Source organism: Paractinoplanes ferrugineus, assembly GCF_016862195.1.
Taxonomy (GTDB): Bacteria; Actinomycetota; Actinomycetes; order Mycobacteriales; family Micromonosporaceae; genus Actinoplanes; species Actinoplanes ferrugineus.
The window spans coordinates 56,588-110,220 of record NZ_BOMM01000036.1 but is presented as its reverse complement, the minus strand read 5'-3'; the positions used below and the strand labels follow the sequence as shown (position 1 = coordinate 110,220).

Here is a 53,633-nt window from a genome sequence, read left to right as displayed (position 1 = left end):
CCAGTGCATCGACCGGGTGGCCGCCGGCCGCGTGGATCACCTAGGGTCGCAGGCATGGACGAGCGGGCGGCGTGGCACGAGCAGCGCCGGCAGGCCATCGCCGGGCACGCGGCCGCCCAGGCGGCAAGCCGGGAGACCGAGGCCCGCCAGGCGACGGCACTCCTGACCGCGTTCGTCCGCCGGGCCGCCGAGCGTGGCCTGCCGCCCCGACCGCTCGCCGCGCGCAGCTTCGACGGCCGCGCGACCTATCGCACCAGGGCCAAGGGCTGGTATCTGAAGTCCAACCGCTCGGTCGCCGTGGGTGAGCACGGGGAGTATTACGTGCTGACCGTTCCGGCCTCGCTGCGTGCCCGGTTCGCCGGCGCCGATCTCTCCCCCAGCACACCCCGGCTGATCGTCGGAGCGGGCGGCGGCGACGGCGAGACCATCCCCTTGGCCCAGTTGCTTGATCAGCGACTCGACGCGGGAGTCTCCTGGCCTTGATCCGCCCACCGGCGGCCCTGTCCGCCCTGCTGCTCGCCGTGGCGACGGCGGTTGTCCCGGCCGCCCCCACGCACGCCGCCGACATCCCCTGCCCCAGGCCCGCCGTCGCGACGCCGACCGGCATCCCGCCGCGCCCGGTGCCACCGGCCGACGACCCGGTGAACAGCGCCGTCGGCGGGGCCGCGCTCGCCACCCACGGCCTGGTCGTCCCGGCCGGTGCCAAGCCACCGCCGGCGGTCACCGCCACCACGTGGATCGTGGCCGATCTCGACACCGGCGAGGTGCTGGGTGCCTGCGGCCCGCACGTCTACCAGACCCCGGCGAGCGTGCAGAAGACCCTGCTGGCCGCCACGGTGATGGACAAGCTCGACCCGAACCGGACCGTCACCGCGGTGCCCGGTGATCTCGACATCGAGGTCAGAAGCTCGGCGGTCGGCATCGTGCCGGGCGGGAAATACCAGATCTCCACGCTCTGGCTGGGTCTGCTGCTCAACTCCGGCAACGACGCCGCGAACGCGCTGGCCCGGCTGGCCGGTGGCGGCGGCGCGGACGGGGTGGCCCGGACGGTGGCCGCGATGAACGCCGAGGCCGAGCGGCTGGGCGCCCGGCAGACACACGCGGTCACGCCCAGTGGGCTCGACGGCAAGGGCCAGTTCACCAGCGCATATGACCTGGCGCTGATCGCCCGCAAGGACTTCGCCAACGCCGACTTCCGGAAGTACGTGCTGACCCGGTCCGCGCAGATGCCGGCCCAGCCGCAGCTGAAGAAGGCCGGCTTCCAGTTCCAGAACGAGAACAAGCTGATCTTCAATTATCCGGGCGCGATGGGCGGCAAGACCGGCTTCACCACGGTGGCCCGGCACAGCTACGTGGGTGCGGCCCAGCGCAACGGCAGGCGTCTGGTGGTGACCCTGCTCGGCGCCGAGGCCCGCCCCATGCGTGGCTGGCAGCAGGGTGCCGCCCTGCTCGACTGGGGTTTCGCGCTGCCGCGGACGGAGTCGGTGGGCAAGCTGGTCACCCCCGAGGAGATGGCCGCCCGCCAAGCCGCCGACACGCCGGCCCGGGCCGAGTCGGGCACCACCCCGTCGAAGAGGGCCGCGCCCGGCGTCCACTCGAGCGGCCCCGGTCCGATGACCGTGAGCCTCGCCATCGGCATCGCGATCCTGCTGGCCGGCACCCCGCTGCTGCTCCTGCTGACCCAGCGCAACCGGCGCCGCCCGGCCCGCCGCTGACCCGGCCGGGCCCTCAGGCCAGGATCAGGCCGAACACCCACACCACGGCCACCCCCAGCGCCGCGGTGAACTCGATGAGCATGGCCATACCGGCCGCACCCAGCGCCTTCTTGGTGGACGGCCAGGCCTGACCGGGGCCGAGCCGGTGCTGCTCGACCAGGAACACCCCGAGGATGAAGCCGAGGATCAGGCCCACCACCGGGATCAGGAAGAAGCCGACAAGGCCGAGCACGCCGCCGGCCAGCAGCGCCGAGTTGGGGATGCCCGCGCTCTTCAACCGCCGTCCCGGCAGCAGATATTTGATCAGCGCGCCCAGTGCCGCAACCAGGGTCGCGACCACCAGCACCAGCCATTTGACGCCGCCCGAGGCGTCGCCGAGAAGTGCCCACGCGAGCACGCCTAGCCAGCTCAGCAGCAACCCCGGAATCACCGGGATCACCACTCCCACCACACCCAGCGCTATCGCGATTCCGGCGATCACGTTCACGGTGGTACCGGTGTCACTGAGGTCCATGTGAACCAGCGTGCCCAACGGTCGCAAGGTCGCAAACACAGCAACCGTCACGCACCTTCAGGTGACCGAAAGGAGTACCTGACGCCGACCAAAGTTCTCTCCTGTCAGCCGGGAAGCCGCGTGAGCGAGCCGCCCGACCAACAAACCGGGGGAGCACACATGAACGCCATCGTGACGAACGCAGTCGACACCGCGCCCGCCGCCATCGTGCTCTCCGCAGCCGAGCAGGAGGAGCTGATCCGCACGCACATGCCGCTGGTCGGCCACCTCGTGCGTGACATGCTCACCCGCATCCCCAACCACATCCACCGGGACGACCTCACCAGCGCCGGCCTGCACGCGCTGGTCACCGCGGCCCGCGGCTGGGACCCGGAGCGGGGCATCCCGTTCCACCGCTTCGCGAGCACCCGCATCCGCGGCGCCATCCTCGACGAGCTGCGCTCGCTGGACTGGGCGACCCGCTCGGTGCGCACCAAGGCCCGCGCCACCGACACCACCCGCCAGCACCTGACCACCACGCTCGGCCGCACGCCGACCGCCGACGAGCTGGCCCAGGCCCTCGGCACCACCACCAACGACCTGCAGCGCACCGACAGCGACGTGTCCCGCGCGACCGTGCTGTCGCTGCAGGGCTTCACCACCAGCAGCGCCGACGACCTGGTCACCGAGAAGAACCCGGGCCCGGAGGACATGCTGCTGCAGCGTGAGCAGATCGGCTACCTGCACCACGCGATCAAGTCGCTGCCCGAGCGTCTGCACGTGGTCATCACCGAGTACTTCCTCAACGAGCGCCCGATGGCCGACATCGCCGCCGACCTCGGCGTGACCGAGAGCCGGATCTCGCAGCTGCGGGGCGAGGCGCTGGCGCTGCTCAAGGACGGCATGAACACGCACCTCAACCCGGACCTGGCCCCGGTTCCCGAGAACCCGGAGAGCATCACCGCCCGGCGCCGGGCCAACTACTACGCCAACATCGCGAGCAACACCTCGATGAACAGCCGGCTGGCGATGACCAACGCGCACGGCCACACGACGTTCGGCCGGACGCCCGTCGCGGCGGCCTGACGCAACCGGGCCCGGCTTCCCGCCGGGCCCGGTTCCGCGTGCTCAGGACGCCAGCGCGGCCAGCACCTTGGGCAGGTCGTTGCTGTGCAGGACACCCAACCGGCGGGTGGCTCGGGTCACCGCCACGTAGAGATCCGACAAACCGCGTGGGCTCTCCGCGATGATCTCATCCGGCTCGACGACCACCACGGCGTCGAATTCAAGACCTTTCGCCTGCCGTACGGTCATCAGCGCCACCTGGTTGAGCAGGTCGGGCTGCTCCCCCACGGCCGCGCCCGGAACCGCCTCGACCAGCTGCCGGCCCAGTTCCTCGGCCAGCGCCTCGGGCACGAGCACCCCGACCCGGCCCTCGCCCACCTCGGCGGTCTCCGCGCGTACGGCGGCAATCGTCTCCGCACCGAGCGCGACTCGCGGCACCCGCAGCGCCCACGGGTCGACGCCGGCGGATCGCACCGACCGCGGCGGCTGCAACGCCGCGTCGATCGCCGCCAGGACGTCGGCCGCCACCGCCATCACCTCGGCCGGCGTGCGATAGTTGACGGTCAGCTCGACCAGGTTCCACCGCTGCGCGACGTAGGGCTCGAAGACCTGCTCCCAGCCGGTCGCCCCGGTCAGCTCCGAGGTCTGGGCGACGTCGCCGACCACCGTCATCGACCGGCTCGGGCAGCGCCGCATCAGCAACCGCCAGGCCATCGGCGAGAGCTCCTGCGCCTCGTCGACGATCACATGGCCGAAGACCCAGGTGCGGTCGGCGGCGGCCCGCTCGGCCGCGGTCCGGGTGTCGATCACCTCGTGCCGCTCGACGAACGCGCTCGCGTCGACCACGTCGATGGCGGAGAGGATCTCCTCCTCCTGGTCCTCGAAGTCGAGCGACCGGGAGCCCTCGACGATTTCGAGAACACCCTCGGCGTACTCGATCGCCTCTCTTCTCTCCTGCGCTGCCTGGCGCTTCTGCAGGGTCTCGTCGACGCCGAGCAGCTCGGCCAGTTCGTCGAGCAGCGGGACGTCGGCGGGGCTCCAGCGGGCGTCGCGATCCCGGAGCAGAAGGGGGTCGCCGCCCGCCGATTCCAGGCGGTCGGCGTCGCTCAGCAGATCGCGCAGCACCTGGCGGGGGGTCAGCACCGGCCAGAAGTCGAACAGCGCCCGCTGCACGTCGATGTCCTCGCGCAGCTCGCGCCGGGTCTCGGCGAGGTCCGCGGCGGACAGCAGGTTCTCCCCGCCCAGCGGGTCGGCGCCGATCCGCTCGGCGATCTGCAGCGAGAGCGCGTGGATCGCCTCGGTCACGAAGATCGCCCGGGCCACGTTGTGCGGCCGCTCCGACCGGCGGGCCGCGGACCGGGCGTCCTCCAGCACCGACCGCTCGATGCGCAGCGGGTAGCCGTCGTGGTCGACCTCGACGTAGTCGTCCGGCACGGCCTGCCGGTCGGCGACCGCCTTGCGCAACACCTCGAGCATGTCGAGCCGGCCCTTGATCGCGGCGATGGCCGGCTTCTCGGTGGCGCGCGCCCGCACGCCCGGGAACATGTCACCGAGCGTGGCCAGCAGCACACCGGTCTCGGCGAGCGACGGCAGCACCTGCGAGATGTAGCGCAGGAACGTGGCGTTCGGCCCGAGGATCAGCACGCCCTGCTTGGTGAGCTGGGCCCGGTAGGTGTAGAGCAGATAGGCCGCCCGGTGCAGCGCGACCGCGGTCTTGCCGGTGCCCGGCCCGCCTTGAACGACCGTGACGCCGTTCAGCCCGGCGCGGATGATCTCGTCCTGCTCGGCCTGGATCGTCTCGACGATGTCGCGCATCCGGCCGGTGCGTTCGGCGGTCAGCGCGGACAGCAGCGCCGCCTCGCCGGTCACGTCCTCCCGGCCGCCGGCGCCGCCGGCCTCGAGGTCGAGGACCTCGTCGTCGATGCCGGTGAGCTTGCGACCCTTGGTGCGCAGGTGCCGCCGCCGTTTGACGCCGTCCGGGGAGACCGCCGTCGCCAGATAGAAGGCGCGCGAGGCGGGGGCCCGCCAGTCGATCAACAGGGGGTCCTGATCGTGCTCGGGCGCGGACAGACCGAGCCGGCCGATGTAACGCGTTTCACCGGCGGTGTAATCGAGACGGCCGAAACACAGGCCGTTCTCGACCGCATTCATCTGGGCCAGTTGATCGGCGTAATGGCTGCGGTTCGCCTCCCGCTGGGCGCGGCCCTGCGGGGTGCCGCCGGACTCCAGCAGGATGCCCTTCAGCCGCTCGTCGGCCTGGTCACGCAGGCTGTCCAGCCGTTGGTAGAGAGTGGTGAGGTACGCCTGCTCCGCGGCGAAGCTTGACAATGCCGCTCCCCTTTGTGTTATCATTCAGCGCGTGACGCCGTTTATCAGGCGTCTTTTTTTATGCTCGACAATCGCCCAGATTAGCGCATCGACTGGCGTGCTCCCAGGGGTAACGGCGTCCCGCGGAAGTGTCCGCAATCCGTCAAGTTCTCCGGCGAGCCGTTACGCGCGACCGTCGATCCGCATTAGTCCCGGCATGAACCGCAACCACCCGATCCGACGTCTCGGCGCGCTCGCCCTCCTCACCACCGCCGCTCTCACCCTCGTCACCGCGTGCTCCGGCGACGACGAGCCGGCCGGGAACTCGGCCGTGGCCGCCGCCGGTGGCCCCGAGCCCAAGACCGTCGAAGGCGCCAAGGCCGCCGCGCAGACCGTCTTCGACCGGTTCTCCGGAGGCGACTACGCCGGCGCCTGGGACCTCTACACCACGGCCGGCAAGACGGCGATCAGCAAGGCCGACTACATCAAGCTGAACCAGGCCTGCTCCCGCAAGGGTCTCGCGATCCAGCTCACCAGCGCCCGCATGGAGGGCCAGGACCGGGCCGTCGTCATCGCCAAGCAGCTGGTGGCCGCGCAGTCGTACACCATGCTCTACGAGGACAACGCCTGGAAGCTGGAGCCGGCCAAGGAGGGCCTCGCCCTCTACAAGCTGGGCGCGGCCAAGGCCATCGCGGCTCAGAAGAAGGCCGGGACCTGCGCCTCGTGACATGCGAAAGGGCCCGCCGCGAGCACACGGCGGGCCCTTCGCTGTCGTCACGCCACCTTCAGCAACCCGTCCGGGTTGGTCAGCTCCAGCCGGGTGTGCAGGGTGCCGCGCACCGCGATCTGGTCGTAGTAGGCGGCGCGGCGGCGGGCCACACAGCCCTCCTTGGGCGGGTTCTGGGCGGCCAGCGAGGGGTCCAGGTGGGTGTTCATGCCGTCGCGCAGCAGGCCCAGCGCCTCGGCCCGCAGCTGTGACACCCGCGACTCGGTGACCCCCAGCTCCTCGGCGATCCGGGCCATCGGCCGCTCGTCGAAGAAGTAGCCCTCGACCACCACCCGCAGCCGCTCCGGCAGCGCGTCCACCGCGTGCCGCAGGTAGCCCAGCCGCTCCCGGCGGATCAGCATCTCCTCCGGCCCGGCGCTCGGCTCGGTGACCATGTCATCGGCGCCGGCGGTGGCAAAACCTTGAAGACTGAAGACAACCGCGCGATGTACGTCGTCGTCGGCGGTCTCGATGTCCTCGACCGTGACACCCATCCGCGCCGCCACCTCCTGGATGGTCGGCGTGCGGCCCAGCTCGGCGGTCAGCTCCTGGCGTGCCGTGTCGGTACGCCGGGCCCGCTGCCGCACCGAGCGGCTGGCCCAGTCCAGGCCCCGCAGCTCGTCCAGCAGGGCACCGCGCACCCGGGCGGCCGCGAACCGGCCGAACGGGACGCCACGATCGACGTCAAAACCACGTGCCGCGTGTACGAGCGCGGCGTAGCCTGCGGACATCAGATCGTCACGATTGACGTGCGCCGGGACGCGGGCAAGCATCTCGCGGACCAGATGACCGACCAACGGCATGTGTTCCTGGACGATGTCCTGCTTACGGCGGTCGACTGGCGGACGGTCGGTTACGGCAACGGGGGCACCGCTCATAGTGGGGGAATCTCCTCGCGGTAACGCCCGGGTTGGGGGTGTCCCGGGCACTGAGGAGAACGGTGATCCCGGCTGAGTGCTAACCGGGTCCCGGCAAGGTGCAGCCCGGTTGCATATGCTTGATCCCCAACCATTGGAGTTCCCGCTACATGTTGACCTTCTCCGAGCTCGGCGTTCCTGCCGCTCTCACGCAGGCACTGACCGGCCTCGGCATCACCACCCCGTTCCCGATCCAGGCCGCCACCCTGCCGGATTCCCTGGCCGGCCGGGACGTCCTCGGCCGTGGCCGCACCGGCTCCGGCAAGACGTACGCGTTCGTTCTGCCGGTGCTCGCCCGGCTCGCGGCGTCCCCCTCCCCACGCCGCCCCAAGCGGCCGCGGGCACTGATCCTCGCGCCCACCCGGGAGCTGGCCTCCCAGATCGAGGCCACCCTGGCCCCGCTGGCCGCGGCGGTCGGTCTGCGCACCCTCGTCGTCTTCGGCGGGGTCGGCGCCAACCCGCAGATCCGCGGTCTGGCCGCCGGCGTCGACGTGCTCGTCGCCTGCCCCGGCCGGCTCGACGACCACCTGCGTAACGGCCACGCCTCGCTGGACGCCGTCGAGATCACCGTGCTCGACGAGGCCGACCACATGGCCGACCTGGGCTTCCTGCCGGTGGTGCGCCGCCTGATGGAGCAGACCCCGCGCACCGGCCAGCGCATGCTGTTCTCGGCGACCCTCGACAACGGGGTCGACGTGCTGGTCAAGCGCTTCATGCGCGACCCGGTCACGCACGCCGTCGACGCCGCCGCCGAGGCCCCCGTCGAGATGTCCCACCACGTGCTGCACGTCCGCGGCGACGACCGCTTCGGCGTCCTCGTCGACCTGCTCGCGGCCCCCGGCCGCTCGGTCGTCTTCACCCGCACCAAGCGGCGCGCCAAGGTCCTGACCCGCCAGCTCATCGCGGCCGGGGTGCCCGCCGTCGAGCTGCACGGCAACCTGGCCCAGAACGCCCGCAACCGCAACCTGGCCGCCTTCTCCGACGGCAGCGCCGAGACCCTGGTGGCCACCGACATCGCCGCCCGCGGCATCCACGTCGACGACGTCGGCCTGGTCGTGCACGCCGACCCGCCGGTCGAGCACAAGGCCTACCTGCACCGCTCCGGCCGCACGGCCCGAGCCGGCAACCAGGGCACGGTCATCACGCTGATGACCGACGACCAGCAGTCCGAGGTCCGCGACCTGACCCGCCGAGCCGGCGTCCGCCCGACCACGAGCCGGACCCGGCCGGGCGACCCGCTGTTGTCCGAGCTGGCCCCGGGGGAGCGCCGCTTCGTGGCGCCGCAGCCGGCGTCCGCCCAGACCGGCCGCACCACCCAACCCAAGCAGCGCACCGGCAGCCAGTCCGGCCGCGCCGCCCAACCTTCCCGGGCTGCCCAACCTGCCCGGGCCGGCTCTGCGCGGGCGGGTGAGTCGACGCGGGCCGCTCAGCCCTCCCGGGGCGGCTCCTCGCGGGCGGGTGAGTCGACGCGGGCCGCCGAGCCGCGGGGCGGCCGCTCCCGCGGTCGTGGGCGGGGGGCCGCACACGCCTCCCCCGGACTCGGCGGCGAGTCGGCGGCGGCTCCGGCGCGACAGGGCGGCTCCACCGGCGGAGGCGCGGGCCGGGCACGCCCGGCGGCCGGCGGTCAGACCCGCAACAGCCAGTCCACCGGTGCCGGAGGCGCGGCCGCGTTCTCGGCGTCGAGCCGGGCGGGACGCCGGGGCGGCCGCTGAGCTTCGGCCGTCGCGCCCGCCAGAGGAGGTCGACCCGATGATCCGCATCGTGCCCATGACCGAGGAGCACCGCGAACCGGTGCTCGAGATCTACCGTCTGGGCATCGCCACCGGCAACGCCACGTTCGAGACCGAACCACCCGGCTGGGACAGCTTCACCGCGGCCCGGCTCCCCGAGCACCGTTTCGTCGCCGTCGACGAGGCCGGAACGGTGCTCGGCTGGGTCGCCTGCGGCCCGGTCTCGCCACGGCCCGTCTACGCCGGTGTGGTCGAGCACTCGGTCTACGTCCACCCCGACGCCCGCGGCCGGGGCGCCGGCCGGGCCCTGCTCGCCGCCTTGATCACGTCAACCGAGGCGGCCGGGATCTGGACCATCCAGTCCGGTGTCTTCCCGGAGAACACCGCGAGCCTGGCCCTGCACACCGCCTGCGGCTTCCGCACCGTGGGCACCCGCGAACGAGTGGGCCGCCACCACGGCCGGTGGCGCGACGTGACCCTGCTCGAACGCCGCAGCCCCACCGTGCACTGACAGGCGGCCTCGCCGTGGCCGCAGCCGCGGCGGACGCCCGTCGCCGCTGACGGTGCTGTCGTCCGCGGCGAACGTCAACGTCAACACCGTGCTCGAGGACGTGCTCGGCAACCTGCGCGCGATCCGGCAACCGCATTCCTGCGCCTGGCCCGCGCTCTGCTCTGCTACGCCGCGCCGCTCGTCTCGACCTGTCAACCAGCGACCACCCCTGACGAGACGCGGTCTAGGTCGTCGGGACCTCTACCTGGATCTCGGCGCCCAGGTCGAAACCGTCGCACAACTCAAGTTCGTCGCCGCTCCAGAAGCGGCCCGGGTCGTACCAGCTCGGGTTGTGCCGGCGGGGCAGCAGGCCCATGTCCTCGTAGGTCACCGCGACCACCTCGGCGCAGTAGGCGGTCTCCAGGGCGGCGTCGGAGACGTCGGCCCGGCGCCAGCGGCGGGGACGGATCTGCGGGACCCGGCCGCGGGCCCAGCGGAACGCCAGTTGGGCCGACGAGGGGAACGGGGTGCCGTCGAGCCGGGCCACCGTTTTCAGCGCCTTGTCCTCCATGGTGCGCGAGACGCCGGGCTCGAGTTGGCGGAGCCAGCCTCGCTGGCCGTAGCGCCGCGCCCACACCGTCACCGCGTCACGCAGGTCGTGCAACTGGACGCCGCGCTGGAAGGTGCCGGACCACAGGTCGGGCAGGGACTTGCCGAGCTCGGCGTGCCACATGAGCGGTGGCATGTCCTCGATGACCAGGGACATGCCGACGTGGTTCACGGGGCTGTTGGTGAGGGTCTGGATCGCCCGGTCGGGGCCGGAGCGCCCGCGGAAGATCCAGATGTCACCGGTGCGCGTCAGGTCGATCGCCTGGTCCAGGCTGATAGCGGCATCCACGTGTCTATCCTCGGATGATGCGTTGGTGGAAAGTAGTGGGTCTGGCCGGGTTAGCAGGGGTTGCGGCCACCGGGGCGGTGGTCGCGCGGTCCGAGCGCAAGCGCAGGGCTTACACGCCGGACGAGGTCCGGCAGCGGTTGCATCAGCGAGCCGCCGAATCAGACAACGTCAGCGTCACGGAGTAACGACCATAGTCCGGCTCCGTCGGGGGCGCTGAACCACGTCTTGCCGCCGGAGCCGACCGCCTCGGGTGTGCCGGCCGGGCCAGGGATGGCACCGGCCAGCACCGCCTGGGTCGGTGACAGGCGGCGGATCGCCACGGCGGCCACGCTCTCCGGGTGGGTCTGGGCGAACTCGGAATAGAGCTCCTGGTCGTGCTGGCCGTCGTCGCCGATGAGCAGCCATCGGATGTTCGGGAACTCCTGCGCGAGCCGGCGCAGGGTGTTGCGCTTGTGTTCCTGGCCGCTGCGGAACCAGCGGTCAGCCGTGGGGCCCCAGTCGGTGAGCAGGAGCGGGCCGGCCGGGTAGAGGTGGCGGCCGAGGAACCGGGTGAGTGCCGGGGCGACGTTCCACGCACCGGTCGACAGGTAGAACACCGGGGCGCCGGCGTTGGCGGTCACCAGCCGCTCGTAGAGCACCGCCATGCCCGGCACGGCCATCCGGGCGTGCTCGTCGAGGACGAACGTGTTCCAGGCGGCCAGCAGCGGCCGGGGCAGCGCGGTGACCATCACCGTGTCGTCGATGTCGGAGATGAGGCCGAACTTGCAGTCGGGGTCGACGACCCGGACCGGCGCCTCGACGGTGGCGCCGCCGTCGGTGGAGAGCTGCGCCTTGGCCCAGCCCGGGGCCAGGTCGCCCTTGACCCGGCAGTCGACGTAGCCGCTGCGGTCGGTGCGGGTCTCGGTGACGGTCTCCCCGATCTGGATGCGCACCACGGCGTTGCTGACCGGGGACGACATGAAGCTGCGCCAGCCGCGCACCTTTTCCAAGCGCTTGCGCGCGTGCGATCCACGGGTCAGCACGACCCGCGCCATCACCCGGGCCCAGCCGGGCCCGCCGTAGCCGGTGTAGGCCGTGATCACGGGACGGAAGCCCCGGTTGCGCAATCGGCGCTCGACGATCTCGTGAAGTGCGTCCTCCACCAGGGCGGCCCGGTGCATCCGGGTCACCGGCAGAGCGGAACTCGCCGGAGTCTGCGTCACGCTGGTCTCCTAACCGTCGAGGGTGCGGCGGCCGTCCCGTGCCGGTTACGGTACCTGCCCGTGCCGACACTTGCGGGCGATTGCATACCCCCTCCAATCAGGACTCTCAAGCCGCCGCCGGGAGCTCGGCCGTGGTCCACTGCTCTGCCCACCATTGTTCATCGGCGGCCGGTTGCGTCGCCGCGGCGTGGCTGACGGCGCCCGCCTCGAGCCGCAGGGCCCGCAGCGACTCGGCCGCCGCCTCGGCCTCCTGCCAGGCCGTCCGCTCGATCTTGAGAGCCTTTTGATACCCGTCGAAGCGATGGGCGCGCACCGCCTGCCGCAGCATCGACTCCTGCATCACCGGGTGCAGGCGAGGGTTCCAGCCACGGTGTGCGTAGATGTCGTTCAACTGCGCGATGGAGATCTCCTGATTGCGGCAGGCGGCCCCGGCGGCGTGATGCAGATAACGCTCCCGATGGGCGTTCTCCCCCGGCTTGCGTCGCTTACTGATCAGCGGATAGGCGCATGCCTTGGCGGCCTGCCGGGCCAGCTTGTCGGCCGCGTCGAAAGCGGCCCACGCGGCGTCGAGTCGTTCCTGCGCGGAGTCCCACTCGGCCCGCAGACGGGCGGCGGCGGCCGCGGCCCGCTCGGCGGCCACCTCGGCGTCATCGGCGGAACGGCGGTCGGCGGGGCCGGCGGCTGGTCGGCGTCGCTGCATCCGGGCGATCACGACGGTCGCGAGCAGCACGGCACCGAGCATCACCGCCCAGAGGGCGGCGGCCTGCGGAACGGAGACGAGAAAGCTGTGCATGGCGGTTTCCACCGAAACACCTCACAGAGAGACGCGGCCTGCGTGGGGAGGTTGCGCTGAACGGGCCTTGACCGGGGCGCCCGCGAAAGGGCGGACTAGCGGCCGGAGCGCTGGCTCAGTGACCGAAACGGATCGCCGGCGGAGCCCGCTCGCCACGAACCCGGGGCGACGCGCCGGTCAGAACGGCGAGCGTTGCCAGGGCGATGATCGTGACGATCGGGGCCGGGGCGGGAGCGAGGTGCTCGACGCGTACCACCGAAGGGGCCGGCACCGACGCACGCACCGCGACCGAGGTCGCGGGGGCGGTTACCGACTCGACGACCGCGACCGACGGCACAGCGACCGGAGTCGCCGGCGCCGGCGCCGGTGTGGTGAACGCGAGAGCGAGCATCGCGAGCCCAGCGAAAAAGCGCATCAGGCGACGCGAGTCCCAGTGCATGGGAAGCACACGCGCCACAAATGTCACGTGGCTCAACTTACCGGCAAAGACCACAACGTGCACGGGTCCTACTCGTTGTGGTTCATTTCGGGCGCGTCCGGGTTACCCGCCGGAACGAGGGACTATTGACCGGTGGAACTTCAGGTGGTGGAGCAGGTGGCGACTCTCGGCGAGTGGATCGCCGAGGGCGGCGTGGTGGTGCTGAGCGGCGCGGGCCTCTCCACCGACTCGGGCATCCCGGACTACCGCGGCCCGTCCGGCTCGGCCCGGCGGAGCACCCCGATGACCTACCAGACCTTCACCCGCGATCCGATCGCCCGCCGGCGTTACTGGGCGCGTAGTCACCTCGGGTGGCGCACGATCGGGGCGGCCGTCCCGAACGACGGTCACCGGGCCGTGGCCCGCCTGCAGCACCAGGGCGTCCTCGACGGCATCATCACCCAGAACGTGGACGGGTTGCACCAGGCGGCCGGCGCGAACGACGTCGTCGAACTGCACGGCAACCTGGCCTGGATCACCTGCCTCGCGTGCGGTGAGCTGACCCGGCGCGAGGTGCTGAGCGACCGCCTCGACGAGGCCAACCCGACGTTCGCCGCAGTGGCGGTGGCGTTCAACGCGGACGGTGACGCCGAGCTGGCCGACGAGTCGCTCGACGAATTCACCGTGGTGGATTGCCTGGGCTGCGGCGGGATGCTGAAGCCGGACGTCGTCTACTTCGGAGAGACGGTCCCCGCGGACCGCGTGACTCGCAGCTTCGCGTTGGTGGAGAACGCCCGTACGCTGCTGGTCCTTGGCTCCTCGCTGACTGTCATGTCGGGCCGGCGGTTCGTGCTGCGGGCCGCGAAGCTGGGCATCCGGGTCGCGATCGTCAACCGTGGAGTGACCCGGGGCGAGCCCTACGCGACGCTCACCATCGATGCCCCATTGGGCATCGTGCTGCCCCATCTGACTGCCCTACCGGCCTGACATTCGCCGCAAACCCGGCGCGTTTCGGTGCGGTTACCAGAGCGATACACAAATAAAGTTTCTTTCTCATTGACGTGACGGCGGCCACTGGCGTTAACTGCCGGAACCGGTCCCGAAACCGGTTCCGCAATGCCCTCGCAACATGATCTCCGCACTCCGGAGACAATCGCGGGCCTCGACTCAGGAGGACCAGTGCCGATCACCATCGCCGACGTGGCGGCCCGGGCGAAGGTCAGCAAGACGACCGTTTCCCGGGTGCTGAACGGCAAGGGTGAGCTGGACGAGTCGACTGCCGCCCGGGTCCGCGCCGTGATCGACGAACTCGGCTATGTGCCCAGCTCCCGTGCCGTCGGGCTGGCCCGCGGACGCACCCGGGTGGTGGGCATGCTCGTTCCGTCACTGACCTGGCCGTGGATCGGCGAGGTGATCCAGGGTGCCGTCGACGTCCTCGAGACGGAGCGCTACGGGCTGCTGCTGTTCACGTGCAACCGCGGCGACGAGTCGATGCGCCAGTTCGGTGCCCAGGTGTCCGCCAAATCCTTCGACGGCCTGCTGGTCATCGAGCCCGAAGGCACCCTCGAGTACATCGCCACCCTGCACCGCCGCGGCCTGCCGGTGGTGCTGATCGACGACCGTGACCAGACCTCGGGCGAGATCCCGAGCGTCGGGACGACGAACCACGACGGGGCCGGCTCGGCGGCCCGGCACCTGCTCGAGATCGGCCGGCGGAGCCCGCTGGTGATCACCGGACCGGAGCGTTTCGGCTGCACCCGCCAGCGCCTGGACGGTTTCGCCGGGGTCTTCGCCGACGCCGGCCTGCCGATCGCGGCCGAGCGCACCTCGCTCGGCGACTTCACCGTGGCGTGCGGCGCCGAGGCCGTGCAGACCGCGATCGCGAACGGCGTCGAGTTCGACGCGGTCTTCGCCCACAACGACCTGTCCGCGCTCGGTGCCATGCAGGCGCTGCTGGACGCCGGCCGGCGCATCCCGCAGGACGTGGCGGTGGCCGGCTTCGACGACATCCCGACGGCGGCCCACACCCAGCCGCCACTCAGCACCGTGCATCAACCGCTGCGCGAGATGGGCGAGGCCGCGGCTCGTACGCTGCTGGCCCACTTCGAGGGCACACCCCTGCCCAACCGTCCGACAGTCATTCCGGCGAGCTTCGTCAAACGAGGCTCAACCATCGAATAACACGGTGAGCACCCCCGATCACTGATCGGTCACCGCCACGCGCCCTCTTGCACGGAGCCCCTGACCCGGCCCCGCGATGGCGTGCACCCCTCTTCACCCAAACACCACTCAGGAGTACCGATGCAGAGAAGGACTCTGTTCGCAGCCGTCCTGGCGGGCGCACTCGCCACCGGCGGCATCGCCGCGTGCAGCGACTCGCCCAACGCCAACAACGCGAACGCCAACAAGGGTGGCGTCGACTACCTGCGGATCGGCATGCCCAACGGCACGCAGACCGAGAACCACAACCCGTTCGCCGGTACGTCGTCGGCCAACGCCCTCGGCTACAAGTGGATGCTCTACGAGCCGCTGCTCATGTGGAACCCGGTCAAGCCGGCCGAGCCGGCCAAGCCGTGGCTGGCCAAGGAGGTCAAGTGGGCCGCTGACTTCAAGTCGGCGGACATCACGGTGCGCGACAACGCCACCTGGTCGGACGGGCAGAAGCTGACCGCGGACGACGTCGCCTACACGTTCACCCTGCTCAAGAGCAACGAGGCGCTGAACGCCAACGCCATCCCGTTCGGTGACATCACGGTCAGCGGCAGCACGGTGCACGTGACGTTCGCCGCGCCGCAGTTCGTCAACCAGAACAAGATCATGGCGAACACCACCATCGTGCCGAAGCACATCTGGGAGAAGATCTCGGACCCGGCGACGGACGTCAACAAGAACCCGGTCGGCTCCGGCCCGTACACGCTGAAGTCCTTCACCCAGGCCGGCGTCGTGCTGACCCTGCGGGACAGCGGCTACTGGGGCACCATGCCGAAGGTCAAAGAGCTGCGCTACACGTCCTATGCCGACAACAGCGCGCAGACCACGGCGCTGGCGAACGGCGAGGCCGAGTGGAGCTTCGTCTTCATCCCGAACTACCAGGCCACCTTCGTCTCGAAGGACCCGCAGAACCACAAGATCTGGGCGCCCGGCGTGCTCGGCATCCACGGTCTCTACATCAACACCACGGTGAAGCCGTTCGACGACCCGAAGCTGCGCCAGGCCATGAACATGGTGATCAACCGGGCCGACATCTTCAACCAGGCCGAGGCCGGTTACTTCCACCCGCAGATCAACAGTGTGACCGGCCTGCCGGACGGCGCCGGTGACGCGTTCATCGCGCCGGAGTACAAGGACAAGAAGCTCACCGTCGACGTCGCGGGCGCCAAGGCGCTACTGCAGAGTGCCGGCTACCAGCTCAACGGCACCACGCTCACCGACCCGTCCGGCAAGCCGGTGAAGATCACGCTCACCGACCCGGCGCCGTGGTCCGACTACCAGACGTCGCTGGAGATCATCAAGACGAACCTGGCCGAGATCGGCATCGCGGCCACCGTCGACAAGGCCAACCAGGACAAGTGGGACCAGAACGTCCAAAAGGGCGACTTCCAGGCCACCCTGCGCTGGACCAACGGCGGCGCGACGCCGTACGACATCTACCAGACCGTCATGGACGGTGACCTGATGAAGCCCATCGGCACCGCCTCCCAGCAGGGCAACTTCGGCCGGTTCAAGAGCCCGGAGGCGACCGCCGCGCTCAAGGCGTACGCCAACGCCACCAGCGACGCGGACCGCACCACCGCGATGAACCAGATCCAGAAGGTCTTCGTGGAGCAGGCTCCGATGCTGCCGGTCGGCTCCGACAACGTCGGTGGCGCCTACAGCACCAAGAACTGGACCGGCTGGCCGTCCGACGCCGACCCGTACGCGGGCATGCAGCCCACCCAGCCGTACGCGCTCGACGTGGTTCAGCACCTCAAGCCCGCCAACTCCTGATCGCCGGCCGCTCCCCGCACGGCACCCTCGTGCGGGGGGCGGCTCACCCCTCGTAAGGAAGCTCCGGCATGACGTCTCTCCAGGACGCCAAGGCGCCGGCAAACGAGGTGGTGCTTGAGGCGATCGGCCTGACCAAGCACTTCCCCGTCCGCCGGCGACTGCGTGATCTCTTCAGCTCGTCCGAGAAAAAAGCGGTCCACGCCGTCGACGACGTGCACCTCACCCTCCGGCGCGGCAAGGTAGTCGCGCTCGTCGGCGAGTCCGGCTCCGGCAAGTCCACGGTGGCCCGTCTGCTCGCCCAGCTCTATCCGCGTACCGACGGCGACATCCAGCTGCACGGCGAGTCGACCCGGGTCAAGGGCGGCAGCGCGTTCCGCGGGTATGCCGCCCGGGTCCAGATGATCTTCCAGGACCCGTTCGCCTCACTCAACCCGGTACACACGATCCGCTATCACCTGACCCGGGCTCTCCAGATCCACGGCCACGCCGGCCGCACCGAGGCGGACCTCGAGGCGGCGCTCACCGACCTGCTCGGCCGGGTCAGCCTGACGCCGCCGGAGCGCTACCTCGACAAGTTCCCGCACGAGCTCTCCGGCGGCCAGCGGCAGCGCGTCGCGATCGCCCGCGCACTCGGCGCCCGACCCGAGGCGCTGCTCGCCGACGAACCGGTGTCCATGCTGGACGTCTCGATCCGGCTCGGCGTGCTGAACCTGTTGCGCGATCTCAAGGAACGACTGAACCTGGCGATCCTCTACATCACCCACGACATCGCGTCGGCGCGCTACTTCGCCGACGAGACGATGGTGATGTACGCGGGCCGGATGGTCGAGGGCGGCGACAGCGAGACCGTCACGCAGACGCCGGCCCACCCGTACACCCGGCTGTTGATCGCCTCCGCGCCGGACCCCGACCGCCTCACCGGTGACCTCGATCCGACCGAGGAGGATCGCGGCAACGGCGAGCCGCCCAGCCTGATCGACCCGCCGTCGGGCTGCCGCTTCCACCCGCGCTGCCCGGCCGCGATGCCGCGCTGCTCGACCGATCTGCCGGTGCCGCTGACCATCGGCGACGCACCCGGGCACTGGGCCGCGTGCTGGCTCTACGACGTCCCCGAGGGGGCCGGCAAATGAAATACATCCTCCAGCGCCTCGCGTTCTACCTGTTCACCGCGTGGGCCGCGATCACCCTCAACTTCTTCATCCCGCGCCTCGTGCCCGGCGACCCGGTGCAGTCACTGATCACCAAGTACCAGGGTCAGCTCAGCACCAAGTCGATCCAGTCGCTCTATGTCCTCTTCGGACTCGACAAGGACAAGAGCCTCTGGAGCCAGTACATCGACTACTGGAAGCAGCTGTTCCACGGCGACCTGGGCTTGTCGTTCACCTTCTTCCCGGCCCCGGTCTCCCAGGTCATCGGCCAGGCGCTGCCCTGGACGCTGCTGCTCGTCGGCATCACCACGGTGATCAGCTTCGTGCTCGGCACCTCGCTCGGCGTGGTCGCCGGCTGGCGCCGCGGATCCTGGGCGGACGGGCTGCTGCCGGTCACCACGTTCTTCTCCTCGGTGCCGTACTTCTGGCTCGGCATCATCGCGATCTACCTGCTGGCCGGGCCGGACAGTTTCTTCCCGTCGTCCGGGGGTTTCGACTCGGGCCTCGTGCCCGCCTGGGACCAGTACTTCATCCCCAGCGCGATCCAGCACAGCCTGCTGCCCGCGCTGACCATCCTGATCTCGTCGGTCAGCGGCTGGATCCTGAGCATGCGCAACATGATGGTGACCGTCTCCTCGGAGGACTACATCACCGTCGCGCACGCCAAGGGGCTCCCCGAGCGGCGGGTCGCCGTCGCCTACGCCGCGCGTAACGCGTTGCTGCCGAACATCTCCGGCTTCGCCCTGGCGCTCGGCTTCATCGTCGGCGGCACGCTGCTGGTGGAGATCGTGTTCTCCTACCCGGGACTCGGTTACACGCTGCTGCAGGGCCTGGGGGCCAAGGACTATCCGCTCATGCAGGGCGTCTTCCTGGTCATCACGATCTCGGTGCTGGTCGCCAACCTGCTCGCCGACATCGCCTACCTGCTCCTCGACCCGCGCACCCGCAAGGAGGGCTGAGCGATGACGATACCCACCTCCAGCATCGAGCAGGTCATCCCCGGGCAGGGCTCGATGGCGCAGCCCGAGGAGCCCAGGCCGGGCCGGTCCAGGCGGCAGCGGTTCCTCTTCGTCCGCAACAAGAAGGCCGCCACCGGCCTGGTCATCCTGGCCGGCTACACGATCGTCGGGGTCATCGGGCCGTGGGTCGCGCCGTACGACCCCAGCGCCCGGGGCAACGACCTGGTGCAGGGCCCCTCGGCAGCGCACTGGTTCGGCACCACCCACCTGGGCCAGGACGTGTTCAGCCAGATCCTGGTCGGCACCCGGAGCGTCATGCTTGTCGGCTTCCTGGCCGGCGCCATCGCCACCGTGCTCTCGGTGCTGATCGGGGTCACCGCCGGTTACCTGGGCGGCAAGACCGACGACAGCCTGTCGATGCTGACGAACGTGGTGCTCGTCATCCCGGCCGTACCGCTGATGATCATCATCACCTCGGTGCTGAACAACGCCAGCGACATGCTGGTCGCGCTGGTCATCGGCCTCACCTCGTGGTCGTGGAACGCCCGGGTGCTGCGCGCGCAGACGCTGTCGCTGCGCCGGCGGGACTTCGTCGAGGCGTCCCGGGCCAGCGGTGAAAGCACCTGGCGGATCATCGTGTTCGAGCTGATGCCCAACCTCACCGCGGTGATCGCCTCCGGCTTCGTCGGCACCGTCATCTTCGCGGTGCTCTCCGAGATCACCCTGGCCTTCATCGGCGTCGTGTCGAACTCGGGCTGGAACTGGGGCACCATCCTGTTCTGGGCGCAGGGTCAGCAGGCCCTCGGCCAGGACGCCTGGTGGTGGTTCGTGCCGGCCGGTCTCGCCATCGCCCTGCTCGGCACGTCCCTGTCGCTGATCAACTTCGGCATCGACGAATTCGTCAGCCCCCGCCTGCGCAGCGCGGGCAAGACCAAACTCAGAACCGCTTCCGGGCGTACGGTCCGGATGCGCATCGGCTTCACCCCGGTGCTCGAGAACTCGCCGCTGCCGAAAACGCACGCCGTGGTCGCCACCCCGGTCATGAGAGAGGCCAAGTGATGGCTGAACCCGTCCTCGAGATCCGCAACCTCAACGTCGACTACGGCCTGGGCGACAAAGCGGTCCACGCCGTACGCGACGTGAATCTGACCCTGCATCGGGGTGAGGTTCTCGGCCTCGCCGGCGAGAGCGGCTCCGGCAAGTCGACGCTCGCCTACGGCCTGACCCGGCTGCTCGCGCCGCCCGGCGTCATCACCGGCGGCGAGGTCGTCTACCACCCCTCCTCGGCCGCGGCCTACGACGTGCTCGGGCTGTCCGACCAGCAGCTGCGCGCGTGGCGGTGGGCCGAGACGGCGATCGTGTTCCAGGGCGCGATGAACTCGCTCAACCCGGTGCACAAGATCTCCACCCAGCTCACCGACGTGCTCAAGGCGCACGACCCGAAGATGAGCGAGCACAGCCGCAACGCGCGGGCCCGGGAGATGCTCAAGCTCGTCGGCATCTCCGCCGACCGGATGGGCGCCTACCCGCACCAGCTCTCCGGCGGCATGCGGCAACGCGTCATGATCGGCATGGCGCTGATCCTGCAGCCCCAGGTCGTCATCATGGACGAGCCGACCACCGCCCTCGACGTGGTCATGCAGCGGCAGATCCTCGGCCAGCTGATCGAGCTGCGCGAACGGCTCGGCTTCTCGGTCATCTTCATCACCCATGACCTGTCGCTGCTCGTCGAGTTCTCCAACCGGATCGCCATCATGTACGGCGGCCGGATCGTCGAAGAAGCACCGGCGGCCACCATTTACCGGGACGCTCTCCACCCGTACTCGAAGGGTCTGTTGAGCTCTTTCCCGGCCCTTCGCGGACCCAAGCGCGAGCTCGCCGGCATTCCCGGATCGCCGCCGGATCTCGCGGGCATGCCCACCGGCTGTTCGTTTCACCCGCGTTGCCCCAAGGCCTTCGAGCCTTGTTCCACCGCCATCCCGGTGCTCGGTCGGCCGGACACCCCGGATGGAGCCGGCCGTTCCGTCGCGTGCTGGCTGCATCCGGCCGAGCAACCCGTCTCCGCGGTTTGACATCTCGTTTCCGCTGCGGGTCAGCTCGGTCGCGGGGCCGGCTTTCTCTCCGGAAGCCGGCCCCTTCGAAATCCACCTGGAGAGACATGAATCCCACCGCACCGAGCATCGTCATCCCGCCCGTCACCGGCCTGCCCGCCTCGTTCCGATGGGGCGTGGCGACTTCGGCGTATCAGATCGAGGGTGCCGCCGACGAGGACGGGCGCACTCCGTCCATCTGGGACACGTTCTGCCGTGCGCCCGGCGCCGTGCACAATGCCGACAACGGCGACGTGGCCTGCGATCATTACCACCGGATGCCGGCCGACGTCGCGCTCATCAAGAGCCTGGGCGTCGACTCGTACCGTTTCTCGGTGTCCTGGCCGCGGATTCAGCCCGGCGGGCGGGGGCCGCTGAACCCGGCCGGCGCCGCTTTCTACGACCGGCTCGTCGACGAATTGCTGACCGCCGGGATCGACCCGTGGGTGACGCTTTACCACTGGGATCTGCCGCAGGAACTCGAGGACGCCGGTGGCTGGCCGGCGCGGGACACCGCCTACCGTTTCGCCGACTACTCGATGCTGGTCTTCGACAAACTCCAGGACCGGGTCAAGACATTTACCACACTCAATGAGCCGTGGTGTTCGGCGTGGCTCGGGTACAACCTCGGCGTGCACGCGCCGGGCCGGCGCGACTTCGACGACTCCATCGCCGCCGTCCACCACCTGCTGCTCGGCCACGGGCTCGCGACCCAGCGCATGCGCGCCGCGTCGACCGGGGACCACACCTTCGGGATCACGCTCAACATGGGAACGGCCGACCCGGCCGGCGACACCGCGCTCGACCGGGAAGCCGCCCGCCGCGCCGACGGCATGGGGCTACGCATCTACCTCGACCCGCTGCGGCACGGCCGCTACCCCGAGGACATGGTCGCCGAACTCGACGCCCGCGGGTCCGCCTTCCCGATCCAGGACGGCGACCTGGAAGTCATCTCGGCACCCTTCGACGTGCTCGGCGTCAACTTCTACTTCGGGCAGGACTTCGCCGGCACCGACCTCGACGGCAACACGCACGACGAGGCCGGCGAACCGGTCGTGCGCGCCGTCCTGCCGGACACCCCGCGCACCGCGATGGACTGGCCGATCACCCCGGAGCGGTTCACCAAGCTGCTGGTCCGGCTGCACACCGATTACCCTGGCCTGCCGATGGTGATCACCGAGAACGGCGCCGCCTTCGCCGACGAACCGGACACCACCGGTTTCGTCACCGACGACGACCGCACCGCCTATCTGGCCTCGCACCTCGGTGCGGTGGCCGACGCCTGCGCACAGGGCGCCGACGTGCGCGGCTACTTCGCCTGGTCCCTGATGGACAACTTCGAGTGGGCGGAGGGTTACGCCAAGCGATTCGGCATCGTCCACGTCGATTACGAGACCCAGACGCGTACGCCCAAGCAGAGCGCCCTGTGGTTCCGCGACACAATTGGTCGCATCCGCGGCGAATAGGTTTTTCCGGGCGGGCCGGTTTCCGGGCGAGCCGGGTTTCCGGGCGGGCCCATCCTGCCGAAACGGTCGATGGGCCCGCCCCCGCGCGGGAGTAGTTTCAGGTGATGTTTCGTCGGAAGGTCCAGCCGCCGGCCGGCACCCGCATCGCCCCGACCACCCCGGCCCCCCAGGCCGACTGGTCCGACGACGAGCGCATCCGCGCCGAATGGCCGCCCGGCCAGCTGGACGGCACCGACGGCGCCCGGCTGGGCTGGAGCAACGGCATGGCCCTCTACGAGCGGGGCCCCACGTCCGCCCAACTGCTCAACGTGGCCGAATACCTGACCCGCGGCCTGGCCTACACCTACCTCGGCAAGCCCCTGATCACGGACGACCAGGCCGCCGAAACCGTTCGCCGGATCCTGCACCTGATCGCCGCGCTCCCCACCCCCGGCCCGCCGATCCAGGACGTGCTCGCCGCCCGCCTGACCCGACTGGCCCTGGCCGTGACCCGCCGGCGATCGTGGCAGCCCCCGTCCCTGGGCGGCGACGGTTCGGTCAGCGACGACCTGCTGCGCGCCCCCGCGATAGTCGACGCCGTGGCCGCCCCCGGCGTGGCCCGGAACGACAACCTGCGCCACTTCTTCGCCATGGCGGCCTGACCTTCCGGCGCCCGCCCGCCCTGCCTCGGCCCAACTTTTGGCCTTGCGCGCACCGGTGTGGCAACAAGCTCAGATACGCATCGTTGCTGGCCACGCCTCCGCGACTGGGGCGGGTGACCCGCTATGGGGCGACGCGGTCGCGGATGCTGTCGAGCACCGCCTCCGCCGCCCACGCGGCGGCGTCGGCGATGTCTCGCCGGTCCATACCGAACTCGCGGCGGAACGTCACCCACGTCCCGACGGAGTCGAGGTGTGACAGCGCGGCGATGACCGCCCTGCGTTTCGCCGCGTCGAGGGATGGCACCTCGCCGTCCAGCAACCGCTCCAATTGCGCCCGGCCGGGTGACGGCGTCGCGCCGTTCACGCCGCGCATCGCCGTCTCGGCGACGACGTGCGCGAGTTCCGGCCGCGCGTCGTACCGCTGCATCGCCTCGCGGATCACCAGGGGGATGTCGAAGATCGAGTGTGACTCCTCGCGAGCGAACACCGTCGCCTCGAGCCACGCCGCGGTCGCCAGCAGCAGGTCGACGCGCGTGGGATAGTTGCGGAACACCGTGCGCTCGGCGATGCCGGCCCGGCGGGCGATGACCCGGTTCGACACGTCGTCGCTGCCGATCTCCTCGATCAGTTCGGCGTAGGCGGCGAGGATGGCCGCTTGCGTGCCGCTCAGCCCCGGGACGGCCATCGATTCGGTCACGGCTTCGCCCACGTCGCGTCGGGCAGCTTGGCGAGGACGGTGTCGATCGCGTGATCGAATGCGTCGCAGATCTCGCCGGCATCCAGGTCGAAGCCCGTGCGCAGGCGTGCCCAGAACATCGCCGACGAGAAGTAACGTAGGGAGGCCGCGACCCGCCGCCGATCCCGCCGGTTGAGCGTCGGCGCCCCCACTTCGAGCATCGCCTCGATCGCCCGGGTGATGTAGGCCGGCTCGGTGTCGAGCGTCGGCGAGATCGCGGACGCCCGTGCGCCGACGTACGCGTACGCGGGCGACGCGTCGAAGGCACGAAAGCGCTCGTGCACGGCGGCTCGGAAATCGGACACGGTCACGAATGGCGGCAGCGGGAAGCGGGTCTGCTCGATCCAGTTCGAGAGGGCGGCGAGCAGGTGCGCACGCGTGGGGTACTGGCGGTAGATCGTGCGCTCCGAGATGCCGACCTCGTCGGCGAGGACACGATAGGAGATGTCGTCGAACGTGCGCTCACGCAGAAGAACCGCGGCGCTCGCGAGAATCGCGGTCGCGGTGTCGACCGGCTCCTCCACTACCTCCCCTTCCCCCGGGTCATCGCCCAGTGCCTGGGCCCGGTGACTTCCGGCGGGAGCACGTAGCGATCGGAATCGTCGAGCGTGAGGGCCAGCGACGAGACGTACTGCACCTCGCCGCGCGGCCCTCTCTCGGCCGAGGCCAGCATATCCGGACGCTCGAACGTATACCCGGTGACGTGGCAGCGGAGCCGCTCGCCCGAGGGGTTGCCGTCGTCGTCGAACAGGGGGGAGTCGATGCCGTCGGAGCGGCGGCGCAGGTAGTAGCGCCCCCGCGTGGCGAGTGCCGTGACCGGCGTGGCGACGATCGCGACGCCGATCGCGATGAGTACCGAGAACGGCTTGACGGCGTCGCCGAGCAGCCCGCCGAACGCGAGCAGCGACAGTATCGAGGCGAGCCCCACCGACACGAGCCCCACCGGGTTCCAGTCGTACAGCATGCCGCGGCGGAACTCGGGGAAGCGCGGCGAGATGTGCAGCACCCATTTGTTGATCGCGATATCGCTGGCGATCGTCACGAGCCATGCCATGACCACGTTCGCGTAGAGGCTCAGCACGAACGAGATGAGCGTGAAGACGTCCAGCATCATGAGCACGTACGCGATCACCAGATTGAAGAGCACGAATATCGTACGGCCCGGGTAGTGCTTCGCCACCCGGGTGAAGACATTCGACCAGGCGAGTGAGCCGGAGTACGCGTTCGTCACGTTGATCTTCACCTGCGCCACGACGATGAGCACCACGGCGAGCACGATGGCGAGCCAGTTGGGGATGAGGGCCTGGTACATCCCGACGAACTGTTTGACCGGTTCGGTCGCGTGGTGACCGAGGTTGGGTTCGACCTTCACGAGCAGGTAGACGGCGAGGAAGACCCCGATCACCTGCTTGGTGCCACTGAAGATGACCCAGCCGGGGCCGGAGAACACGAACGACGTCCACCACGAGCGGGCGTTCGACGGCGTGCGTGGCGGCATGGCGCGGAGGTAGTCGATCTGCTCCGCCAGCTGCGGCGTGAGGGCGAAGCACACGGCCGCGCTCGAGACGACGGCGCCGAAGCTGATCGAGCCGTCGGAGTTGCCGGTGAACGACGTGAAGGCGCGCACCGAGTCGGGGTCGGAGACGAGGATCCACAGCAGCGGCAGCAGGGCGAGGGCGAGCCACAGCGGCGTGGTCCAGAACTGCAGGCGCTCCAGGGCACGCATGCCGTAGATGACGATCGGGATCACCACGACGGTCGAGATCAGATAGCCGAGCCACAGTGGCAACTCCGTCGCCACCTGCAGCCCTTGCGCCATGATGGCGCCTTCCAGGGCGAAGAAGATGCAGGTGAAGCCGGCGAAGATCACCGTCGTGATCATCGAGCCGTAGTAGCCGAATCCCGAGCCGCGGGCGATGAGGTCGAGGTCGAGGTTGTAGCGGGCGGCGTAGTAGGCGACGGGCACGCCCACCATGACGATGATGACCGACGCGAACAGGATGCCGAGCGCGGCGTTGGGGGTGCCGTGGTCGATGCCGATGCTCGCGCCGATCGAGAAATCGGCGAGGAACGCGATGGACCCGAGGGCGGTTGCCCCGACCGAGGCCGCGCTCCAGCGCCGGAAGGTGCGCGGCACATAGCGGAAGGCGTAGTCCTCCAGGCTGTCCTCTGCGGCCGCGCGCGCGTTGTCCGTCGACACAGTGACATCCCCTAAGGCACCTTGCGTGGGGGCATCGTCCCTGTCCGGTGTTACGACGGCGTTGCCGGCGTGGGTCATAGCCCCTCAGATCGCCATGGCGGCTCGCACGGTGGAGGCGGCCGCCGAACCACCGTCGCCGGTCCGTGTGACGAAGCCCGAGGCGAGCACGACGTAGCGGTCGGCGGCATCGAGGGCGAAGCCGATGTGCTGCTCGACGAGCAGCACGTTGATGCCCTCGCCGGCCAGCTGGATGATGGTCTGCTCGATCTCGGCGACGATCGTGGGCTGGATGCCCTCGGTCGGCTCGTCGAGAATGAGCAGCTTCGGCTCGGTGATGAGGGCGCGCGCGATCGCGAGCTGCTGGCGTTGCCCGCCGGAGAGCAGGCCCGCCTTGCGGGTGGCGAACTTCTCCAGTGCGGGGAAGCGGGCCAGCTGCGCGTCGATGAGCGCCTTGCCGCGCCGGCGCCCGTCCGCGGCGAGCTGGAGATTCTCCAGCGTCGTGAGCTGGCCGAAGGACTGCTGACCCTGCGGCACGTAGGCCATGCCGCGAGCCACCCGCTTGTTGGGGGCGAGCGACGAGATGTCCTCGCCGTCGAAGAGCACGCGGCCCTTCGTCGGCTTGATGAGGCCGATCGCGAGGCGCAGCAGGGTCGTCTTCCCGGCGCCGTTGTGGCCGAGCACGGCCACCACTTTGCCGGCCGGAACCGTCACGCCGTGCAGCACCCGCGTACGCCCGTAGCCGGCCTCGATGTCGGTGATCTCGAGCATGTCAGTCCTCCGTCAGCTTCAGCGTCTCGGCCACCGGTTCGGGTACGACCGCCATGGCGGCCGTGGTGGCGGCGCCCGCGGTGCCGAGGTAGACCTCCTGCACCTTGGGATCGGCCTGGACCTCGGCCACCGTGCCCTGCGAGAGCACCTTGCCCTGGTGCAGCACTGTCACGCGGGTGGCGAAACGGCGCATGAAGTCCATGTCGTGTTCGACCACGAGCACGATCCGCTCGGCCGCGATGCGCTGAAGGAGCTCGCCGGTGGCGGTGCGCTCGTCGTGGCTCATGCCGGCGACCGGCTCGTCGAGCAGCAGAACCTTCGCGTCCTGCACGAGCAGCATCGCGATCTCCAGCCACTGCTTCTGGCCGTGCGACAGGATTCCGGCCTGCGTGGCGAGTTCGCCGGCGAGTCCGGTCTCGTCCACCGCGCGCTCGATGGACGGGTCGATTCCGCGCCGGGCCCGCAGCAGCGAGACCGAGGAGCGGTGGAGCCCGGCGGCGATGTCGAGGTTCTGCAGCACGGTGAGCTCGTCGAAGATGCTCGCCGTCTGGAACGTACGGCCGACCCCGAGGCGGACGATCTTGTGTACCTGCTTGCCCAGCAGCTCCTGTTCGCCGAGCCTCGCCGACCCGGTGCCTCTGGTCAGCCCGGTGATGGCGTCGATGCAGGTCGTCTTGCCTGCGCCGTTCGGTCCGATGAGGAACCGGACCTCGCCGGGATGCGCGTCGAAGGAGACGCCACCGACGGCGACGAAACCCGAGAACTCGACACGGAGGTCGGTGACGACGAGCGATGCGGCGGTCATGACCGAGCCTCCTTTGTTTCGCGGTAGTGCCGTTCGGCGCGGGCGGTCACGACCTGACCTCCTCGAGCTGGGCGGCGGCGATCGCCGGGGTGGGCTGGACGGTCGGGCGACGGCGGAGCGCGGCGAACCTGGCCGGCAGCGACGACAGCCCTTGCGGCAGGAAGAGGATGACGACGATGAACAACAGACCGAGGACGTAGGTCCAACCGTCGGGCCAGGTCGAGCCGAGGCTTGATTGCCCCCAGCCGACCGCCATCGCGCCGAGTGCCGGGCCGAACAGCGATGCGCGACCGCCGAGGGCAACGCCCGCGATCATGAGGATCGAGGCGGCGGCGCCGATCTCGGCGGGGGTGATGATGCCGACGATGGGCACGAACATCGCGCCGCCGATGCTGGCCATCAGCGCGGAGACGACGAAGGCGACGAGCTTGACGTTGGCCGGGTCGTAGCCGAGGAAACGCACCCGCTCCTCGGCGTCCCGGGTGGCGACCAGGAGCTCACCGAAGCGGCTGCGGTAGAACTGCCACACCGCGAGCAGGCAGACGATGAGCAGCGCGGCCGCGATGCTGTACACCATGACTTTGTTCGCCGGGTCGTTGAGCACGAAGCCGAAGAAGTACTTGAAATCGCTGAGCCCGGTGTCGCCGCCGGTCTCGCGGATCGTGGAGCTGATCAGGGTGGCCAGCGCAACGGCGAGCGCCTGCGTCAGGATCGCGAAGTACGCGCCCTTCACCCGGCGCTTGAACAGCGCGTAGCCGAGGATGCCGGCCACGACCACCGGGAGCAGCACGATCGCCAGCAGGGTGAACCCGGTGCTGCGGAACGGCTCCCAGAACGCCGGCAGCGGTGCGAGCGGGTCGTAGAGCACCATGAACCCCGGGACCTGGTCACCGGCGGTCTCCAGCGTGAGGTGCATGGCCATCGAGTACGCCCCGAGGGCGAAGAACACCCCCTGGCCCATCACGAGCATCCCGCCCCGGCCCCACGCGAAGCCGATGCCGACCGCGGCGATGGCCCAGCAGCAGTACTTGCCGACGTTGTTCAGCCAGTGATCGGAGAGTACGAGGGGGGCGATCACGAGGAGCAGGACGGCGAACACCCCGATGCCGCTGAGGGAGATCCATGGCTTCAGCTTGGTCATGCCAGACTCCTGGTTCGCACCGTGAACAGGCCCTGCGGGCGTAGCTGCAGGAAGACGATCACGAGGATGAAGGCGAGCACCTGGGCGAGGCTGCCGGTCGTCCAGTAGGCGAAGCACGAGAGGGCGACGCCTACCACCCACGCCGCGATGATGGTGCCCTTGAGCTGCCCGATGCCGCCGGCGGCGACGACGAGGAACGCCGGGATGATGTATTGCGCGCCCATCTGGGAGTTCGTGCCGCCGATGAGCGACGCGGCCACACCGGCGACGCCGGCCAGACCCGACCCGACGAAGAAGGTGAGGCGGTCGATGGTGCGGGTGGAGATCCCGGTGGTCTCGGCGAGGTCCCGGTTGTGCACGGTCGCCCGGATGCGGCGGCCGAACGACGTGTACTTGAGCCAGGCCGACAGCCCGGCGACGCAGACGGCCGCGAGCACGATGGTGAACAGCTGCCGCAGCGGCCAGTTGTAGCCGAGGACGTTCAGCTGCCCGTCGAGCCAGCTGGGCTTCTCCACCGGGACGCCCTGGGACGGGAAGATCTGCAGTGCCGCCTGCTGCAGGATCAGGCTCACACCGACCGTGACGAGCAGGGTGTCGAGGGGCCGGCGGTACATCCAGCGGATGATGGTGACCTCCAGCACGAGGCCGAACAGGCCGGCGACGACGAACGCGACCGGCAGCGCGACCGGGATCGACAGGTCGCTGGCGGCGATGACCTGCTGGACGAGGTAGGCGGTGAAGGCACCGAGCATGAGGAACTCGCCATGGGCCATGTTGATCACGCCCATCTGGCCGAAGGTGAGCGAGAGGCCCAGTGCGGCGAGCAGGAGCAGCGCACCTTGTGCGCTGCCGTTCAGCAGCTGTGGGATCAGTGCGTCCACGTGCGATCGCTCTCTGTGCGGATTTCGGGTCCGGGTGTGCGGGGTTGCATGCCGCAGGCGACACGCAACCCCGCGTTCGGGTGGTGGGGCGATCAGCCCGCCGCACCCACGAGCTGCTTGCGGATGGCCGCCGGGAACCAGTCGTAGCCCTCGAGGTACGGGTCGGGCTCGATGAACTTGTCCGAGGCCCAGACGATGTCGAACTGGTTGTTGGCGTTGATCTGGCCGATATGGCCGGGCTTGGAGATGTGGTGGTTCTTGCCGTCGAGGGTGACCTTGCCCTCCGGCGCGTCGAACGTGATGGTCTTCGACTTCGCCGCCGCGTTCACCGCGTTGACGTCGAACGAGCCGGCCGCCTCGACGAGCTCCTTGTACAGGTACAGCGAGATGTAGGCGGCCTCCATCGGGTCGGAGGTGACGCCGCTGCTGTTGGGGTAGGCCTTCCAGCTCTGGATGAACTTCGGGTTGGTGTCGGTCTTGAGCGACTGGAAGTAGTTCCACGACGCGTAGTTGCCGGTGACTGCGTGCCCCATGGCCGGCGCCTCCTCTTCGGCGATCGACACCGAGATGATCGGAGTCTTCGCCGGGGTCAGGCCGGCGTCGTAGTACGCCTTGATGAAGCCGACGTTCGACGAGCCGTTGATGGTGTTGAAGATGAAGTCGGGCTTGGCCGCCGCGATCTTCGCCACCTGGCTGGTCCAGTCGTCCTTGTCGAGAGGTACGTACTCCTCACCGACGATCTTGATGCCGAGCTTGGCCGCGTAGAGCTTGATGATCGCGTTCGCGGTGCGGGGGAAGACGTAGTCGCTGCCGGCGAGGAACAGCGTCTTCACCCCCTTGGCGGCGAGGAAGTCCATCGCCGGGATGATCTGCTGGTTGGTGGTCGCGCCGGTGTAGTAGATGTTCGGCGACGACTCGAGGCCCTCGTACTGCACGGGGTAGAAGAAGAGCCCGTTGCGCTTCTCGACAACCGGCTTCACGGCCTTGCGTGAGGACGAGGTCCAGCCGCCGAAGATCGCGGCGACGCAGTCCTGGGTGAGCAGCTTGTCGGTCTTCTCCGCGAAGGTGGGCCAGTCCGTAGCGCCGTCCTCCTGGACGTACTGGATCTTCTTGCCGAGGATGCCGCCGCTGGCGTTGATCTCGTCGGCGGCCATGTGCAGCACATTGGAGACGGTCTTCTCGGAGATCGCCATGCCGCCGGTGAGGGAGTTGAGGAAGCCTAGCTTGATGGTGCTGCCGGAGGTGTCGACGCAGCTGGCCGCCGCGGATGACCCGGCCTGGGCCGTGTCGTCACTGGCTCGGGCGCCGCAGCCGGCGAGCAGGAGGGCCATGGTCGTCCCGATGGCGCCTACCGCCGCAAGCGCACGCCGCCGTTTGCTGGGGGTGGTGGACATATGTGAGAACTCCGTTCGTGGTGAAGGGGGCGTGACGCCGGAGTCGCGGCACGGCGGATCGTGGGGATGCGGATGTCCAGGACGGCCCGGCGCCCCGGGTTCTCCGCCCGTCTCGCTGGCTGCTGCCGGAGCCAGTGAAAGCAGACTGGTCGCGAGTCATTACTCTGACATTTCCTAGATGTTCCACTTCTGTAGCCACCCACCTTGCACAGCGGGAAGTTCCTCGAAAAGTGCAGGAAGTCGTGGGGTCAGTGGTGTCAAACTTCTGCCGCGCCCCGGGATGCCGCGATGAACATGGCACAGTTCTGACATCTCAAGGAGGCACAAGGCGATCAGTCAGCTCGAGCACGGCGAAGCCGTCGGGCTCGCCTGGGGAACTGAGTCGTCAGCGGCGCGACCTCGGCGGCGAGCCGCCGGACCCGGGTGCCGTCGAGCAGCCGGCGCGGCACCAGGACCGCCTGCCGGTAACCGCCCGGCTTGCGGGTTCCGGCCCGGCTCGCGAGGCGCCGGCGGCCGGTGTGCGAGGAACACTCCCTACCGGGGTTCTGCGCTCTTTCGTTGCACCACGACGAGTCCGCGCGTGTCCACCCGACACCCACCGACCATCACTCATAGCACTACTCGGAAAGCCTCACCGCTCGCGGGAGTGGACCGGTGTCCAGATCGAACCCGCGGGCTAGCGGCGGGAGCGCTCCGGTGGCCGGCGAGGGCGGGGTGGCATGGCGATCATCGGCTCGTCCGGTTCGGGCAGGCCGCCGTCGGCCAGGAGTTGGGCGATCGGGAGGGTTGCCGCTCCCATCGCCACCGCGTCGATGCCCAGGGAGCACAGGGCGATGCTCGTCTGGGCGTAGGGGCGTCGCAGGGCATGCCGTGCCACCGCGTCGCGGATCTCCGGCAGGAAACGCTCGCCGAAGATCGAGCCGGCGATGCCGCCGATCACGATGCGTTCCGGGCTGAACAGGTTTATCAGGTCGGCGATGCCGGCGCCCAGGTAACCCGCGGTGGTGGTGAAGACCTCGACCGCGGCGGGCGGGATGGGATCGGCGGAGAGCAGGCGTGCCAGCAGGTCGGGGGTGAACGGATGGCCGGTCGCGGTGGCCAGGCGACGGCCGATGCGGTCGGCCCCGACATAGGCTTCCAGGCAACCGCGGGCACCGCAACGGCACTGCTCACCGTCGTACACCAAGGTCGTGTGGCCCCACTCGCCGGCGTTGCTGTTGGCGCCCCGGTAGCCGCGGCCGTCCATCACCACGGCGGCGCCCACGCCCGTACCGATCATGATGATGACCGCGTGGCGGGCCCCGCGGCCCGCGCCGAACCACATCTCGGCCTGGCCGAAGGTTTTCGCCCCGTTCTCCACGAAGATCGGGACGCCGGTGCCGGCCCGCAGCATCGCGCCGAGCGGAACCGCGTCCCAGCCGGTCGACTGGGAGTCGACCACGCCGTCGGCATCGACGACGCCGGGGACACCGACGCCGTAGCCGAGCACCTCGTGCGGCGAGACGTCGGCGTCGGCGAGGACCGTGTTGAGGCCGGCCAGCAGCTGGGCGGCGACCTGGTCGGGATCGTCGTCGTGGGTCAGTTCGGCCACTGCCAGCCGGGTCATCGCCAGGTCGTAGAGCTCGACCAGGATGCGGGTCTCGGCCACGTCGGCGCCGACCAGGTAACGGAAACCGGGCCGGACGCGCAGCAGTACCCGGGGTCGGCCGCCGTCCGAGCCGACCAGACCGGCCTCCTCGACGAGACCCTCCTCGAGCATCTCGCCGATCAGGTTGCTGACACTGGCCTGGCTGAGCGCGGTCGTGCCGGCCAATTGCTGCCGGGATTGCAAGCCGCCGTGGAAGAGATCGGTGAGCAGGCTCGACCGGTTGGCCCGGCGCACATCCCGCACCGTCGTACGCCTGCTTTCCAAACCGCACCCCGCCTGTCTAGGAAGTGGTCTTGCCCGGAAACTCTACGGCGCGGGCGGGCGGGCGGCCTCTATGGTGCCCTCGTGACCGAATACCTCGAAGTCAATCGGGCCAACTGGGACGACCGAGCGCCCGCGCATGCGGCCTCCCCCAGTTATGCCGTGGCGAAGTTCGCATCCGATCCGTCGTACCTCAGCCAGGTTGTCGCCTTTGACCTCCCACGGCTGGGCGACCTGACCGATCAACGCGGAATCCACCTGCAATGCCACATCGGCACCGACACGGTGTCCCTGGCCCGGCTGGGTGCCCGGATGACCGGCCTGGATTTCTCCGAGAAATCACTGCACGAAGCCCGGCGGATCGTCCAGCTCGCCGGGGCCGACGTCAAATTCGTGCAATCGAACGTCTACGACGCCGTCGAAGCGGTCGGCACCGGCTACGACTTCGTCTACACCGGCATCGGCGCGCTTTGCTGGCTGCCGGACATAGCCCGCTGGGCCCGAACGGTATCGGCCCTGTTGCGCCCGGGCGGCCGCCTGTTCATTCGCGAGGGCCACCCGGTGTTGTGGTCCATCGACGAGACCGCGCCCGGCAACGACCTGGTCATCAAATACCCGTACTTCGAACGCGCGGAGCCGCTGGTTTTCGACGACCCGGGAACCTACGTGGAAACCGATGCCGAATTCACCAACAGCACGACCCACGAATGGAACCACGGCCTCGGTGAAATAGTCACCGCCGTCCTCGACGCGGGCATGACGCTCACCGGCTTGGTGGAACATCAATCAGTTCCCTGGGAGGCACTGCCCGGCCGCATGCACGAGACCGCCGACAACGAATGGCAACTGAACGAAACCCCCGACCGCCTCCCGGTGAGTTACACCCTGCAGGCAAGCAAGAATTCCGAATAGTACGGGACTTGCCAAGTCCCCGCCCCGGCGACGGCCCGGGTGCGACACCGGGCCGTCGCGGACTACCGGCCCGGCGCCGGTGGCCGGGCTCACCCCCTGAGGGCCGCGCCGGCTCGGCTGAGTGAAATCGCGCGCCCGGTTCGTTTAAAGATCGACGCACGCGGGGTATCCCCGGTCACCCCCACGACCGAGGAGACCCCCGATGCGAACTGGTTCGATCGGCGCCGTCATTCTGATCATCTGGCTGTTTCTGGGCGGCGTGGCCGCCTATGAGCGTGGCTACTTCAAAGGCGACGGTGACGCCAGCTGCGCCGAGGCCGGCACCGTCCTGGTGACCATCGCGGCCGGTCCGCTGAACTGGCTCGGCGTCAACCCGAAGATCAAGTGTGACGTGCCCGCACCGAGCAAGTAGTTCCGCCACGTGATCCGGGCGGCGGCGCGGAACCCACCAGCTCCGTCGCCGCCCGCCCGCAATCTCCGGACCGTGCCCGCCGTCACCGCGACCGCCGGCGCGCGCCCTCTTGCTCGAGCTGCCTGATCCGGCCCCATGGCTTGTAGACGGAGAGGACCGTGGCGACGGTCAGGGCGGTGAGCGAGACGATCGGCGGCATGATCAGGCCGTTCGCCTCCATCGTGACCGGAGAGCCGGCGGCGACGGCCACGCCGTACGCGTAAGCCTCCGGCATCGTCGGTCGCAGCAGGACCAGGATGAGCGTGCAGAGCACGACGTTGAGCACCAGCTTGATGGTGACCCACCAGAACCGGACCAGGCCCCACCTGGTGCCCCAGCCCAGCACCAGGCCGGTGACCAGGCAGATCAGCGCCGAGACGGCCATCGGCCACCAGACGAACGTGCCGAACGCCTGACCGGCCAGGCCGCGCCGCACCGGGTCGTCGCTCCCGACACAGACCGCTGCCAGCACCGCGACCAGCACGTCGATGCCGATCCAGGCGCTCGCCGACAACACGTGCGCCACGAGCCAAGCCTTTCGGGTCTTCGGTCTCATGGCCCAGGCCTCGCGGGTCGCCGGTCTCCCGGCCTCGGCCTCGCGGGTCGTCGATCTCACGGCCTCGGCCTCGCGGGTCTTCGGTCTCATGGCCCCAGCCTCGCGGCCCGGAACGCTCGGCTCATCCGCTCACAAGCGACTCCGGTACTACGTCCACCGACGTAGCCTGGCTACGTCCCCGGTCCGATGCGCCCCGAGCACCGATGCGGCAAGGTGTGGGCATGCGCCCCCGCGATGCGGCCGTGCCGGCCGCGCTGATCCTCGTGGGACTGGCCACGCTGCCGCTCATCGACTTGCGCTCGGCGACCGACCAGTCCCCCGACTGGCTTGCCGCCGTCCTGGTCGTGGCGGCCGGGGCGGTGCCGGCGTGGCGCCGCCGATGGCCGGTGCCCGCGCTGCTCGCGGCCACCTCGATCACCCTGGCCTATCTGCTCGTCGGCTATCCGTACGGTCCGGTTCTCCTCTCGATCGCCGTTTGTGTCTGGTCGGTGGCCCGCAGCCGGCGCCCGCAGTCGGCCGCCGCCTGGTCCGTGGTGGCCCTGGTGCTGCTGATGGGCCACGTCCTGTTCGGTGGGCCGGGCCCGGCCGGGCTGATCCCCGGGCTGGCCTGGGTGGTCGTTCCGTTCACGCTCGGTGCCGCCCGCCGGCAGGTGGTCGAGGCGCAGCAGCGGGAACGGGCCGAGACCGAGCGCCGCCTCGTCGACGACGAGCGGCTGCGCCTCGCCCAGGAGGTGCACGACGTGGTCGGGCACGGCCTCGCCGCGATCCAGATGCAGGCCGAGGTCGCGCTGCACCTGCGGCACACCCGGCCGGAGCTGGCCCACGAGGCACTGGCCGCGATCAGCGCCGCGAGTGCCGAGGCGCTCGACGAGCTGCGCGCGACCCTGTCCTCCGTGCTGCCGGCCGGCCTTTCCCGGGTGGGCGAGCTCTGCGACCGGGTCCGCAGCGCCGGCGTGGTCGTCGAACTCAGCGTCGACGGCACGCCACGGCCACTGCCGGCGGCTGCCGACCTGGTGGCCTATCGCGTGTTGCAGGAGGCACTGACCAACGTCGTGAAGCATTCCGCCGAGCCGCACGCCCGGGTGGCGATCCACCATCAGCCCGGCGGTGTCGACCTGAGCGTGGTCAATCAGGCCGCCGTTGCCGACCTGAGCGTTGCCGACCTGAGCGTTGCCGACCTGAGCGTTGCCGATCAGGGCGGCGGGGCCGGCCCGCGCGTGGTCGATCGGGCCGGCGGGGCCGGCCACAGCGAGGGCTTCGGCCTCAGCGGCATGCGGCGCCGGGTCGAGCATCTCGGCGGCCGGTTCGACGCCGGGCCGCGGGACGGCACGTTCGCGGTGACCGCCGTCATCCCCCGGCGGTCGAAATGATCACCGTACTGCTGGCCGACGACCAGGATCTCGTACGCCTCGGCTTGTCCGTCCTGTTCGACAACGAGGACGACTTCACCGTGATCGCCCAGGCCGCCGACGGTCTCGCCGCCGTCGCGCAGGCCCGCCGAACCCGGCCCGACGTAGTGCTGATGGACATCCGCATGCCCGGCGTCGACGGCCTCGAAGCCACCCGCCGCATCATCGCCGACCCGGCACTGGCCGGCACTCGCGTGATCGTCCTGACCACCTTCGAACACGACGAATACGTCTTCGACGCGCTCCGCCTCGGCGCCAGCGGCTTCCTGCTCAAGAACACCAAACCGGCGCTCCTGCTCGACGCGGTCCGCACAGTCGTCGACGGCGGCGCACTGCTCTCCCCCTCCGTCACCAAGACCTTGATCCGCGAGTTCACCGGCTTGACGCCCCGCCCGACCACGCCCCACCCCCACCTCGATCGCCTCACCGACCGCGAACGCGAGATCGTCACGCTCGTCGCCCAGGGCCTGACCAACCACGAGATAGCCGAACTGCTCGTGGTAAGCCCAGCCACCGCCCGCACCCACGTGAGCCGCTCCATGGTCAAACTCGCCGCCCGCGACCGCGCCCAACTGGTCGTCTTCGCCTACCAGTCCGGCCTCGCCTGAGCCCCCGCCCGCGCCACCTGCCCAGTCGGCGCAGTTCCCCAACCCGGCGCGGCCCAGCAGCCGGCGCGGCCCAGCAGCCGGCGCGGCCCCCTGCTGGCGCGGGCCCCCAGCCGGCAGCCCCTAACTCGGCCCTGCCCCCCGCGCAACGGAGCGGTTGTCGCGGGCGACCGCGACCGGAGCAGGCCAACCGCCGGCGTGAATGCCCAGCCGGCGCAGATCTCAGCCAGCCGGCCCCAACCCGGCGCCGGCCCCCGCGTAATGGAGCGGTTGTTGCGGCCACCGCGACCGGTCCGGGCCAGCAACCGGCGTGGACTGCCTGCCGGTGCAGATCCCCAACCGGCGCAGGCCTCCAACCGCGCGGCCCCCCAACCGGCGCGGGTCAACAAGCGGCGCGGATCAACAAGCGGCGCGGATCAACAAGCGGCGCGGGTCAGCATGGCGGCGCGGGTCAGCATGGTGACGATGGCCTTCAGTGGAAGGGCGCCGTCCGGCCGCACCTGTCAGCAGCGGCCGGACCTTTGGCTGATCGTCCGCGCGCGCGGCCCCCGCGAAGGTGCAGGCACGCGCTCGCGGCCGCCCTCGCCCGCCACAGAACTGCATCGCTCTCGGCCGCACCGTCCCGTCAGAGATCGCGAGACAACCGCACTGCTCGATCAGCCCGCTCGCGGGTGCCGGGCCCGAGCCGACCACGCCACCGCCCTGCTCGACCTGGCTGGTCGCGCCCGCGCCGAGCCGCATGATCTGCCCTGGACTCAGGCAGCAACGTCGAGCCTGCGGATCGGCTGGGCGAAAGCGGCGAATTCAGGTGGCAAACGGCGTTCCTCGCCTAGGCCGTTGACGTGCCGCAACCCGTACAGAACATGCCGCCCGGCGTGACCTTCGTGCCGCACTGGCCGCAGAAGCGGTTGGCCTCCGAGGCGGCGGCGAGCGGGGTGCCGCAATGCTGGCAGTATTTGCCGCCGCCGGTGTCGTTGGCGCACGACGGGCAGCGACCGACCGCCGGCTGGCCGTAGGTGGTGCCCTGGGTCCAGTCGACCTGGCGGATCTTGTCGTTGAGCTGCTCGACCTGGGCTCGCGCCTGGATGCCGGCGATTTCCTGGTCGAGCTTCGGCGCGCAGTTCACGCAGACGCCGCGCTCCCCGTTCCAGCAGATCTGCCCGCAGACCCATTCGCCACAACGGTGGCATTGGGAGAAATGCGGCCGAACTTCCTCGACGGCGTTCTGCAGTGCCTTGTCCCACGCCGGCCCGCGGTTGCCGTCGCGCATCCACATCGAGTCGTAGCCCAGTTCGGAGGCCTTGCGACCCCACTCGCCGCCGACCAGGTCGCCGCCCATGCGCAGCAGCTTGCCGCCGAAACCGGTCACCGAATGTTTGAAGGAGGAGCTGTGACCGTTGCCGCAGCGCTCGCAGAAGAACTCGAACTGATAGCCCTCGCGCGTGGACCGGTCCTGGTAGTTGTCTGTGAAGCCGAACACGGGCCAGACGCTACGCCCATTCATCAGACTTATCGAGATCCACTATCTGTCGTCTACCTGTCCCGTAGCCTCCGGAGAACAGACCGTTTAGTGGCGGATCGAGGGGAAATGCACCAACCTACGATCTTGGTTGTCGAAGACGACCCCGACATCCTCGAGGTCACCGAACTGGCCCTGAAGTCTCGGGGCTTCCAGACGCTGGGCGCGAGCGCGGGCGCCGACGCCGTCGACATCTGTCGGACCCGCCAGGGCCAGATCGACGCCATCGTCGCCGACCTGTCCATCCCCGGCGATCAGAGCCGCTTCACCGACACAGTCGCCGCCGAATACCCCAACATCAAAATTGTGTACGCCACCGGCATCCCCCGGCACATCGCCCTGAGCACCGGCATGGTCCAGGCGAACGCCCCCTACCTGCAGAAGCCGGTGGACGCCGACCTGCTGGCAAGCGTGCTCCGAGGTCAACTCCTGGGAACCGGCTAGGCGCGGCCGGCACCGTCGTCGATAGCCTGATCAGCATGGCCATCGCACGCTTACCTCTGATCGCTGTCGACTGCCCTGATCCCGGTGCGCTCGCCAGGTTCTACGGCGCGATGCTGGACTGGAAGGTCGACGTCCTGTCTGCCGACCGGGCCGCGGCCTGCCCCGAGGACGGGCAGTGCATCGCCTTCCATCGGGTCGCCGACTACACACCGCCGACGTGGCCCGGTGCGGGACGGCCCAAGCAGATGCACCTCGACATGCTCGTCGACGACCTGGACGCGGCCGAGGCGGCAGTGCTCGCTCTCGGTGCGGCCAAGCACCCGGATCAGCCCGGCACGGCCTACCGCGTTTTCCTGGACCCCGCGGGTCACCCGTTCTGCCTCTGCCTGGCCCAGGCCTGACCGCCGGGTCGGCGCGGGCGCGGGGCAGCTAGGACGGCAGCAGGAACCGGCGGATGGCCGCGAGCCAGAGAACCGGGTTGTCGAAATGCGCCATGTGGGCCGCGTCGGGTATTTCGGCGAGTGTGCTGGCGGGAAGTGCGGCGTGCAGCCGCCGGGCGGTCCCGAGGGGAAAGGTCATCTCTCGCGCGCCGTGCAGGATCAACACCGGGCGGCCCCAGTCGAACAACACCTCGGCGGCGTTGTCGGGTCCGCCCGGCAGCAGCGATCCGTTTGCGTACGGCCGGTTGTAGTCACTGGAGAAGCGCACTCGATCGAGGACCTGGTGCCAGGCGTCGAGGCGGTCGAGGCGCCACACCTGCAGGGGGGCCTGCGCCACGGCCATCGCCCGGCTCAATGCGCCGTCCGGTGCTGTCGGGCCGGTCAGCAGGGGGTCGTCGAAGTTGATGTCGGTGCACATGTCGCGGCGCTGCCGGTAATCGGCGGAGGCTGTCAGCTCACTGTCGAAATCTGTGTACGCCGTGGTCGACGCCAGGATCAGCCGGCCGACGGCCTCGGGGTGTTGCCGCACCAGGCGCATGGCGATGCGACCGCCGAAGGAGAACCCGAGCACATCGACGGGGCCGGGGCCCAGTGCCTGGATGAGCGCGGCAACGTCGTCGGCCAGCAGGTGAGGTTGCAGCCGGCTTTCCGGCAGGTCCCCGATCGGCGGCGTGCGGTGACTGCGCCCGCAGCCGCGCAGGTCGAACAGGACGACGTGGGCCGTGTCGACCAGGTCGGCGAGGGCCGGCAGAAGGTAACTGTGATCCCAGGTCGGACCGCCGTGAATCACCACCAGCACCGGCCGGTCGCGGTCGCCGAAGCGGCGGACGAACAGGTCGACGCCGTTGAGCCGGACCACGGCTCCCTGCTCGGTGACGTCGTCCAGCGCGGCAACGTTCCCCACAGTCGTCCTTCCAGCATGGCGGCCGAAACCCGGCGTGGCCGGGTCCAGGACCCGCCACGCCGCACGACAGGCGGGAGATCAGCCTCGCTCGATCAGGTGCCCGATGATCTGGGGACCCATGATGACGGCGGTGCCGGAGCCGTCGCGGCGGGTGTCTGGTTCGGGCAGTTCGACCGGGTCGCCGGTGCTGCTGGCACCGACCGGACGCGGGCCCACCCACGCCACTGTCAGCTGCGTCTCGCCCTTGAGGAAACGTTGCACACGAACACCACCGGTGGCTCGGCCCTTGGCCGGGTAGAGCTCGAACGGGGTGACCTTCACCTGGGTGCCGGTCGACGTCACCACCATCGGCTCGCCGTGTGCGGAGTCGGCTGTCACGATCACGTTGAACGCGAGGACCTCGGCGTCGGCCGTCAGGTTGATGCCGGCCATGCCGCCGCCCTTGAGGCCCTGCGGGCGAACCAGTTTGGCGGCGAACTTCAGCATCGACGCGTCGGAGGTGACGAAGGCCAGCGTCTCGTTGCCGTCGCCGAGCCAGGTGGCCTGCAGGACCTCGTCGCCGTCCTTGAGGGTGATCACCTCGAACTCGTCGGAGCGGACCGGCCATTCCGGCGCGCACACCTTGACCACGCCGTGCTTCGTGCCCATCGCGAGGCCGGGACCCTTGTCGTCGGTGAGCGGGGCCAGGCCGACGACCCGCTCGCCCTTCTCCAGCGGCACCAGCTCGGCCGCCGACATGCCGCCGCGCAGCGACACCGTGCCGACCTGCTCGGGCAGCACCGGCAACGGCAGCACGTCGGTCTTGAACGCCCGGCCCCGGTTGGTGATCAGCAGGATGCGGCCACGGGCGGTCGAGTGGATCAGGGCGCGGACCGCGTCGTGCTTGACCCGGCCGGAGCGGCGGCGGGCCTCGGTGGCCTCCTCGCTCTCGGCGGCGGTGCGGGCGATCAGGCCGGTCGCCGACAGGATCACCTGGCACGGGTCGTCGGCGACCTCGAGCGGACCGGCCGGTATCGAGGCGGCGAGAACCTCCTTGAGGTCACCGTCGATAAGCGTGGTGCGGCGGGGCGCGGCGTACGAGCCGGCGACCTCGGCCAGTTCGTCGGAGACGACCTGCTTGAGCACCTCTTCGTCGTCGAGGATGCGGGACAGCTCGGCGATCTCGTTGCGCAACCGTTCCTGCTCGGTCTCGAGCTCGATGCGGTCGAAGCGGGTGAGCCGCCGCAGCGGGGTGTCCAGGATGTACGTCGCCTGGATGTCGGACAGCGAGAACTCGCTCATCAGGGACGACTTGGCGGCGGCCGCGTCGTCGCTGCCCCGGATGACGGCGACCACCCGGTCGATGTCGATCAGGGCGATGAGCAGGCCGTCGACCAGGTGCAGGCGGTCGAGCCGCTTGGTGCGGCGGAACTCGGTGCGCCGGGTCACCACCTCGTAGCGGTGGTTGACGAACACCTCGAGCAGCGGCTTGAGGCCCAGCGTCTGCGGTTGGCCGGCGAGCAGCACCAGGTTGTTGATGCCGAACGAGCTCTCGAGCGGGGTCAGGCGGTAGAGGTCGGCCAGCAGGGCCTGCGGGTTGACCCCGACCTTGCACTCGATGACGAGCCGGGTGCCGTGCTCGCGGTCGGTGAGGTCCTTGACGTCGGCGATGCCCGTGAGGCGAGCCGCCTGCCGCTGGCCACGACGCGGACCCGAGGTGATCGGCTTGCCCTTCACCTCGTCGGTGATCGCCTCGATGATCTTCTCGGTGCCGACGCCGTAGGGCAGTTCGGTCACCGTGATCGCCTGCCGGCCGCGACCGCCCTCGAGCGGGCCGGTCTCGGCGCGGGCCCGCATGCGCACCACGCCCCGGCCGGTCTCGTAGGCGCGGCGCACCTCGTCGAGGCCGAGCAGCTGCCCGCCGGTCGGCAGGTCGGGGCCGGGCACGAAGCGCATCAGGTCGTCGAGCGACGCCTCGGGATTGTTGATCAGGTGCCGGGCGGCCGCCACGACCTCGCCCAGGTTGTGCGGGATCATGTTGGTCGCCATGCCGACCGCGATGCCGGACGTGCCGTTGACCAGCAGGTTGGGGAACGCCGCCGGCAGCACCTTGGGCTCGAGGTCGGAGCCGTCGTAGGTCGGCTTGAAGTCGACCGTGCCCTCGCCGAGCTCGCCGACCAGCAGCATCGCCTCGTTGGACATGCGCGCCTCGGTGTACCGCGCGGCGGCCGGTCCGTCGTCGGGCGAGCCGAAGTTGCCGTGGCCGTCGATCAGCGGAGCGTTGAGCGAGAAGTCCTGCGCGAGGCGGACCAGGGCGTCGTAGATCGCGACGTCGCCGTGCGGGTGGTATTTACCCATCACGTCACCGACGACGCGGGCCGACTTGACGTAGGCCCGGTCGGGGCGGTGGCCCTGCTCGGACATCGACCACAGGATGCGCCGGTGCACGGGCTTGAGGCCGTCCCGGGCGTCGGGCAGGGCCCGTGAGTGGATCACCGAATAGGCGTACTCCAGGTAGGAGTCCTCCACTTCGGTGGTCAGCGGGTTGTCGATGACCCGGGCGCCGGCCTGGTCGAACGCGGACAGGTCGACGCGGTTATCGGTGTTCTTGCGGCGTGCCATGTGACAGCGACCTCTCAGGCGTCGATCGTCTCTTGGTCGATCCGGCCGGATGACTCGATCAACCAGTTCTTCCGGGGCTCGACACGCTCACCCATCAGCAGCTCGAGGGTCTCCTCGGCGCGCTCGGCGTCATCCATCGTGATGCGCCGCACGGTGCGGGTGGCCGGGTTCATCGTGGTGTCCCACAGCTCGTCGGCGTCCATCTCACCGAGGCCCTTGAACCGGGGCACCGGTCGCTGCACGCTCCGGCCGCCACGCTCGATGCGCGACACCGTGGACTCCATCTCCTGCTGCGTATAGGTGAAGATGGTCTCGGCGTTGCGGCCCTTGGTGACGACCTTGTGCAGCGGCGGCATCGCGGCGAAGAGCCGGCCCTGCTCGATCACCGGGCGCATGTATTTCGCGAACAGGGTGATCAGCAGCGTGCGGATGTGCGAGCCGTCGACGTCGGCGTCCGCCATGATCATGACGCGGCCGTAACGCATCGAGCTCACCTCGAAGGTGCGGCCCGAGCCGGCGCCGAGCACCTGCACGATGGCCGAGCACTCGGCGTTGTCGAGCACCTGCTGCAGCGACGCCTTCTGCACATTCAGGATCTTGCCCCGGATCGGGAGCAAAGCCTGATATTCCGAGCTGCGGGCCATCCGGGCGGTGCCGAGGGCGCTGTCACCCTCGACGATGTAGAGCTCCGAGCGGGCGATGCCGGTGGCCCGGCAGTCGACCAGCTTGGGCGGCATCGACGCGCCCTCGAGCGCGGTCTTGCGCCGGGCCGCGTCTTTCTGCTGCTTCTGGGTGAGCCGGACGCGGGCCGCGTCCACCACCTTCTGCAGGACGGTGCGGGCTTCGGCCTTCGTCTTGCGGCCGTCGACCCACTCCTTGACGTACGCCTCCGTCAGGCTCTGCACCACCCGCGTGATGCCGGCCGTGGACAGCTCGTCCTTGGTCTGCGAGGTGAACTGCGGCTCGGGGACGCGCACGTGGATGACCGCGGTCATGCCCTCGAGCAGGTCGTCGAGGACCGGCACGTCCTCCTTGGGGCGCAGCAGGCCACGGGTGTTGCGGATGGCCTCGGTCAGCGACCGCACCAGGGCCCGCTCGAAGCCCTTGCGGTGGGTGCCGCCGTGCACGTTGCGGATCGTGTTGGTGAAGCTCTCGACGGTGCGCTCGTAACCGGTGCCCCAGCGGAACGCGATCTCGATCTCGGCCCGGCGCTCGACGTTGGACTGCATCACCCCGTTGGCGTCGGCGGCGTTCTCCTTGTAGGTGCCCTCGCCGTGGACCATCAGGATGCCCGAGACCGGCTTGTCCCCCGCGTGGGCGAGGAACTCGACCATGTCGGTGAGGCCGTGCGGGTAATGGAACGTCTCGGTGGTGGTCTCCTCGGCGCTCTCGTCGCGCAGCGTGTAGATCACACCGGGCACCAGGAACGCCGTGTTGCGCAGTTTGGCCCGCACCGCGTCGACGTCGAGCCGGGCGCCGGTCTCGAAGTAGCGGGAGTCGTACCAATAGCGGATCGAGGTGCCGCTCGACTCCCCGCGCTTCATCTTGCGCACGACCCGCAGGCCGGACTCGGGGTGGAAGGCCGCCCTGGGACCGGGACCGTCGAAGGTGCCCGGCTGACCGCGGTGGAAGGAGATCTCGTGCACCTTGCCGTCCCGCTTGACCTGGACGTCGAAGCGCAGCGAGAGGGCGTTGACAGCGGAGGCGCCGACACCGTGCAGACCGCCGGACGTCTTGTAACCGGCGCCGCCGAACTTGCCGCCGGCGTGCAGCCGGGTCAGCACGAGCTCGACGCCGTTGAGACCGGACTTGGCATTGACGTCGGTCGGGATGCCCCGGCCGTCGTCGTCGACCTGCACCGATCCGTCGTCGTGCAGGATCACCGCCACCTGGGTGGCATGACCCGCGACACCCTCGTCGGTGCAGTTGTCGATGATCTCGTTGGCCAGGTGGTTGACACCGCGGCTGTCGGTGGAGCCGATGTACATTCCCGGGCGCTTGCGGACAGCGTCCAGCCCTTCGAGGTGCGTGAGGTCGTCCGCCCCGTACAGGATTTCCGCGGTCACTAGCTGCTTCTCCCGGTGGCCCTAGGTGTGGTCAATTCGCGGCGAGCCTACCGGGAGCCTCTGACAACTTCTGTTCAACGGTGTCGCGACACACTGCGGAGGGCGGGCGCCGGTGCCCCCATCGACGCCCGCCGTGAGGTGCGCGGACCTATTCCGCGCCCACCCCGCAGAGCTGCCCGGCGCCGACCGGGACCCGCTGCGGCTGCAGCGCACGCCACAGATCGAGCGGGTACGGCTTGCCGGCCACCCGGACCGGGGGCAGCTCCTGATAGGCGATCAACCGATCGGTGACCGCCTGGGTCGCCGCGCACACCACCACCGTGTCGTGCGGCGCGTACGCCTGCAGACGCGCGGCCGTACTGACCACACTTCCGCTGATCATCCCGTGCCCGAAATCCCGAGCGGCCTCGACATCGACGATCACGTCGCCGGTCGCCAGACCCACCCGGGTGCGGACAGCGAACCTGCCGGCCAGGAGTTGCCCCCTCAACGCCTCCTGGACCGACAGGCCCACCCGTACCGCCGAAGCGGCCGCCTCCGCACCGAAGCCCCCCGCCCCGGTGCCGAACACCGCCATCACCGCGTCCCCGACGTATTTCTCGATGACGCCGCCCCCCGCGCGGACCACCTCGGACACGGTCGAGAAGTAGTCCCGTTGCAATGCGCGGACCACCGCGCAGTCCAGTTCGTCGACCAGTGAGGTGAAGCCCACGATGTCGATGAAGAGGACGGTCACGGTCTGACGCCGCTCCTGCTCCGCCATAGCGATTGCGGTCATGTCTCACGCTCCCCCAGATCACTGCTTGCCCCGGGGAGAAACGGTGCCAGGACCGGTCCACTTCTGGATCGTCAGAACGACGTATCTCTGACCTTGCGGCGCCCCGTCATTTTGTGACGCAGAACAGACCGAACCGCCGACAACGTGATAGGTCGATTCGCACTAGGCTGCCCTGCATGGCCAGCGAGGAGGGGGACGACGGTCCGCTTGTCGGTCGCACCGACACGCTTGCCGAGGTCCTGTCCGACCTGCGCAACGTCGGTCCGGGTGGCACCGCCGCGGTGTTCGTCACCGGCGAGAGCGGTGTCGGCAAGAGCCGGTTGTTGCGGGAGACTGCCCGGGCGATGAGCGCCGCGGGTGTCGCCGTGCTGTCCGGAACCTGCCTCGACATCGGTGACGCATCCCCGTTGCACCCGGTTCTGCAGGCGCTCCGGCAGGCCGAGCCGCGACTGCGGCAGTCCGACACCAGTGCCGACGATCCGGGCGCCCTGCTCGACCGGGTCTCCCGCGATCTGCGCGCGGTCGCCGGCGGCCGGCGGCTGCTGCTGGTCCTCGACGACCTGCAGTGGGCCGACCGCAGCACCCGTCAACTGCTGCTCTACCTGTTGGCCGGGCTCGGCGGCGTCGAGCTGTCGGTGCTGGCCGCGGTGCGGGCCGAGGCGTTGCACGGCGCCCACCCGCTGCGCCGGGTGCTCGCCGAGCTGCGCCGGCTCCGGTCCGTACGCGTCGTGGATCTTTCCCCGCTGGACCGGGCCCAGACGCAGGAGCTGGTCAGCGCGATCACCGGGGGCCCCGTCGAACCGGAAGATTCCGACCGGGTCTTCAAGCGCTCCGGCGGCAACCCCTTCGTGGTCGAGGAACTGGCCCGTGACCTGCGCGACGGCCGGGTCGAGCTGTCCGACACGCTGCGCGAGATCTTCCTGTCCCGGGTGGACGAGTTGCCGGCCCCGGCCCACTCGGTGGTCCACGCGATCTCGGCCGGTGTCGAGCCGATCGAGCACGCCGTGCTGGCCCGGGTGACCAAACTCGGCGAGGACGAGCTGATCGAGGCGATCCGGGCGGCCGTGGCGCACCGGTTCGTGGCCAGCTCGGCGGAGGGTTACCGGCTGCGGCACCGGCTGGTGGCCGAGATCCTCGAGGCCGAGGTCCTGCCGGCCGAGGCCACGTCGCTGCACCGGCGTTATGCCGAGGCGATGGAGGCCGGCGGCACGATCGACCACGCCCGCCTGGCGCATCACTGGCAGCGGGCCGGTGAGCCGGCCCGGGCGCTGCCTTCGGTGGTCGCGGCGGCGCGGTCGGCGGAGAAGTTGTACGGCTTCACCGAGGCCCATCGTTACTGGTCCCTGGCGTTGGACCTGACCGCCGACGACGCCCCCGAGCGCACCGAGCTGCTGGCGCACGCGGCCGAGTCGGCCCACCTGTGCGGGGAGCACCAGCGGGCCCTGGCCCGGCTGGCCGAGCTGGCCGGGCGCCCGGACGCCCCGGGCCGCTGCGACCTGCATCTTCGTCGCGCGCGCTACCTCGCCGCGGCGGGGCGGTCGGCGACGGCCGAGGTGGAGTACCAATTGGCTCTCGAGGCGCCCGACTGCACCCCGCGCCAGCGGGCGTCGGCCGCGGCGTACCTCGCTGAACTGCTTGTTCATCTTTGCCGTTACGCCGATGCCTTCGAGCGCGCCGCCGAGGCCCTCGACCTGGCCGCGGAGAACGGCAGCACCGCTGACCTGGTGCGGGCCAGTGCCGCGCTCGGTTTCAGCTCGGCGTTCCGGGAGGATCCCGACGCCGGTCTGGCCGTCATCCGGCAGGCGGTGGAGATCGCCGAGCGCTCCGGGCACCCGGACGACCTGGGGGTGGCCTATCTGCACCTCGCCGAGCTGCTCACCGGGCCGCTCAACAAGGTCGAGGAGGGCGTGCTGGTGGCCCGCCGCGGCGCCGAGCGGCTGGCCTCGCTGGGGGTGGGCCGCACCTATCAGACCCGCCTGCTGGCCATCGCCGGCAACGGCCTGTTCCGGGTCGGCCAGTGGTCCGAGGCCGACACGGTGCTCGAGGCGGCCATGCGGCACCGGCCGTCCGGCGCCGACGCGGTCGAGCTGCTGCTGGCCCGCTGCCGGCTCTGGGTCGGGTTCGGCAACATCGAGGCCGCCACCCGCGATCTCGACGCCGTCGCCACCCTGCTCGCGGGCGGTGGCGCCAGGCACGTGCTGCCGATGCTGACGTTGCGCTCCGGTCTTGCCATGTGGCAGCGCCAGCACACCCAGGCCCGCGCGGCCGTGCAACGCGGACTCACCGAGACCCGCGCCGACGACCTGATGCTGCTCGGCATCCTGGCCTGGCACGGCTTGCGCGCCGAGGCCGAGGCCCTGAGCGACGGCGAGCAGGTCGACCCGGGTGCGCTCCGCCGGCTCAAGACGGTGGTGCAGCGGATGACCGACGGCGTCGACAGTGCCGCGACCCCGGTGCGCGCGGTCATCGACGGCTACATCGAACTGTGCAACGCCGAGATCAGCCGCATCGAGCAGCGGCACGACCCGGAGCCCTGGCTTCGGGCCGCCACCGCCTGGGATCGGCGCAGCCAGCCCTACCCGGCCGCCTATTCCCGGCTCCGGCGGGCCGAGGCGGCGCTCACCCGGCGGACTACGTCGACACGCAAGGCCACCGCGGTGATCGCGCTGCGCGAGGCGTACGCGACGACGATCGCGATGGGCGCGCGACCGCTCGCCGACGAGATCATCGCGACGGCCCAGCGGTTCCGAGTCGCGCTCGCCGACGACGTGCCGACCCTGCCGTTGCGCCCGCCGGACCCCAATCCGGGCGATGAGCTGGGCATTCTCACCTCGCGCGAGCGGGAGGTGCTGGCCGCGATGGCCGAGGGCCTGACCAACCGGGAGATCGGCGAGAAGCTGTTCATCTCCGAGCGCACGGTCGGCGTCCACGTCGGTCACATCTTCGACAAGCTGCAGGTACGCACTCGGGTGCAGGCCAGCCGGGTCTTCCTCACCGCGGCGTGACCTTTCCGTTACCTACGCGCCAGTAATACGTAGATCTACCGATCCCCTCGCGAGCCGCCGATGGAAGGCTTCTTCGCACGGGGGAGCACCGGCCCGGCGGCTACCGTCGCCGGTCCGGTGCTGGGGGCCCTCCGCGTGGAGAAGCATCTGGAGGAACCGATGACCCAGTCGGTCTGGGGCCCGGTGCGGCAGGAGATGTACGACTTGCTGCAATCGCACCCCGACGACGTACCCGCCGTGGTTGATCAGCTGACGAAGCTGCAGGACATTCTGGGCCGCGTGCCACCGCTGCTGGCCGGGAACCCGCTTTGCGACTTCAACAGCCTGTATCTGACGATCACCGAGGGTGTGCTCGAGCGCCTCTACGCGGGCAAGTTCAAGGACCCGGCTTTCCTCTCGCGCCTCGACGTGGAGTTCGCGGCGCGCTATTTCGACGCGCTTCGGGCCTGGGCCGGTCCCAGCGAAAGCCCGCGCTGCCCGCGCGTCTGGGCCGGACTGTTCCAGCGGATCCCCGGGCCGGACTGTCGTCCGCTGCCGGCCGCGTGCGCCGGGGTGAACGCGCACATCAACTTCGACCTGCCGTTCGCGCTGGTGACCACGTTCGACCACCTGGGCACCGACCCGATCGACGACAGCGACCAGCACCACGACTACCTGCAGATCAACGAGATCTTCGCGGTGTCCATCCCCGGCCTGCGCCGGGGCTACCTCGACAAGTGGCAGTTGCTCATCGACACGATGAACGGCTGCCTCGACGACTGGTGGCAGGGCGAGGCGGTGGAGTACACGAGGAATGTCGCGTGGCGTAACGCCCAGAAACTGTGGGGCCTGCGCCACGACATGGGCGCCACCGACAAGGAACGCGCGCACCTCGACCGGATCTCCGCCGACCTGGGGCGACTGCTGCTGTCCCCGCTCGGCGAGTTCCTGCAGTAGAAGAGCCTTACTGATGCGCCGCGGCCCGCCCCGGGGGAGGCGGGCCGCGGCCCTTTACCCGGACGCTTCGACTGACCGCGCTACTTGACCGCGACCAGCTGCGCCGAGGTGACACCGCCGTCCTTGGCGCCGGCGATGCCGATCTCCACGCCGGTCTTCAACGCCGACGCATCGACCTTCTTGCGGGCCTGGACGATGCGCAGCTTGTCGCCGAACTTCCAGGTGAGCGTGAAACCGTCGGTCGACTTCACCGAGACGCTGTCGGTCGTCACGGCGGTGACCGAGCCGCGCTGCACGACGACGGTCTTGGTGCCGGTCTTCGTCTGGATGACGACCTCACCGTGCAGGGTGTTCCGATTCAGATACTTACGCATGGCTTTGCGCGGGGCGTCGCCGGTGCCGGCCGACGCCTTGTCGGCCAGCCCGGTGTCCAGCCCGACGAGCTGAAGCGCGGCTGCCTCGTCACCGAGCCCGGAGCCGGCCGAATCCGAGGCGGCCGAGCCGGAATTGGTCGAATCGGAAGCGGCCGAGCCGGAAGCGGTGGCGGTCTTGTCGAGGCCGCAGCCGGCCAGGGCCAGCGTGCCGGTGAGGCCCAGGGCCAGAAGGGTTCGTCTCATGGGTCAAAGACTGCGCGCCGAACCGCAGGCTTCGGTCAGGGCAATGTTCGGGCCGGGTAAGGAAGCTCCACCGTGAACATCGCGCCGCCCTCGGGCGCGTGCCCGGCGCTGATCCGGCCGCCGAGCCGGCCCACCAGACGCGCCGCCAGGGCCAGGCCCAGACCGCTGCCGACCTTGCGAATCCCCTTGTAACGGCGGTTGAGGGCGCCCCGCTCGAACGCCACCGCCAGGTCGTCGTCGGTGAACCCGGGGCCACCGTCGCGGACCTCGATCACCGCCGCGTCGGCGCCCGCGCGCGCCGCCAGCACCAGCGGAACCCCCGCCGGAACCACACGCAACGCGTTCTCACAGAGGCCGTCGATCACCTGCCGGATGCGTCCCGGGTCGGTCTCGACGATCAACGGCGAGTCCGGCAGATGTACGCGTAACAGCGGGCCGTCCGTGGCACATCGAGCAGCCCACGCCTCGCCGGCACCCCGGACCAGCTCGGTCACGTCGACCTCCACCACGTCGATGGGCAGGTCGGCCGCCTCCAACCGGGAGAGAACCAGCAGGTCGGAGATCAGCCGGTCCAGGCGTTCCGCCTCGGCGAGCATCGTCGACCCGGCCTTCGCCGCACCGTCCGGGCCGACCACGCCGTCGGCGAGTGCCTCCGCGTAGCCACGGATCGTCGACAACGGCGTACGCAACTCATGCGAGACCGACAGCAGGAAGTCCCGCTCCCGGCCCTCGCTGACCTGCAAGGCGGCAGCGAGCTGGTTGATGGCGTCAGCCAGCTCGCCGGCCTCGGCCGGACCCTGCCGGGAGATGCGCACCGAGCGGTCGCCCGCGGAGAGTTTGCCGGCCGCCGACGCCGCCCGGCGGATCGGCCGCGCGATGAACTGGGCCAGCAGCGCGCCGGCGCCGATGCCGCAGGCGAGGCCGGCGAGCAACGCGATCCAGATGCTGCCGAGCACCTTGCCACCGATGCCGGTGGCCATCGTGCGGGTGAGCACCACGCCGGCGTCACGGCCGGTGAGCGGCCGGCCGACGATGAACGACCGGCGACCGTTCACCAGTGCCCGGGCGTCGACCTCGGCGTCGTCTGCGACCTGCTGGATCACCCGTTTCGGCAGGCCCGCATGGTCGGCGACGCCCGCCCGGATCAGGTAGACCTCGATGCCCTGCTCGCGCAGTTCGGTGACGATGCGTTCCCGGACGGCGGGGCGTTCGGTCGCCAGGAGTTCGACCGCGAGTTTGCTCTGCTCCACCAGTTGGTCGCGGGCCTGCGAGTTGACCGACCGGATCGCCACCGGGATCGCCACCAGCGCCGTCACGATCACGGCGATCACCGCGGTGGCGGCGGTGACCAGGACGACCTGGCCCCTGATCCGGCTAAGCATCGGCGGTGTAACCGACGCCCCGCACCGTGCGGATCAGCGACGCCGCTTCGCCGAGTTTCGCCCGCACCTGCGCCACGTGCACGTCCACGGTGCGGGTGCCGGCCGCCGACGCGTATCCCCAGACGCTGGCCAGCAGTTCCTCCCGGGTGAACACCCGGCCCGGCCGGCCGAGCAGGTGCCCGAGCAGGTCGAACTCGGTGGTCGTCAGCGACAGTGCCGCCCCGTGCACGGTGACCAGGCGCCGCGCCGGGTCGAGCACCACCGGCCCGAGCGTGCGGACCCGGCCACCGTCGGGCGGACCGGCCGCCCGCCGCAGCAGCGTCTTGACCCGGGCGACCAGCTCACGGGGGCTGAACGGCTTGGTCACATAGTCGTCGCCGCCCATCTCCAGACCGAGGATCCGATCGATCTCGTCGTCACGGGCAGTAAGGAAGATGACCGGCGTCCAGTCACCCTCCGCTCGCAACTGCCGCACGATCTCGGTGCCTTCGAGCCCCGGCAGCGAGATGTCGAGGATGCAGCAGACCGGCCGTAGCCGGCGCGCCGCGGCCAGTCCGGCGATGCCGTCGTGCTCGACCTGCACGCCGAAGCCGTCCCGGCTCAGGTAGAGCCGCACCAGGTCAGCGATCGGCCGCTCGTCCTCGACCACGAGGACCAGGCCCTTGGCTTCGGTCACCGAACCATCATGCCGGTTTCTTCATTCGAGCACTGTAAGAGCTTTTCCCTCCAGGTAGCGGCGTTCCGGCACGCTCGCGGTGAGCTTCGCGGCCCGGTTGAACGCGTCGTGCGCCTCCGCGCGGAAACCGGCCCGCTCCAGCAGATGCGCCCGCACCGCCTCGACCCGGTGGTTCCCTTCCATCCGGGCGTCGTCGCCGATCTCGGCGAGCACCGCGAGACCGGCCAACGGCCCGTTGGCGCGGGCCACCGCCACCGCCCGGTTCAGCGTCACGACCGGCCCCGGCGCGATCTTCTCCAGCACCTCGTAGAGCGCCAGGATCTGCGGCCAGTCGGTCTCGTCGTCCCCGGGCGCCTCGTCGTGGATGGCGGCGATGGCGGCCTGCAGCTGGTAGGGCCCGAGCGGTCCACGCCCCAGCGTCGCCGAGACCAGGGCGACACCCTCGGTGATCTGTTCCTTGCTCCACAGCGTGCGGTCCTGGGCGTCCAGCGGAACCAGGTTGCCGTCGGCATCCGTCCGAGCCCGCCGCCGCGCGTCGGTGAGCAACATCAGCGCCAGCAGACCGGCGGTCTCGCCGTCCTTGGGCAGCACCGCCCGCAGCAGGCGGGTCAGCCGGATGGCCTCGGCGGTCAACTCGGCCCGCTGCAGCGCCGGCCCACCCGACGCCGTGTAGCCCTCGTTGAAGATCAGATAAAGCACCTGCCGAACCACGCTCAGACGCGCACCACGCTCCGCCTCCGGCGGCGCCTCGAACCCCCGCCCACTCCGCTTGATCAACTGCTTCGCGCGGCTGATCCGCTGGGCCATGGTGCTTTCCGGTACGAGGAACGCCTGCGCGACCTCCGCTGTCGTCAGGCCGCCCACAGCTCGCAGGGTGAGCGCAAGCTGGGACGGCCCCGACAGAGCCGGGTGAGCACAGAGGAACAGCAGTTCAAGCGTGTCATCGGTACCCGGGACCTCAGCCGTCACGTCCTTGAGGGCGACCTCCGTCTCGCGGCGGCGACGCGCACTGGCACTGCGGAACTCGTCAACCAGCCGCCGCGAGGCAACCGAGAACAGCCACCCCCGCGGATTGTCCGGCACCCCCTCCCGCCCCCACTGAAGCGAGGCAGCGAGAAGAGCTTCCTGAACCGCGTCCTCCGCCGCATCGAACTGCCCGAACCGCCGAACAAGCCCGCCCAGCACCTGCGGAGCAAGCTCCTTGAGCAGCCCCTCGATCTCCCCCACCACCCGCCGCCCTCCCGTGCTCACCCCGCCGACGGCGCTGGCCCGCGTTGCTCAGATCTCCGGCGTTTGCCCGCGTTGCTCAGACCTCCGGCGTTTGCCCGCGTTGCTCAGACCTCCGGCGCTTGCCCGCTTTTGCTTAGATTTCCGGCGCTTCCCCGATCTTGCGCAGCTCAAGGCGCTGGGCCC

At 70.0% G+C, this 53,633-nt stretch carries 50 protein-coding genes (1 of these 50 cut by a window edge); 23 read left to right on the top strand and 27 right to left on the bottom strand.

The window, feature by feature from the left end; genetic code table 11:
* The first annotated feature begins 54 nt into the window (after positions 1-54).
* Together Afe05nite_RS19945 and Afe05nite_RS19940 are read left to right on the top strand one after the other, a co-directional pair.
* A complete protein-coding gene (locus Afe05nite_RS19945) occupies positions 55-483 on the top strand; it encodes a hypothetical protein (RefSeq protein ID WP_203818650.1) in 429 nt (142 codons plus the stop codon).
* Positions 480-1,715: a D-alanyl-D-alanine carboxypeptidase family protein gene (locus Afe05nite_RS19940; RefSeq protein WP_438868469.1), complete on the top strand. Its 1,236-nt coding sequence runs from the start codon at positions 480-482 to the stop codon at positions 1,713-1,715. Before Afe05nite_RS19945 ends, Afe05nite_RS19940 begins: the two co-directional genes overlap by 4 nt.
* Before the next feature lie 13 nt (positions 1,716-1,728).
* Here the strand turns inward: Afe05nite_RS19940 and Afe05nite_RS19935 are convergent, their stop codons facing one another.
* Complete coding sequence (locus tag Afe05nite_RS19935; RefSeq protein ID WP_203818649.1) at positions 1,729-2,229, bottom strand: DUF456 domain-containing protein; 501 nt, start codon at positions 2,227-2,229, stop codon at positions 1,729-1,731.
* Positions 2,230-2,388: 159 nt separating this feature from the next.
* Here Afe05nite_RS19935 and Afe05nite_RS19930 point away from each other — a divergent pair, with 159 nt between their 5' ends.
* Positions 2,389-3,294: a sigma-70 family RNA polymerase sigma factor gene (locus tag Afe05nite_RS19930; protein WP_203818648.1), complete on the top strand. Its 906-nt coding sequence runs from the start codon at positions 2,389-2,391 to the stop codon at positions 3,292-3,294.
* 42 nt (positions 3,295-3,336) lie between these two features.
* Here the strand turns inward: Afe05nite_RS19930 and Afe05nite_RS19925 are convergent, their stop codons facing one another.
* The gene (locus Afe05nite_RS19925; protein ID WP_203818647.1) at positions 3,337-5,625 is read right to left on the bottom strand and encodes a HelD family protein; all 2,289 of its coding nucleotides are present in this window, start codon (positions 5,623-5,625) and stop codon (positions 3,337-3,339) included.
* Positions 5,626-5,797: 172 nt separating this feature from the next.
* Here Afe05nite_RS19925 and Afe05nite_RS19920 point away from each other — a divergent pair, with 172 nt between their 5' ends.
* Positions 5,798-6,307, top strand: a complete 510-nt coding sequence (locus tag Afe05nite_RS19920) for a hypothetical protein (protein ID WP_203818646.1) — start codon at positions 5,798-5,800, stop codon at positions 6,305-6,307.
* 47 nt (positions 6,308-6,354) lie between these two features.
* Here the strand turns inward: Afe05nite_RS19920 and Afe05nite_RS19915 are convergent, their stop codons facing one another.
* Entirely contained in the window at positions 6,355-7,224 is an 870-nt protein-coding gene (locus Afe05nite_RS19915) for a sigma-70 family RNA polymerase sigma factor (RefSeq protein WP_203818645.1), read from the bottom strand.
* A 149-nt stretch (positions 7,225-7,373) separates the two neighbouring features.
* Between Afe05nite_RS19915 and Afe05nite_RS19910 the strand changes: the two genes are divergently transcribed.
* Both Afe05nite_RS19910 and Afe05nite_RS19905 read left to right on the top strand, forming a co-directional pair.
* Positions 7,374-8,975, top strand: coding sequence for a DEAD/DEAH box helicase (locus tag Afe05nite_RS19910; protein ID WP_203818644.1), 1,602 nt, complete (start codon positions 7,374-7,376; stop codon positions 8,973-8,975).
* Positions 8,976-9,012: 37 nt separating this feature from the next.
* On the top strand, positions 9,013-9,504 hold the full coding sequence (locus tag Afe05nite_RS19905; protein ID WP_203818643.1) for a GNAT family N-acetyltransferase: 492 nt from the start codon (positions 9,013-9,015) through the stop codon (positions 9,502-9,504).
* Between the two features lie 223 nt (positions 9,505-9,727).
* Here Afe05nite_RS19905 and Afe05nite_RS19900 read toward each other — a convergent pair whose 3' ends face one another.
* From Afe05nite_RS19900 to Afe05nite_RS19885, 4 genes are all read right to left on the bottom strand, one after another.
* Positions 9,728-10,381 carry a hypothetical protein gene (locus Afe05nite_RS19900; RefSeq protein ID WP_203818642.1) on the bottom strand — a complete coding sequence of 218 codons (654 nt, stop codon included), beginning with the start codon at positions 10,379-10,381 and terminating at the stop codon, positions 9,728-9,730.
* Positions 10,382-10,539: 158 nt separating this feature from the next.
* Positions 10,540-11,541 (bottom strand): App1 family protein phosphatidate phosphatase, encoded by a 1,002-nt coding sequence (locus Afe05nite_RS19895; RefSeq protein ID WP_203818656.1) that lies wholly within the window; start codon positions 11,539-11,541, stop codon positions 10,540-10,542.
* A 148-nt stretch (positions 11,542-11,689) separates the two neighbouring features.
* The gene (locus Afe05nite_RS19890; protein ID WP_203818641.1) at positions 11,690-12,388 is read right to left on the bottom strand and encodes a hypothetical protein; all 699 of its coding nucleotides are present in this window, start codon (positions 12,386-12,388) and stop codon (positions 11,690-11,692) included.
* Between the two features lie 103 nt (positions 12,389-12,491).
* The gene (locus tag Afe05nite_RS19885) at positions 12,492-12,791 is read right to left on the bottom strand and encodes a hypothetical protein (RefSeq protein WP_203818640.1); all 300 of its coding nucleotides are present in this window, start codon (positions 12,789-12,791) and stop codon (positions 12,492-12,494) included.
* Positions 12,792-12,947: 156 nt separating this feature from the next.
* Between Afe05nite_RS19885 and Afe05nite_RS19880 the strand changes: the two genes are divergently transcribed.
* The 9 genes from Afe05nite_RS19880 (at position 12,948) to Afe05nite_RS19840 (ending at position 23,085) form a co-directional block, all read left to right on the top strand.
* Complete coding sequence (locus Afe05nite_RS19880; RefSeq protein WP_203818639.1) at positions 12,948-13,781, top strand: NAD-dependent protein deacetylase; 834 nt, start codon at positions 12,948-12,950, stop codon at positions 13,779-13,781.
* Positions 13,782-13,973: 192 nt separating this feature from the next.
* Positions 13,974-14,975: a LacI family DNA-binding transcriptional regulator gene (locus Afe05nite_RS19875; RefSeq protein WP_203818638.1), complete on the top strand. Its 1,002-nt coding sequence runs from the start codon at positions 13,974-13,976 to the stop codon at positions 14,973-14,975.
* Positions 14,976-15,095: 120 nt separating this feature from the next.
* Positions 15,096-16,781: an ABC transporter substrate-binding protein gene (locus Afe05nite_RS19870; protein WP_203818637.1), complete on the top strand. Its 1,686-nt coding sequence runs from the start codon at positions 15,096-15,098 to the stop codon at positions 16,779-16,781.
* 68 nt (positions 16,782-16,849) lie between these two features.
* Positions 16,850-17,911, top strand: coding sequence for an ABC transporter ATP-binding protein (locus tag Afe05nite_RS19865; protein WP_203818636.1), 1,062 nt, complete (start codon positions 16,850-16,852; stop codon positions 17,909-17,911).
* Entirely contained in the window at positions 17,908-18,888 is a 981-nt protein-coding gene (locus tag Afe05nite_RS19860; protein ID WP_203818635.1) for an ABC transporter permease, read from the top strand. Before Afe05nite_RS19865 ends, Afe05nite_RS19860 begins: the two co-directional genes overlap by 4 nt.
* Before the next feature lie 3 nt (positions 18,889-18,891).
* Positions 18,892-19,947 (top strand): ABC transporter permease, encoded by a 1,056-nt coding sequence (locus Afe05nite_RS19855; protein ID WP_203818634.1) that lies wholly within the window; start codon positions 18,892-18,894, stop codon positions 19,945-19,947.
* A complete protein-coding gene (locus Afe05nite_RS19850) occupies positions 19,947-20,960 on the top strand; it encodes an ABC transporter ATP-binding protein (RefSeq protein ID WP_203818633.1) in 1,014 nt (337 codons plus the stop codon). Before Afe05nite_RS19855 ends, Afe05nite_RS19850 begins: the two co-directional genes overlap by 1 nt.
* A gap of 86 nt (positions 20,961-21,046) precedes the next feature.
* A complete protein-coding gene (locus Afe05nite_RS19845) occupies positions 21,047-22,444 on the top strand; it encodes a GH1 family beta-glucosidase (protein WP_203818632.1) in 1,398 nt (465 codons plus the stop codon).
* A 104-nt stretch (positions 22,445-22,548) separates the two neighbouring features.
* A complete protein-coding gene (locus Afe05nite_RS19840; protein WP_203818631.1) occupies positions 22,549-23,085 on the top strand; it encodes a hypothetical protein in 537 nt (178 codons plus the stop codon).
* Positions 23,086-23,206: 121 nt separating this feature from the next.
* Here Afe05nite_RS19840 and Afe05nite_RS19835 read toward each other — a convergent pair whose 3' ends face one another.
* The 9 genes from Afe05nite_RS19835 to Afe05nite_RS19795 form a co-directional block, all read right to left on the bottom strand.
* Complete coding sequence (locus Afe05nite_RS19835; protein ID WP_203818630.1) at positions 23,207-23,782, bottom strand: TetR/AcrR family transcriptional regulator; 576 nt, start codon at positions 23,780-23,782, stop codon at positions 23,207-23,209.
* Positions 23,779-24,345 carry a TetR/AcrR family transcriptional regulator gene (locus Afe05nite_RS19830; RefSeq protein WP_203818629.1) on the bottom strand — a complete coding sequence of 189 codons (567 nt, stop codon included), beginning with the start codon at positions 24,343-24,345 and terminating at the stop codon, positions 23,779-23,781. The genes Afe05nite_RS19835 and Afe05nite_RS19830 overlap by 4 nt, the downstream gene beginning before the upstream one ends.
* Positions 24,345-26,021, bottom strand: a complete 1,677-nt coding sequence (locus Afe05nite_RS19825) for a purine-cytosine permease family protein (protein WP_203818628.1) — start codon at positions 26,019-26,021, stop codon at positions 24,345-24,347. Before Afe05nite_RS19825 ends, Afe05nite_RS19830 begins: the two co-directional genes overlap by 1 nt.
* Positions 26,022-26,105: 84 nt before the next feature.
* On the bottom strand, positions 26,106-26,789 hold the full coding sequence (locus Afe05nite_RS19820) for an ATP-binding cassette domain-containing protein (RefSeq protein WP_203818627.1): 684 nt from the start codon (positions 26,787-26,789) through the stop codon (positions 26,106-26,108).
* Between the two features lies 1 nt (position 26,790).
* Entirely contained in the window at positions 26,791-27,594 is an 804-nt protein-coding gene (urtD, locus tag Afe05nite_RS19815; RefSeq protein ID WP_203818626.1) for an urea ABC transporter ATP-binding protein UrtD, read from the bottom strand.
* 46 nt (positions 27,595-27,640) lie between these two features.
* Positions 27,641-28,735, bottom strand: a complete 1,095-nt coding sequence (gene urtC, locus Afe05nite_RS19810; RefSeq protein ID WP_203818625.1) for an urea ABC transporter permease subunit UrtC — start codon at positions 28,733-28,735, stop codon at positions 27,641-27,643.
* Positions 28,732-29,616: an urea ABC transporter permease subunit UrtB gene (gene urtB, locus Afe05nite_RS19805; RefSeq protein ID WP_203818624.1), complete on the bottom strand. Its 885-nt coding sequence runs from the start codon at positions 29,614-29,616 to the stop codon at positions 28,732-28,734. Before urtB ends, urtC begins: the two co-directional genes overlap by 4 nt.
* Before the next feature lie 92 nt (positions 29,617-29,708).
* Positions 29,709-31,010 (bottom strand): urea ABC transporter substrate-binding protein, encoded by a 1,302-nt coding sequence (urtA, locus tag Afe05nite_RS19800; RefSeq protein WP_203818623.1) that lies wholly within the window; start codon positions 31,008-31,010, stop codon positions 29,709-29,711.
* Between the two features lie 676 nt (positions 31,011-31,686).
* Positions 31,687-32,901 carry an ROK family protein gene (locus Afe05nite_RS19795; RefSeq protein ID WP_239118002.1) on the bottom strand — a complete coding sequence of 405 codons (1,215 nt, stop codon included), beginning with the start codon at positions 32,899-32,901 and terminating at the stop codon, positions 31,687-31,689.
* Positions 32,902-33,003: 102 nt separating this feature from the next.
* Between Afe05nite_RS19795 and Afe05nite_RS19790 the strand changes: the two genes are divergently transcribed.
* Positions 33,004-33,831 (top strand): class I SAM-dependent methyltransferase, encoded by an 828-nt coding sequence (locus Afe05nite_RS19790; protein WP_203818621.1) that lies wholly within the window; start codon positions 33,004-33,006, stop codon positions 33,829-33,831.
* 202 nt (positions 33,832-34,033) lie between these two features.
* Positions 34,034-34,243 carry a hypothetical protein gene (locus Afe05nite_RS19785; protein ID WP_203818620.1) on the top strand — a complete coding sequence of 70 codons (210 nt, stop codon included), beginning with the start codon at positions 34,034-34,036 and terminating at the stop codon, positions 34,241-34,243.
* An 82-nt stretch (positions 34,244-34,325) separates the two neighbouring features.
* Here Afe05nite_RS19785 and Afe05nite_RS19780 read toward each other — a convergent pair whose 3' ends face one another.
* Positions 34,326-34,808: a hypothetical protein gene (locus Afe05nite_RS19780; RefSeq protein ID WP_239118001.1), complete on the bottom strand. Its 483-nt coding sequence runs from the start codon at positions 34,806-34,808 to the stop codon at positions 34,326-34,328.
* A 251-nt stretch (positions 34,809-35,059) separates the two neighbouring features.
* On the opposite strand from Afe05nite_RS19780, the gene Afe05nite_RS19775 reads away from it, so the two are divergent.
* On the top strand, positions 35,060-36,208 hold the full coding sequence (locus tag Afe05nite_RS19775; protein ID WP_203818619.1) for a sensor histidine kinase: 1,149 nt from the start codon (positions 35,060-35,062) through the stop codon (positions 36,206-36,208).
* Entirely contained in the window at positions 36,205-36,855 is a 651-nt protein-coding gene (locus Afe05nite_RS19770) for a response regulator transcription factor (protein ID WP_203818618.1), read from the top strand. Before Afe05nite_RS19775 ends, Afe05nite_RS19770 begins: the two co-directional genes overlap by 4 nt.
* A gap of 826 nt (positions 36,856-37,681) precedes the next feature.
* Here Afe05nite_RS19770 and Afe05nite_RS19765 read toward each other — a convergent pair.
* Positions 37,682-38,332, bottom strand: coding sequence for a double zinc ribbon domain-containing protein (locus tag Afe05nite_RS19765; RefSeq protein ID WP_239118000.1), 651 nt, complete (start codon positions 38,330-38,332; stop codon positions 37,682-37,684).
* A gap of 126 nt (positions 38,333-38,458) precedes the next feature.
* Between Afe05nite_RS19765 and Afe05nite_RS19760 the strand changes: the two genes are divergently transcribed.
* Both Afe05nite_RS19760 and Afe05nite_RS19755 read left to right on the top strand, forming a co-directional pair.
* Entirely contained in the window at positions 38,459-38,815 is a 357-nt protein-coding gene (locus Afe05nite_RS19760) for a response regulator (RefSeq protein ID WP_203818616.1), read from the top strand.
* Positions 38,816-38,850: 35 nt separating this feature from the next.
* On the top strand, positions 38,851-39,216 hold the full coding sequence (locus Afe05nite_RS19755; protein WP_203818615.1) for a VOC family protein: 366 nt from the start codon (positions 38,851-38,853) through the stop codon (positions 39,214-39,216).
* A 28-nt stretch (positions 39,217-39,244) separates the two neighbouring features.
* On the opposite strand, the gene Afe05nite_RS19750 is transcribed toward Afe05nite_RS19755, so the two are convergent.
* From Afe05nite_RS19750 to Afe05nite_RS19735, 4 genes are all read right to left on the bottom strand, one after another.
* Positions 39,245-40,159 carry an alpha/beta fold hydrolase gene (locus Afe05nite_RS19750; protein ID WP_203818614.1) on the bottom strand — a complete coding sequence of 305 codons (915 nt, stop codon included), beginning with the start codon at positions 40,157-40,159 and terminating at the stop codon, positions 39,245-39,247.
* A 78-nt stretch (positions 40,160-40,237) separates the two neighbouring features.
* Positions 40,238-42,760, bottom strand: a complete 2,523-nt coding sequence (locus Afe05nite_RS19745; protein WP_203818613.1) for a DNA gyrase/topoisomerase IV subunit A — start codon at positions 42,758-42,760, stop codon at positions 40,238-40,240.
* Between the two features lie 14 nt (positions 42,761-42,774).
* Complete coding sequence (locus Afe05nite_RS19740; RefSeq protein WP_203818612.1) at positions 42,775-44,826, bottom strand: DNA gyrase/topoisomerase IV subunit B; 2,052 nt, start codon at positions 44,824-44,826, stop codon at positions 42,775-42,777.
* A 148-nt stretch (positions 44,827-44,974) separates the two neighbouring features.
* A complete protein-coding gene (locus Afe05nite_RS19735; protein WP_203818611.1) occupies positions 44,975-45,604 on the bottom strand; it encodes an adenylate/guanylate cyclase domain-containing protein in 630 nt (209 codons plus the stop codon).
* A 176-nt stretch (positions 45,605-45,780) separates the two neighbouring features.
* Between Afe05nite_RS19735 and Afe05nite_RS19730 the strand changes: the two genes are divergently transcribed.
* Positions 45,781-48,609 (top strand): helix-turn-helix transcriptional regulator, encoded by a 2,829-nt coding sequence (locus Afe05nite_RS19730; RefSeq protein ID WP_203818610.1) that lies wholly within the window; start codon positions 45,781-45,783, stop codon positions 48,607-48,609.
* 159 nt (positions 48,610-48,768) lie between these two features.
* The gene (locus Afe05nite_RS19725) at positions 48,769-49,545 is read left to right on the top strand and encodes a DUF5995 family protein (protein ID WP_203818654.1); all 777 of its coding nucleotides are present in this window, start codon (positions 48,769-48,771) and stop codon (positions 49,543-49,545) included.
* An 80-nt stretch (positions 49,546-49,625) separates the two neighbouring features.
* Here the strand turns inward: Afe05nite_RS19725 and Afe05nite_RS19720 are convergent, their stop codons facing one another.
* From Afe05nite_RS19720 to Afe05nite_RS19700, 5 genes are all read right to left on the bottom strand, one after another.
* Positions 49,626-50,162, bottom strand: a complete 537-nt coding sequence (locus Afe05nite_RS19720) for a hypothetical protein (protein WP_203818609.1) — start codon at positions 50,160-50,162, stop codon at positions 49,626-49,628.
* 35 nt (positions 50,163-50,197) lie between these two features.
* On the bottom strand, positions 50,198-51,544 hold the full coding sequence (locus tag Afe05nite_RS19715; protein WP_203818608.1) for a HAMP domain-containing sensor histidine kinase: 1,347 nt from the start codon (positions 51,542-51,544) through the stop codon (positions 50,198-50,200).
* A complete protein-coding gene (locus Afe05nite_RS19710) occupies positions 51,537-52,220 on the bottom strand; it encodes a response regulator transcription factor (protein ID WP_203818607.1) in 684 nt (227 codons plus the stop codon). Before Afe05nite_RS19710 ends, Afe05nite_RS19715 begins: the two co-directional genes overlap by 8 nt.
* 21 nt (positions 52,221-52,241) lie before the next feature.
* Entirely contained in the window at positions 52,242-53,471 is a 1,230-nt protein-coding gene (locus Afe05nite_RS19705; protein WP_239117997.1) for an RNA polymerase sigma factor, read from the bottom strand.
* A gap of 112 nt (positions 53,472-53,583) precedes the next feature.
* Positions 53,584-53,633, bottom strand: the final stretch of a protein-coding gene (locus Afe05nite_RS19700; RefSeq protein ID WP_203818606.1) for a YciI family protein. It continues 307 nt past the right edge of the window; 50 of the gene's 357 nt are visible here — the last part of the coding sequence; its start codon lies beyond the right edge, outside the window — the gene reads right to left on this strand; it ends in the stop codon at positions 53,584-53,586.

What these genes read in the sequence shown, in the direction of transcription:
- Afe05nite_RS19945 (WP_203818650.1), top strand. Translation starts at nt 55, where the DNA reads ATGGACGAGCGGGCGGCGTGGCACGAGCAGCGCCGGCAGGCCATCGCC.
- Afe05nite_RS19935 (WP_203818649.1), bottom strand. Translation starts at nt 2,229, where the DNA reads ATGGACCTCAGTGACACCGGTACCACCGTGAACGTGATCGCCGGAATC.
- Afe05nite_RS19930 (WP_203818648.1), top strand. Translation starts at nt 2,389, where the DNA reads ATGAACGCCATCGTGACGAACGCAGTCGACACCGCGCCCGCCGCCATC.
- Afe05nite_RS19925 (WP_203818647.1), bottom strand. Translation starts at nt 5,625, where the DNA reads ATGATAACACAAAGGGGAGCGGCATTGTCAAGCTTCGCCGCGGAGCAG.
- Afe05nite_RS19920 (WP_203818646.1), top strand. Translation starts at nt 5,798, where the DNA reads ATGAACCGCAACCACCCGATCCGACGTCTCGGCGCGCTCGCCCTCCTC.
- Afe05nite_RS19915 (WP_203818645.1), bottom strand. Translation starts at nt 7,224, where the DNA reads ATGAGCGGTGCCCCCGTTGCCGTAACCGACCGTCCGCCAGTCGACCGC.
- Afe05nite_RS19910 (WP_203818644.1), top strand. Translation starts at nt 7,374, where the DNA reads ATGTTGACCTTCTCCGAGCTCGGCGTTCCTGCCGCTCTCACGCAGGCA.
- Afe05nite_RS19905 (WP_203818643.1), top strand. Translation starts at nt 9,013, where the DNA reads ATGATCCGCATCGTGCCCATGACCGAGGAGCACCGCGAACCGGTGCTC.
- Afe05nite_RS19895 (WP_203818656.1), bottom strand. Translation starts at nt 11,541, where the DNA reads ATGCACCGGGCCGCCCTGGTGGAGGACGCACTTCACGAGATCGTCGAG.
- Afe05nite_RS19885 (WP_203818640.1), bottom strand. Translation starts at nt 12,791, where the DNA reads ATGCGCTTTTTCGCTGGGCTCGCGATGCTCGCTCTCGCGTTCACCACA.
- Afe05nite_RS19870 (WP_203818637.1), top strand. Translation starts at nt 15,096, where the DNA reads ATGCAGAGAAGGACTCTGTTCGCAGCCGTCCTGGCGGGCGCACTCGCC.
- Afe05nite_RS19865 (WP_203818636.1), top strand. Translation starts at nt 16,850, where the DNA reads ATGACGTCTCTCCAGGACGCCAAGGCGCCGGCAAACGAGGTGGTGCTT.
- Afe05nite_RS19860 (WP_203818635.1), top strand. Translation starts at nt 17,908, where the DNA reads ATGAAATACATCCTCCAGCGCCTCGCGTTCTACCTGTTCACCGCGTGG.
- Afe05nite_RS19855 (WP_203818634.1), top strand. Translation starts at nt 18,892, where the DNA reads ATGACGATACCCACCTCCAGCATCGAGCAGGTCATCCCCGGGCAGGGC.
- Afe05nite_RS19850 (WP_203818633.1), top strand. Translation starts at nt 19,947, where the DNA reads ATGGCTGAACCCGTCCTCGAGATCCGCAACCTCAACGTCGACTACGGC.
- Afe05nite_RS19845 (WP_203818632.1), top strand. Translation starts at nt 21,047, where the DNA reads ATGAATCCCACCGCACCGAGCATCGTCATCCCGCCCGTCACCGGCCTG.
- Afe05nite_RS19840 (WP_203818631.1), top strand. Translation starts at nt 22,549, where the DNA reads ATGTTTCGTCGGAAGGTCCAGCCGCCGGCCGGCACCCGCATCGCCCCG.
- Afe05nite_RS19820 (WP_203818627.1), bottom strand. Translation starts at nt 26,789, where the DNA reads ATGCTCGAGATCACCGACATCGAGGCCGGCTACGGGCGTACGCGGGTG.
- urtD (WP_203818626.1), bottom strand. Translation starts at nt 27,594, where the DNA reads ATGACCGCCGCATCGCTCGTCGTCACCGACCTCCGTGTCGAGTTCTCG.
- urtC (WP_203818625.1), bottom strand. Translation starts at nt 28,735, where the DNA reads ATGACCAAGCTGAAGCCATGGATCTCCCTCAGCGGCATCGGGGTGTTC.
- urtA (WP_203818623.1), bottom strand. Translation starts at nt 31,010, where the DNA reads ATGTCCACCACCCCCAGCAAACGGCGGCGTGCGCTTGCGGCGGTAGGC.
- Afe05nite_RS19785 (WP_203818620.1), top strand. Translation starts at nt 34,034, where the DNA reads ATGCGAACTGGTTCGATCGGCGCCGTCATTCTGATCATCTGGCTGTTT.
- Afe05nite_RS19775 (WP_203818619.1), top strand. Translation starts at nt 35,060, where the DNA reads ATGCGCCCCCGCGATGCGGCCGTGCCGGCCGCGCTGATCCTCGTGGGA.
- Afe05nite_RS19770 (WP_203818618.1), top strand. Translation starts at nt 36,205, where the DNA reads ATGATCACCGTACTGCTGGCCGACGACCAGGATCTCGTACGCCTCGGC.
- Afe05nite_RS19755 (WP_203818615.1), top strand. Translation starts at nt 38,851, where the DNA reads ATGGCCATCGCACGCTTACCTCTGATCGCTGTCGACTGCCCTGATCCC.
- Afe05nite_RS19745 (WP_203818613.1), bottom strand. Translation starts at nt 42,760, where the DNA reads ATGGCACGCCGCAAGAACACCGATAACCGCGTCGACCTGTCCGCGTTC.
- Afe05nite_RS19735 (WP_203818611.1), bottom strand. Translation starts at nt 45,604, where the DNA reads ATGACCGCAATCGCTATGGCGGAGCAGGAGCGGCGTCAGACCGTGACC.
- Afe05nite_RS19730 (WP_203818610.1), top strand. Translation starts at nt 45,781, where the DNA reads ATGGCCAGCGAGGAGGGGGACGACGGTCCGCTTGTCGGTCGCACCGAC.
- Afe05nite_RS19725 (WP_203818654.1), top strand. Translation starts at nt 48,769, where the DNA reads ATGACCCAGTCGGTCTGGGGCCCGGTGCGGCAGGAGATGTACGACTTG.
- Afe05nite_RS19720 (WP_203818609.1), bottom strand. Translation starts at nt 50,162, where the DNA reads ATGAGACGAACCCTTCTGGCCCTGGGCCTCACCGGCACGCTGGCCCTG.
- Afe05nite_RS19715 (WP_203818608.1), bottom strand. Translation starts at nt 51,544, where the DNA reads ATGCTTAGCCGGATCAGGGGCCAGGTCGTCCTGGTCACCGCCGCCACC.